The sequence below is a fragment of the Pseudomonas sp. NY15374 genome, assembly GCF_048068255.1.
In the GTDB taxonomy this organism is placed as follows: domain Bacteria; phylum Pseudomonadota; class Gammaproteobacteria; order Pseudomonadales; family Pseudomonadaceae; genus Aquipseudomonas; species Aquipseudomonas machongensis.
This window is the reverse complement of the sequence record NZ_JBLUPZ010000015.1, coordinates 57672-113662: the sequence shown is the minus strand read 5'-3', so window position 1 is coordinate 113662 and position 55991 is coordinate 57672. Positions and strand designations below refer to the sequence as shown.

Below are 55991 nucleotides of genomic sequence, written 5' to 3'. Positions count from 1 at the left end.
CGGCCAGTCGGTCGAGGTCATGGCGATCACCATGGCTGTGTATCTGACGATCAGCATCAGCATCTCGTTGCTGATGAACTGGTACAACAAGCGCATTGCGCTGATCGAGCGGTGAGGACAGGCGCATGACTTCCCATGTTTTCAAACCCGATATGCCGCCACCGGTGAAGACCGTCGGCGTGCTGGCGTGGATGCGCGCCAACCTGTTCTCCAGCTGGATCAACACGCTGTTGACCCTGTTCGCGATCTACCTGATCTGGCTGATCGTGCCGGCACTGCTGCAGTGGGCGTTCCTGGACGCCAACTGGACGGGCACGACCCGCGCGGACTGCACCAAGGACGGCGCATGCTGGGTGTTCATCCAGCAACGCATCGGCCAGTTCATGTACGGCTATTACCCGAGCCAGTTGCGCTGGCGGGTCGACCTGACCGTGTGGCTGGGCGTGATCGCCGCCGCACCGCTGTTCATCCGCCGGTTCCCGCGCAAGGTGCCCTACGGTATTGGTTATCTGGTGCTGTATCCGATCCTCGCCTACCTGCTGCTGCACGGTGGCAGCTTCGGCCTGACGCTGGTGCCGACCTCGCAATGGGGCGGCCTGATGCTGACCTTGGTCATTGCGACCGTAGGCATCGCCGCAGCCTTGCCGCTGGGCATCCTGCTCGCACTGGGACGGCGCTCGAAGATGCCGGTGGTCAAGGCCGTGTCGGTGACTTTCATCGAGTTCTGGCGTGGCATTCCGCTGATCACCGTGCTGTTCATGTCGTCCGTGATGCTGCCGCTGTTCATGCCCGAGGGCACGAGCTTCGACAAGCTGCTGCGGGCGATGATTTTCGTGATCCTGTTCGAGTCGGCCTACATTGCCGAGGTGGTTCGCGGCGGCCTGCAGGCGATTCCCAAGGGGCAGTACGAGGCAGCCGCGGCGATGGGGCTGGGCTATTGGCGTGCCATGGGCCTGGTGATCTTGCCGCAGGCCCTGAAGCTGGTGATCCCCGGCATCGTCAACACCTTCATCGCGCTGTTCAAGGACACCAGCCTGGTGATCATCATCGGCCTGTTCGACCTGCTCAACAGCACCCGCCAAGCCACGGCAGATCCTGCCTGGCTCGGCATGGCGACCGAGGGCTACGTGTTCGCGGCCCTGGTCTACTGGATTTTCTGTTTCGGTATGTCCCGCTACTCCATGCACCTGGAGCGCAAGCTGGACACTGGCCACAAGCGTTAGGAGTTTCGAAATGAGTGAAGCGATCAAGCAGCCTGCCGGCCCCGAAGGCATCATCCAGATGCAGGGTGTGAACAAGTGGTATGGCCAGTTCCATGTGCTCAAGGATATCAATCTGAACGTACGTCAGGGCGAGCGCATCGTCCTGTGCGGGCCGTCCGGCTCGGGCAAGTCCACCACCATCCGCTGCCTGAACCGATTGGAAGAGCACCAGCAGGGGCGCATCGTCGTCGATGGCGTGGAGCTGACCAACGACCTCAAGCAGATCGAGGCGATCCGTCGTGAAGTCGGCATGGTGTTCCAGCACTTCAACCTGTTCCCGCACCTGACCATCCTCGAGAACTGCACCCTGGCACCGATGTGGGTTCGCAAGATGCCCAAGCGCAAGGCCGAGGAAATTGCCATGCATTACCTGGAGCGTGTGCGTATTCCAGAGCAGGCGCACAAGTTTCCGGGGCAGTTGTCGGGCGGTCAGCAGCAACGTGTGGCCATTGCCCGCGCGCTGTGCATGAAGCCCAAGATCATGCTGTTCGACGAGCCGACTTCGGCACTCGATCCGGAAATGGTCAAGGAGGTGCTCGACACCATGGTCGGCCTGGCCGAAGACGGCATGACCATGCTCTGCGTCACCCACGAGATGGGCTTCGCCCGCACCGTGGCGAACCGGGTGATCTTCATGGACAAGGGCGAGATTGTCGAGCAGGCCTCGCCGGATGACTTTTTCGACCGGCCGCGCAGTGACCGGACCAAGTTGTTCCTGAGCCAGATCCTGCACTGATGTGACTGGGGCCGCAAAGCGGCCCCATCTTGTTGTTACTTTTCTTCCTTGGTCGCCACCGGCGCCGGTGGCGGACGCAGCCCGACCTCGGCAATCAGCTTCAACTGCTTGCCATTGCGCATCACCTCGATGCTGATCTTCTCGCTGGGTTTGATTCGTGCCACCTGGTTCATCGACCTGCGACCATCGCCGGCCGGCTCGCCATTGATGCTCATGATCACGTCACCCAGTTGCAGCCCCGCACGCTGGGCCGGGCCGTCGCGGAAAATACCGGCGACAACGATGCCCGGACGCCCCTGCATGCCGAACGACTCGGCCAACTCTTCGCTCAATGGCTGCACCTCGATGCCCAGCCAGCCGCGAATCACCTGGCCATGCTCGACGATCGACTTCATCACCTCCAGCGCAAGCTTGGCGGGGATGGCGAAACCGATACCCTGCGAACCGCCGGATTTGGAGAAGATCGCGGTGTTGATGCCGATCAGATTGCCGTTGGCGTCGACCAGTGCACCGCCGGAGTTGCCCGGGTTGATGGCCGCGTCGGTCTGGATGAAGTCTTCGTAGTTGTTCAGCCCCAGCTGGTTGCGGCCGGTGGCGCTGATGATGCCCATGGTCACGGTCTGGCCGACGCCGAAGGGGTTGCCGATGGCCAGGCAGACATCGCCGATGTGGATGTTGTCGGAGCGGCCGATGGTGATGGCTGGCAGGTTCTTCAGGTCGATCTTCAGCACCGCCAGGTCGGTTTCCGGGTCGCTGCCGATGACCCGGGCCAGGGTCTCGCGGCCATCCTTGAGCGCCACCACGATCTGGTCGGCCCCGCTGGTCACGTGGTTGTTGGTCAGCAGGTAGCCTTCAGGGCTCATGATCACCGCCGAGCCCAGGCTCGACTCCCAGCGCCGCTGCTTGGGCAGGTTGTCGCCGAAGAAACGACGGAACTGCGGGTCTTCGAACAGCGGATGGGCGCTCTTGTTCACCACTTTGGTGGTGTACAGGTTGGCGACCGCGGGCGCCGCCAGGGTGACGGCGTCGGCATAGCTGACCGGGCCCTGCATGATCCGGGAAGTCTGCGGTGCCTGTTGCAGGTTGACGTCCTGGCTGGGCAGGCCGACCCATTCCGGGAAACGCTGGATGATCAGTGCGGCGATCAGTACGCCAGTGAGCAGGGGCCAGCCAAAGTAACGCAAAGCCTTGAGCATCGAATGAATCCTGGAAATGGGACGAGGGCCGGGGCGCGAACGCGCGCGATCATACACCTCGGTGATCGGTGAGGGTATGGATCGCGAAGCAGCCGAAGCTGATGTACGCCGGTTTCCCCGAGTCCGGCGACGGCCCATAATGGCGCCCAGTATACGAGGCCTGGCGCCCGTTGAAGCAGCGAATTACGAGGAGATTTTCCATGGCCGTCGCCCTTAGCACCCTGGTCGAGGAAGCCGAGCGCTACCTGTCCAGCGCCAAGATCCAGGATTACTGCCCCAACGGCCTGCAGGTCGAGGGGCGTCCGCAGGTCAGCCGCATCGTCACGGGCGTCACGGCCAGCCAGGCCTTGCTCGATGCCGCAGTCGAAGCCGAGGCCGACCTGGTGCTGGTGCACCATGGCTACTTCTGGAAGGGCGAGAGCCCGTGCATCACCGGGATCAAGCAGCGACGCATCAAGACCCTGCTCAAGCACGACATCAGCCTGCTGGCCTTCCACCTGCCGCTGGACGTGCACCCTGAGGTGGGCAACAACGTGCAGTTGGCGCGCCAGCTCGACATCACCGTCGAAGGCCCTCTCGACCCCGAAAACCCGCGGGTGGTCGGCCTGATCGGCTCGCTCGCCGAGCCCATGTCGGCCGGCGATTTCGCCCGCCGCGTGCGCGAAGTCATGGGCCGCGAGCCGCTGTTGGTCGAGGGGGAGGGGATGATCCGCCGGGTCGGCTGGTGTACCGGTGGCGGCCAGGGCTATATCGACAACGCCATCGCCGCGGGTGTCGACCTGTTCATCAGCGGCGAGGCCTCCGAGCAGACGTACCACAGCGCGCGCGAGAACGGCATCAGCTTCATTGCAGCAGGGCACCACGCCACCGAACGCTATGGGGTGCAGGCGCTGGGCGACTACCTGGCCAAGCGCTTTGCCCTGGAGCACCTGTTCATCGATTGCCCGAATCCGATTTAGGCAGGTGCGGTCCTCAAACCCCCAGTCATATCATTAGACCGTTTCGATCTAGCAGCCCGCCTAAATAGAATCAGGCGCTGTGATAAAGTGGCTCGCTCGAACACGGCCCGCTGGCCGTCCATAAGATCGTTTTTCGTGAGTAGCCATGGTCGACAAACTGACGCACTTGAAACAGCTGGAGGCGGAGAGCATCCACATCATCCGCGAGGTGGCCGCCGAGTTCGACAACCCGGTGATGCTGTACTCGATCGGCAAGGACTCCGCCGTGATGCTGCACCTGGCGCGCAAGGCTTTCTTCCCGGGCAAGCTGCCGTTCCCGGTGATGCACGTCGACACCCAGTGGAAATTCCAGGAGATGTACCGCTTCCGCGACAAGATGGTCGAGGAAATGGGGCTGGAGCTGATCACCCACGTCAACCCCGAGGGTGTGGCGCAGGGGATCAACCCCTTTACCCACGGCAGCTCCAAGCACACCGACATCATGAAGACCCAAGGCCTGAAGCAGGCCCTGGACAAGCATGGTTTCGACGCCGCCTTCGGTGGCGCGCGCCGCGATGAAGAGAAGTCGCGGGCCAAGGAGCGCGTCTACTCGTTCCGCGACAGCAAGCACCGCTGGGACCCGAAGAACCAGCGTCCGGAGCTGTGGAACGTCTACAACGGCAAGGTCAACAAGGGCGAGTCGATCCGCGTCTTCCCGCTGTCGAACTGGACCGAGCTGGACATCTGGCAGTACATCTACCTCGAAGGCATCCCGATCGTGCCGCTGTACTTCGCCGCCGAGCGTGAAGTCATCGAGAAGAACGGCACCCTGATCATGATCGACGACGATCGCATCCTCGAGCACCTGAGCGACGAGGAGAAGGCGCGCATCGTCAAGAAGAAGGTGCGTTTCCGTACCCTGGGCTGCTACCCGTTGACGGGCGCTGTCGAGTCCGAAGCCGAAACGCTGACCGACATCATTCAGGAAATGCTTCTGACGCGTACTTCCGAGCGTCAGGGCCGAGTCATCGACCACGATGGCGCCGGCTCCATGGAAGACAAGAAACGTCAGGGCTACTTCTAACTTCAGGGTTACTCCATGTCGCACCAATCCGATTTGATCAGCGAAGACATCCTCGCTTATCTGGCTCAGCACGAGCGCAAAGAACTGCTGCGTTTCCTCACCTGTGGCAACGTGGATGACGGCAAGAGCACCCTGATCGGGCGCCTGCTGCACGACTCCAAGATGATCTACGAGGACCACCTCGAGGCCATTACCCGTGACTCGAAGAAGTCCGGTACCACGGGCGAGGAAGTCGACCTGGCGCTGCTGGTCGATGGCCTGCAGGCCGAGCGCGAGCAGGGCATCACCATCGATGTCGCCTACCGCTACTTCTCTACCGCCAAGCGCAAGTTCATCATCGCCGACACCCCGGGCCACGAGCAGTACACCCGCAACATGGCCACCGGCGCCTCGACCTGCGACCTGGCGATCATCCTGGTCGATGCCCGCTACGGCGTGCAGACCCAGACCCGCCGCCACAGCTATATCGCCTCGTTGCTGGGCATCAAGCACATCGTCGTCGCGATCAACAAGATGGACCTCAAAGGCTTTGACGAGCAGGTCTTCGAGTCGATCAAGGCCGACTACCTGAAGTTCGCCGACGCCATCGACCTGAAGCCGTCGAGCCTGCACTTCGTGCCGATGTCGGCGCTCAAGGGCGACAACGTGGTCAACCGCAGCGAGCGCTCGCCGTGGTACACGGGCCCGGCGCTGATGGAGATCCTCGAGACCGTCGAGGTTTCGGCTGACCGCAACGTCACCGATCTGCGTTTCCCGGTGCAGTACGTCAATCGCCCGAACCTGAACTTCCGCGGCTTTGCCGGCACCATCGCCAGTGGCGTGGTGCACAAGGGCGACGATATCGTGGTGCTGCCGTCGGGCAAGAGCAGCCGCGTCAAGTCCATCGTCACCTACGAAGGCGAGCTGGAGAACGCAGGCCCAGGTCAGGCCGTGACCCTGACCATGGAAGACGAGATCGACATCTCCCGCGGCGACCTGCTGGTGCATGCCGACAACGTCCCGCAGGTGGCCGACCAGTTCGAGGCCATGCTGGTGTGGATGGCCGAGGAGCCAATGCTTCCGGGCAAGAAGTACGACATCAAGCGCGCCACCAGCTATGTGCCGGGCTCGATTGCCAGCATCACCCACAAGGTCGATGTGAACACCCTGGAGCAGGGTGCCGCCAGCGCGCTGCAATTGAACGAGATCGGTCGCGTCAAGGTCGCCCTGGACGCCGCCATCGCGCTGGACGGTTACGACAGCAACCGCACCACCGGTGCGTTCATCGTCATCGATCGCCTGACCAACGGCACCGTCGGCGCCGGCATGATCATCGCGCCGCCGGTGCTGCCGCACGGCGGCACCGGTCAGCACGGCAAGCTCGCCCACGTCTCCACTGAGGAGCGTGCCCTGCGCTTCGGCCAGCAGCCAGCCACCGTGCTGTTCAGTGGCCTGTCGGGCGCCGGCAAGAGCACCCTGGCCTACGCCGTGGAGCGCAAGCTGTTCGACATGGGCCGTGCGGTCTACGTGCTCGACGGCCAGAACCTGCGCCATGACCTGAACAAGGGCTTGCCGCAGGATCGCGCCGGTCGCACCGAGAACTGGCGTCGCGCCGCTCACGTGGCGCGCCAGTTCAACGAGGCGGGCCTGCTGACCCTGGCCGCCTTCGTCGCCCCGGATGCCGAAGGCCGCGAGCAGGCCAAGGCGCTGATCGGCAAGGAACGCCTGGTGACCGTCTACGTCCAGGCTTCGCCGCTGGCGTGCCGCGAGCGCGACCCACAGGGCCTGTATGCCGCCGGTGGCGACAACATCCCGGGTGAAAGCTTCCCGTTCGATGTGCCGCTGGATGCGGACCTGGTGATCGACACCCAGAGCACCAGCGTCGAGGACGGCGTGAAGCAAGTGCTGGATGTGCTGCGCCAGCGCGGCGCGATCTGACGTTCGCTGCTGCACCAGAAACCCCGCTTCGGCGGGGTTTTCTGTTGATGGCCAGACCCATTCAGGCCAGCCCATTGTCCTGCCGCCACGTCATCACCTTTTGAACAATGCTGTTCGCCGACTCGCTGGTGCCTGATTCAGGGTGATAGATGAGGTCTGACCCCTGCGGGTGAGCGGTGATGTCGATGAAGTGCTCCAGCAACCCATCCTGGAACTCGGACGAACCTTGTGCGGCGATCAGCATTTCGACCAGCGATTCGAACTCGTCAGGTGCGTAGTCGTTCAGCTGTTGCCTGAAGGTGATCATTCCTCGACCTCCGAGGACAGCGCATATTGCAGGGCGCTCATGATCCGCATGTTGTCCATGTCGTACACCACTGCGCTGAGCTCCGGTGGCAAGAGGTGGCAGATCTGGTAGGAGCGCAAGCCTCTGGCCGTTTCACCGAACGGCGCGCGAGGCGCCCAGCCTTTCTTGATTCGGTTCAATTGCGATTCGACAAATTGCTTCGAGAGTACCGGGTCTTCGGCGATGGTCATCCAGAAGGTGCTGGAGAACTGGTCGAAGCTTGTGAAATGGTGTCCGGCGAGTTTTTGGGCAATGTGAGTGGGGATGGGTGTGGCCATGCTGTTAGTGCTCCTTGTGCATGACAGGGTGAGGTGCCCCATGATCAACGCTTGGTCAGCCAGGGAATAGATTCCGATTGCCGAGTTCTGCGCGGGTTGTTTTCGTGTGGCGAGTCAGAAAACTCCGCTACTGGTGTCGTCCAGGGCTGGCACCCAGTGCAAGACGCCTAGATATGCTTCTCCCCCACCGGAATCACCCGCCTTTCCTTCACCGCCTTGTACGAAAAGCTCGAATAGATTTCCTTCACCCCGGGCAGTGTCTGCAGCACTTCGCGGGCGAATTCGCCGAAAGACTCCAGGTCCCGCGCGAGGACCTCCAGGAGGAAGTCATAGCGCCCCGAGATGTTATGGCAGGCGACGATTTCCGGGATTTCCATCAGGCGCTTCTCGAAGGCGCGGGCAGCGTCCTTGTTGTGCGATTCCATCATGATGCTGACGAATGCAGTGACACCAAAGCCCAGAGACTTGGGCGAAAGGATGGCCTGGTAGCCGGTAATGTAGCCGCCTTCCTCCAGCAGCTTTACCCGACGCCAGCAAGGTGAGGTGGTCAGGGCGACCTGGTCGGCGAGGTCGGCGACGGTGAGGCGGGCGTTGTCTTGCAGGGCGCCGAGCAGGGCGCGGTCCGTTCGGTCGAGAGGGGCTGGCATGGTGTGCCCTTTTTTCGGTCTGATTGTTGTTTTTGTTCCAGAACTGCCGATGTTCACGGGGCAATTTGGAAAAAAATCCGGTGTGCCAAGGCATAAGCTTAGAACAAACAACAAGGAGGCTGTTGTCATGCGCGCCACTGTCGACAAGACCGGTTTTTCCACGCGGGCCATTCACCATGGCTACGACCCGCAGTCCCACGGTGGTGCGCTGGTGCCGCCGGTCTACCAGACCGCGACCTACGCGTTCGAAAGTGTCGAGTATGGTGCGGCCTGTTTTGCCGGCGAGCAGGCCGGGCATTTCTACAGCCGTATCTCCAACCCGACCCTGGCCCTGCTCGAGCAGCGCATGGCTTCGCTTGAAGGTGGCGAGGCGGGCCTGGCGCTGGCCTCGGGGATGGGCGCCATCACTTCAACGCTGTGGACGCTGCTGCGTCCCGGTGATGAGCTTATCGTCGGCGATACCCTGTATGGCTGCACCTTCGCTTTCCTGCACCATGGCATCGGCGAATTCGGCGTCAAGGTGAAACATGTCGATCTGAACGATCCCGCTGCGCTCGAGGCGGCGATCACCTCCAATACACGGATGATCTATTTCGAAACCCCGGCCAACCCCAACATGCACCTGGTGGACATCGCCGCAGTGGTGGGCGTGGCGCGCCAGCATGAGCTGCTGGTGGTGATCGACAACACCTACTGCACCCCCTATCTGCAACGCCCGCTGGAGCTGGGCGCGGACCTGGTGGTGCATTCGGCGACCAAGTACCTCAGTGGCCATGGCGATATCACCGCGGGATTGGTGGTGGGGCGCAAGGCGCTGATCGACCGCATTCGCCTGGAAGGCTTGAAGGACATGACCGGCGCCGTGCTGTCGCCGCACGACGCATCGCTGCTGATGCGCGGTATGAAAACCCTGGCCCTGCGCATGGAGCGCCATTGCAGCAATGCCTTGCGCGTGGCGCAGTTTCTGGAGCGGCATCCGCAGGTCGAGCTGATTCACTACCCAGGCCTGCCGAGCTTTGCACAGTTCGGCCTGGCGCAGCGGCAGATGCGTTTGCCGGGCGGGATGATTGCCTTCGAGCTCAAGGGCGGCATCCAGGCGGGGCGACGTTTCATGAACGCGTTGCAGTTGTTCAGCCGGGCGGTGAGCCTGGGGGATGCCGAGTCGCTGGCGCAGCACCCGGCGAGCATGACCCATTCGAGCTATACGCCCGAGGAACGGGCGCAGCATGGGATTTCCGAGGGGTTGGTGCGGTTGTCGGTGGGCCTGGAGGATGTCGACGACCTGCTGGCAGATCTTGGGCAGGCCCTCGGGAGCCGTGTTCGAGTTGAGTGATGGCCACTTCTCACGGGCACAGAAAAGGCCGCTTTTAGCGGCCTTTGTCATGCTTGCTGGGTCAACGCTTGAGGCCGTAGCTCTCGTCGAGCATGCCTGGCGAGTTCGGCGCCTTGGGCGCGTAGTCGCGTGGGACTTCGGCGGTATCCTTCGGCGGTGTCAGGCGATCGCGCGGACCTTGCGCGGCTTCGGAGTGCAACGAAGCGAGCAGGCGCTGGCGGGTCAGTTCGTCCAGGGCCAGGCGATTGGCCCCGTCGGCCAGGTGATCCTGCACATCCTGGTAGCTCTGGGTCAGTTTCTTGACCAGCGAAGCAGTGCTGTTGAAGTGGGTGACCACTTCGTTCTGGTAATTGTCGAAACGCTGCTGGATGTCATCCAGCTGGCGTTGCGTACTGCTGGGAGCCGCGTTGGGGAGAAGGCGGGCCAGGGCGAAACCGACGACGACACCAACGACCAGTGCCAGGGTCGGCAGCAACCAAACAAGGAGCGAGTGTTCCACGAGTCCTTCCTCTATAAACGGCTTTGCTTTACGTTAACGGCTCAGACCTGCGCTGTATACCGCGAGCAATCGCAAATCAGAACAGATTTCCCCCCTCTAGACGAATCGACCCCCCTCGAGGTCACGGAGTAGTGCCTTGCTTGTCCGCGAAACCCCCTTGTTCATCGACGGCCCCAGTGGCCCGCTGGAAGCCTTGTACCTGGACGTGGCAGATGCCCGCGGCGTGGTGCTGATCTGCCACCCCAACCCGGTCCAGGGCGGCACCATGCTCAACAAGGTGGTCTCGACGCTGCAGCGCACGGCTCGCGATGCCGGCTACAGCACCCTGCGCTTCAACTACCGTGGCGTCGGCCAGAGTGCCGGCAGCCACGACATGGGGGCTGGCGAAGTGGCCGATGCCGAGGCCGCCGCGGCCTGGCTGCGCGACAAACACCCTGAGCTGGCGCTGGTACTGATGGGCTTCTCGTTCGGGGGCTTCGTCGCCGCCAGCCTGGCCGGACGCCTCGAGGCCGACGGGGTGACGCTGCAACATCTGTTCATGATTGCCCCGGCGGTGATGCGCCTGACCGAGCAGTTCCCGCTGGCGCAGCAGTGCCCGACCACCGTGGTCCAGCCCGACGCCGACGAGGTGGTCGATCCTGCGCTGGTCTATGAATGGTCCGACACACTGACGCGCCCCCATGAGCTGCTGAAAGTGGCAGAATGCGGACACTTCTTCCATGGCAAGCTGACCGATCTGAAGGATCTGGTGCTGCCGCGTCTTTCGAACTGAGCCAAGCCTGAATAAGCGATCACCCATGACCACGCGCATTCTCACCGGTATCACCACCACCGGCACCCCGCACCTGGGCAACTACGCCGGTGCCATCCGTCCGGCGATCCTCGCCAGCCAACAGCCCGGTGCCGACTCGTTCTACTTCCTGGCCGACTATCACGCCCTGATCAAGTGCGACGACCCGCTGCGCATCCAGCGCTCGCGCCTGGAAATCGCCGCCACCTGGCTGGCCGGTGGCCTGGATCCCGACAAGGTCACGTTCTACCGTCAGTCCGACATTCCCGAGATCCCCGAGCTGACCTGGCTGCTGACCTGCGTGGCTGCCAAGGGCCTGCTCAATCGTGCCCACGCCTACAAGGCCTCGGTCGACAAGAACCTGGAAAACGGCGAAGACCCGGATGCCGGTGTGTCCATGGGCTTGTACAGCTATCCGGTGCTGATGGCTGCCGACATCCTGATGTTCAACGCACACAAGGTCCCGGTCGGTCGCGACCAGATCCAGCACGTTGAAATGGCCCGTGACATCGGCCAGCGCTTCAACCACCTGTTCGGCCAGGGCAAGGAGTTCTTCGTCCTGCCCGAGGCGGTGATCGAGGAGAGCGTGGCCACGCTTCCGGGCCTGGACGGTCGCAAGATGTCCAAGAGCTACGACAACACCATTCCGCTGTTCACCAGCGCCAAGGACATGAAGGACGCCATCTCGCGCATCGTCACCGATTCGCGTGCCCCAGGCGAGGCGAAGGACCCGGACAACTCGCACCTGTTCACCCTGTACCAGGCCTTCGCCAGCGCCGCACAAGCCGGCGAGTTCCGCGAAGAGCTGCTGCAGGGCCTGGGCTGGGGCGAGGCGAAAAGCCGCCTGTTCCAGTTGCTCGACGGCCAGCTGGCCGAGAAGCGCGAGCACTACCATCAACTGATCTCGCGGCCGTCGGACCTGGAAGACATCCTCCTGGCCGGCGCCGCCAAGGCCCGCAAGATTGCCACGCCGTTCCTCGAGCAGTTGCGCGAATCGGTGGGCCTGCGCTCCTTCCGCAGCAGCGTCCAGGTCAACGCCGAAGTGAAGAAGAAGGCCGCCAAGAGCGCGCGCTTCGTCAGCTTCCGCGATGAAGACGGCAGCTTCCGCTTCCGCCTGCTGGCCGCCGATGGCGAGCAATTGTTGCTGTCGCGCAGCTTCGCCGACGGCAAGAGTGCAGGCGCGGTGAGCAAGCAACTGCAGCAGGGGGGCGAGGCGGATGTGCGTGTAGATGGCCTGGGCTTCAGCCTGTGGCTCGATGGCGAGCAGGTGGCCGACGGGCCGCAGTTCGCCGATGCAAGCGCCCGTGATGCGGCGGTGCTGAGCCTGCGTGAGGCGTTGGCGCCCCAGCAGGACTGAGGCATATTGACACAAGTCTGATTGCCATTAAGCGGGCCGGTCGCTACAGTGACGGCCCGTTTTTTGTTGCCTCGCTAACGAATCATGACGCCCCTAGAACGATATCAAGCAGATCTGAAACGCCCCGATTTCTTCCATGACGCGGCGCAGGAAACGGCTGTGCGTCACTTGCAGCGCCTGTACGACGACCTGGTCGCCGCGCAGAACAACAAGCCGGGCGTGTTCGGCAAGCTGTTCGGCAAGAAGGAGCAGACGCCGGTCAAAGGCCTGTATTTCTGGGGCGGGGTAGGGCGTGGCAAGACCTACCTGGTCGACACCTTCTTCGAGGCGCTGCCGTTCAAGGAGAAGATGCGCACCCACTTCCACCGCTTCATGAAGCGTGTGCACGAGGAAATGAAAACCCTCAAGGGTGAGAAGAACCCGCTGACCATCATCGCCAAGCGCTTCTCCCAGGAAGCCAAGGTGATCTGCTTCGATGAGTTCTTCGTGTCCGACATCACCGATGCGATGATCCTCGGCACCTTGATGGAAGAGCTGTTCAAGAACGGCGTCTCGTTGGTGGCGACCTCCAACATCGTGCCGGACGGCCTGTACAAGGACGGCCTGCAGCGTGCGCGCTTCCTCCCGGCCATCGCCATGATCAAGCAGTACACCGATATAGTGAACGTCGACAGTGGCGTCGACTATCGCTTGCGCCACCTGGAGCAGGCGGAGCTGTTCCACTTCCCGCTCAACGAAGCTGCCCACGAGAGTCTGCGCGCCAGTTTCAAGGCACTGACCCCCGATTGCACTCAGGCGGTCGAGAACGACGTGCTGATGATCGAGAATCGCGAGATCCACGCGTTGCGCACCTGTGACGACGTCGCCTGGTTCGACTTCCGCGCCCTGTGCGATGGGCCACGCAGCCAGAACGACTACATCGAGTTGGGCAAGATCTTCCATGCCGTGCTGCTGAGCAACGTCGAGCAGATGGGCGTCACCACCGACGACATCGCCCGCCGCTTCATCAACATGGTCGACGAGTTCTATGATCGCAACGTCAAACTGATCATTTCGGCCGAAGTCGAGCTCAAGGACCTGTACACCGGTGGACGCCTGAGCTTCGAGTTCCAGCGTACGCTCAGCCGACTGCTGGAAATGCAGTCCCACGAATTCCTGGCTCGCCCGCACAAACCCTGAAGCAGTACCTGCCCCCTGGCAGGAACGGGCTTGCCCCGCTCTTGCCAGGGGCGGCTGGTGTTCTCAGGCTTCCTGCATGAACTGCTGCCGATACTGGTTCGGCGACAGTTCAGTGTGCTGGCGGAAGAGCCGGGCGAAGAAGCTCGCGTCGTCATACCCCACCTCATAACTGATGGTCTTGATGCTCTTGCGGGTGCTCGAGAGCAAGCCCTTGGCTGTCTCGATGCGCAGGCGCTGCAGGTAGTGCAGTGGCTTGTCCCCGGTCGCGCTCTGGAAGCGGCGCATGAAGTTGCGGATGCTCATGCCATGGTTGCGCGCCACGTCCTCGAAGCGGAACTTGTCGGCGAAGTGCTCCTCCAGCCAGTGCTGGATCTGCAGGATGATCAGGTCCTGGTGCAGCTTCTGGCCGCCAAAGCCCATGCGCCCCGGCGTGTAGTTGCGCTGCACTTCGTAGAGGATGTCGCGAGCCACCGCCCGCGCGACGTTGGCGCCGCAGAAGCGCTCGATCAGGTAGATGTACAGGTCGCAGGCCGAGGTGGTGCCGCCGGCGCAGTACAGGTTGTCGGCGTCGGTCAGGTGCTTGTCCTGATTCAGGCGGATGGTGGGGAAGCGTTCGGCGAAGCTGTTGAAGAAACGCCAGTAGGTGGTCGCCTCCTTGCCATCGAGCAGGCCTGACTCGGCGAGCCAGAACACGCCGCTGGCTTCACCGCACAGCACGGCGCCACGGGCGTGCTGCTCACGCAGCCAGGGTAGGACTTGCGGGTAGCGGGCGAGCAGGTTGTCGAAGTCGTCCCAGAACGCCGGCAGGATGATCACATCGGCGTCACCCAGGCCACTGTCCACGGGGAGTTGTACGTCGCTGAAGCTGTCCACCGGCTGGCCGTCAGGGCTCACCAGGTGAATTTCGAACATCGATTGCAGCCCCAGGCCCAGTTGCTTGCTGTAACGCAGGCTGGCCAGGTGGAAGAAGTCCTTGGCCTGCATCAGTGTCGAAGCGAACACCTTATCAATGGCCAGGATGCTGACGCGCCGCAACGACGCGGAGGGTTGGGTAAACATCATTGTCATTGTTCTTATAGGGTAGAGTGGTCAATCACCGGCTGGATCGTCTTATTTTTTGGCGATTGTGTCTACCCCGAAGAAATGCGCCGCCTTCTTCGCGGGCCTACCTGCGAAGAAGGCAGCAATGCTATCGCCTCAAGGCGCCGGATTCGGCTGCCCCTGGTGAATCGCCTCGATCGCCGCCAGTAGTTCGTCGCCGAGTTTCAGTTCGATGCTTGCCAGGTTGCTGCGCAACTGCTCGAGGCTGGTCGCCCCGATGATGTTGCTGGTCACGAACGGCTGGCGGGTGACGAACGCCAAGGCCATCTGTGCCGGATCCAGGCCATGTTCGCGGGTCAATTGCACGTAGCGGCTGCAGGCGGCCACGGTCTGCGGGTTGGAGTAGCGGGCGAAGCGGCTGAACAGGGTCAGGCGTGCGTTTTCAGGGCGCGCGCCGTTTTCGTACTTGCCCGACAGCATGCCGAAGGCCAGCGGCGAATAAGCCAGCAGGCCGCACTGCTCGCGGATCGCTACTTCCGCCAGGCCCACCTCGAAGCTGCGATTGAGCAGGTTGTACGGGTTCTGGATCGAAACTGCCCGTGGCCAGCCCCGGCTTTCGGCCAGGTGCAGGAACTTCATGGTGCCCCACGGCGTTTCGTTGGACAGGCCGATGTGGCGGATCTTGCCGGCGCGCACTTGCTCGTCGAGCACCTCCAGTGTTTCCTCCAGCGGCGTGAACAGGTCGTTGGGCAGGTGCTGGTAGCCCAGCTTGCCGAAGAAGTTGGTCGAACGTTCCGGCCAGTGCAGTTGGTAGAGGTCGATGCGGTCGGTCTGCAGGCGCTTGAGGCTTTCGTCCAGCGCAGCGACGATGTGCTGGCGGTTGTGCTTGAGCTGGCCGTCGCGGATATGGCTGATGCCGTTGCCGGGGCCGGCGACTTTGCTGGCGAGGATCCAGTCGTCACGGTCGCCATTGGCGGCGAACCAGTTGCCGATGATGCGTTCGGTGGCCGCGTAGGTCTCCGGGCGCGGCGGCACCGGGTACATTTCGGCGGTATCGATGAAGTTGATGCCGGCGGTCTTGGCCAGGGCGATCTGCTCGAAGGCCTCATCCTGGACGTTCTGCTCACCCCAGGTCATGGTGCCCAGGCACAGTGCGCTGACGTTGAGGTCGGTACGGCCGAGCTTGCGGTATTCCATCGGAAGGCTCTCTGCTGGACAAAGAAACCATCAAAGCAGGTTGAAAATCTTTGCGCAATCTGGATAATGCTGGGCCTCTCCGTGTGGCGGAAGTGATGCACCACCATGCAGGAAGAACCCCGTCGATCATGGGCGTGCCCGACCCGAGCCCCCAAAAGCGTCCGTGCTCGGCTGCGCGCTTGCCCTTGGCAAGTTGTGCACTATCCAGTAAGATTCGCCGTCTATTTTTCGCTGGGCGGCCTCTGAGGCTTTAGAGAATGAAAACTTTTACTGCTAAACCGGAAACAGTAAAGCGCGAGTGGTTCGTAATCGATGCCGCTGGTCAGACCCTGGGTCGTCTGGCTACCGAAATCGCTACCCGTCTGCGCGGCAAACACAAGCCTGAGTACACTCCTCACGTTGACACCGGCGACTACATCGTCGTCATCAACGCCGAGCAGGTTCGTGTAACTGGTGCCAAGTCTTCGGACAAGATGTACTACTCCCACTCCGGCTTCCCAGGTGGCATCAAGGAAATCAGCTTCGAGAAGCTGATCGACAAGGCCCCTGAGCGCGTCATCGAGACCGCGGTCAAAGGCATGCTGCCGAAGAACCCGCTGGGTCGCGACATGTACCGCAAGCTGAAAGTGTACGCGGGTGCTACCCACCCTCACACTGCTCAGCAGCCTCAAGAACTGAAGATCTAACGGGATAGTTCATTATGTCGGCGACTCAAAATTACGGCACTGGCCGTCGCAAGACCGCAACCGCTCGCGTTTTCCTGCGTCCGGGTACTGGTAACATCTCCATCAACAACCGTCCTCTGGACACTTTCTTCGGCCGCGAAACCGCTCGCATGGTTGTTCGCCAGCCGCTGGAACTGACCGAGACCGTTGAGAAGTTCGACATCTACGTCACCGTCGCCGGTGGTGGTGTCAGCGGTCAGGCCGGTGCTATCCGCCACGGTATCACCCGCGCCCTGATGGAATACGACGAAACCCTGCGTGGCGCTCTGCGTCGTGCTGGCTACGTCACCCGCGACGCTCGTGAAGTCGAGCGTAAGAAAGTGGGTCTGCGTAAAGCGCGTAAGCGTCCTCAGTACTCCAAGCGTTAATACCGCTTCGGCAGTCGAAAAAGCCCGGTTCCCTGGAACCGGGCTTTTTTTATGTCTTGAACTAACCTGTCAGCATGTCCGGGCCGAGTTGCCACATAGACGCAGATCAAGCAAAGCGAGGGTTGTAGCCCGAACCAGGGGTAATCACCTTGTCAGTGTGTGGATTTGTTTCTTACCATGGCGGCCAATTTTTAGTGCCACAGACATTACTAATAGACGCCTGATCCAGCGGGCGAGAAGAAAGCTGATGGGAGAGGACTGAATGAGCAATGACGGCGTCAACGCAGGCCGGCGCCGCTTCCTCGTAGCTGCCACATCCGTGGTGGGGGCTGCGGGGGCAGTGGGGGCTGCGGTACCGTTCGTGGGGTCATGGTTCCCCAGTGCCAAGGCGAAAGCCGCTGGCGCACCGGTGAAGGTCAACATCGCCAAGGTAGAGCCCGGGCAGCAGATGGTTGCCGAATGGCGCGGTCAACCGGTGTTCATCGTGCGGCGAACGCAAGAGATCCTCGGCAATCTGAAAAAAATCACCGCAGACTTGTCCGACCCCGAGTCCAAGGCTTCGGTGCAGCCGACCTACGTCGATCCCGAGGTCCGCTCGATCAAGCCGGAAATCCTCATTCTCGTTGGCTTGTGCACTCACCTGGGGTGCTCGCCGACTTTCCGTCCGGAAGTCGCCCCCGCCGACCTCGGTCCTAAGTGGGTTGGTGGCTATTTCTGCCCTTGCCATGGCTCGCACTACGATTTGGCAGGTCGCGTCTACAAGTCGCAGCCAGCCCCGCTCAATTTGCCAGTGCCGCCGCACTCGTACGAGTCGGACGACATCATCGTCATCGGCGTCGATCAGGAGAACGCATGATGAGCAAGTTCATGGACTGGATTGACGCTCGCTTCCCCGCCACGAAAATGTGGGAAGACCACCTGAGCAAGTATTACGCGCCCAAGAACTTCAACTTCCTGTACTTCTTTGGCTCCCTCGCGCTGCTGGTGCTGGTCAACCAGATTGTCACGGGAGTCTGGCTGACCATGAGTTTCACGCCCTCGGCAGAAGAGGCGTTTGCCTCGGTCGAGTACATCATGCGCGATGTCGAGTACGGCTGGATCCTGCGCTATCTGCACTCCACCGGCGCCTCGGCGTTCTTCATCGTGGTCTACCTGCACATGTTCCGCGGGTTGCTCTACGGCTCCTACCAGAAGCCCCGTGAACTGGTGTGGCTGTTCGGCATGCTGATCTACCTGGCGCTGATGGCTGAGGCCTTCATGGGTTACCTGCTGCCCTGGGGGCAGATGTCCTACTGGGGCGCCCAGGTGATCATCTCGCTGTTCGGTGCCATTCCGGTGATCGGCGATGACCTTACTCAATGGATCCGTGGTGACTACCTGATCTCCGGCATCACCCTGAACCGCTTCTTCGCCCTGCATGTGGTAGCGCTGCCGATCGTCATTCTCGGGCTTGTGGTACTGCATATCCTGGCCCTGCACGAGGTAGGTTCGAACAACCCGGACGGTGTCGACATCAAGAAGCACAAGGACGAAAACGGCGTACCGCTGGATGGCATCCCCTTCCACCCGTACTACACGGTGAAAGATATCGTCGGGGTCGTGGTATTCCTCTTCGTGTTCTGTGCTGTGGTGTTCTTCTTCCCGGAAATGGGTGGCTATTTCCTGGAAAAACCGAACTTCGAGCAGGCCAACGCCTTCAAGACGCCTGAGCACATTGCGCCGGTGTGGTACTTCACGCCCTTCTACGCGATCCTGCGGGCGGTGCCTGACAAGCTGTTCGGTGTCATCGCCATGGGCGCGGCGATCGCGGTGCTGTTCGTGTTGCCCTGGCTCGATCGCAGTCCGGTGCGCTCCATGCGCTACAAGGGCTGGTTGAGCAAGATCTTCCTGCTGGTGTTCTGCGTGGCCTTCATCATTCTCGGCGTGCTCGGTGTACTGGCGCCTACGCCCGGACGGACCCTGCTGTCCCAGGTCTGCACCGTGCTGTATTTCGCCTACTTCCTGCTGATGCCGTTCTACACAAGGCTCGAGAAGACAAAACCGGTTCCGGAAAGGGTGACTGGCTGATGAAAAAGTTTATTGCAGTAATGTTCCTGGCGTTGATGCCTGCCTTATCCTTTGCTGCCGAGCAGGGTGTGGAGCTGCAGAAGGTCGATATCGACCTGACCGACAAGGCCGCGTTGCAGGATGGGGCGCGAACCTTCGCCAACTATTGCATGGGTTGCCACAGCGCCAAGTTCCAGCGTTACGAGCGGGTTGCCGATGACCTCGGCATCCCCCACGAGCTGATGCTCGAAAAGCTGGTGTTCACGGGGGCCAAGATTGGCGATCACATGAAGATCGGCATGCAGCCCAGCGATGCCAAGACCTGGTTCGGTGCGGCGCCGCCCGATCTCACGTTGGTCGCCCGAGTGCGGGGTAACGATTGGCTGTACAGCTACCTGCACAGCTTCTACGAGGACAAATCGCGCCCTTATGGGGTGAACAACAAGGTCTTCCCGAACGTGGGCATGCCCAATGTGCTGGTCGGGCTGCAGGGCAACCAGGTGATTGGGTGCAAGCAGATCCAGACAGTGGTCGACGGCAAGAAGCAGTTCGACCCGCTGACTGGCAGTCCTTTGACCCATGAAGCCTGTGACCAGCTGACCATCGAGCCGAAATCCGGTACCCTGACGCCCGAGCAGTTCGACGAGAAGGTCAAGAACCTGGTGACCTTCCTGGCCTATTCGGCCAACCCGGTCAAACTGGAAAGTCAGCGCATCGGCACCTATGTCCTGCTGTACCTGGCTTTCTTCTTCGTGTTCGCCTACTTGCTCAAGCGCGAATACTGGAAGGACGTGCACTGATCACGCAGTAGTTTCTGGTAGTTGAACGCGCCCTGGGGCGCTCCTGCGCAATCGCGAGGAGCCTCCCAGGGCGCGTTTGCATTTGCAGTTTCACAAGCATCCCCATGCGAGGAGGAGCTACATGGGCGCGACCAACAGGTTAGCCTGCTATTCCGACCCCGCTGACCATTATTCTCATCGGGTACGCCTTGTTCTCGCCGAGAAGGGCGTCAGTGTGCAGATCATCGACGTCATCGCCGATCGTCTGCCGCCCAAACTGATCGAAGTGAACCCCTATGGCAGCGTGCCAACCCTGGTCGACCGCGACCTGGCGTTGTACGAATCGACCGTGGTGATGGAATACCTCGAGGAGCGTTATCCTCATCCGCCGCTGATGCCGGTATACCCGGTGGCGCGCGGCAACAGCCGCCTGCTGATGCACCGTATCCAGCGTGACTGGTGTGCACTGGCTGATGTCATTCTCGATCCGCGTGCCGCCGAGGCTGCGCGTGGCGAGGCGCGCAAGTCGCTGCGCGAGAGTCTGACTGGTGTCTCGGCGCTGTTCGGCGAGTTTCCCTGCTTCATGAGCGAGGAGCAAAGCCTGGTCGATTGTTGTCTACTGCCCATACTCTGGCGATTGCCGGTCCTGGGTATCGAACTGCCGCGGCAAGCCAAGCCGCTGCTGGATTATATGGAGCGACAGTTCGCCCGCGAGCCTTTCCAGGCGAGCCTGTCCGCTGCTGAACGTGAAATGCGCAAGCTTTAAGGAGCCGTTGATGAACTCCAGTCGCCCCTATCTGGTTAGAGCACTGTACGAGTGGATCGTCGACAACGATTGCACCCCCCATATGCTGGTCAATGCCGAGTATCCGGCGGTCCAGGTGCCCCAGGGATTTGCCAGCGATGGCCAGATCGTCTTGAACATCTCGCCCAGCGCTGTGCGTAACCTGCACATGGACAACGACGCGGTGAGCTTCGAGGGGCGCTTCAGTGGCGTGGCCCATTCGCTCTATGTGCCGGCAGGCGCGATCCTGGGGATCTATGCTCGAGAGAATGGCCAGGGCATGGTGTTCGAGCTGGAGCCGCCGTTGATGGATGGCGAAGAGCTCGATGAGGAAGGCGTCGAGCCTGATGATGATGGTCCGCCGGAGGGTGGTGGCCAGCCGCCGCGACCCACTGGGCGGCCGAGCTTGAAAGTGGTCAAGTAATAAAAAAGGCGATCCATCCGGATCGCCTTTTTTATTCAAGTTCGGATTACAGGTCCTTGATCGTGCGGACCTGGTCCTTGTTGATGCGGGTCGGCTTGCCGTCCAGCTGCTTGAATTCGTAGAAGCCCGAATCTTTGTCGAACTTTGGCGTGTCGAGCGTCTGCAGCTCGCGGCCGTCGTTGAGGGTGATCGTGCTCGGGGTGGAGCAGCCGGCCAAGGTGGCGAAGGCGGTGATGGCGAGAAGGGACAGCAGGGACTTCTTCATGGGCTTTCCTGGGTTGTTTGCGGCAATACCTGGTGCGATGGGCCACAGCGCGCATTCATCGCGCGCCGTGGCCCTGGATATCAATCGATGTACTCGAACAGCTTGACGATCTTCTGTACGCCAGACACACCTTGAACCACGTTGGTGGCGGCGTTGGCTTCCTGCTGGGTGACCAGGCCGAGCAAGTAGACGATGCCGTTCTCGGTGATCACCTTGATGCGCGAGCTGGGCACGTTGGCGTCACCGATCATCTGGGTCTTGATCTTGGTGGTCAGCCAGGTGTCGTTGTTGCGTGCCAGGATCGACGAGGGCTGCATCACCTGCAGTTCGTTATGCACCTTCTTGACCCGTTGTACCTGGCCGGCGGTCTGCTCGGCGAGGCTCTTCAGGTCGGCGCGCGGGGTCTGGCCTGCGAGCAGGACGATGCCGTTGTAGCTGCTGACGACGATGTGCGAGCCCTTGTCCAGGTCTGGGCTTGCCTTGGCCACATTGACCGAAACCTTGGTTTCGATCAGCGAATCGTCGATCTTGCTACCAATGGTGCGTGTGCCGCGGTCATCCTCGATCGGCGAGTTGCGGGTCGAGGTCAATACCGAGCTGCAGCCGGAAATACCGAGGCACAGGGTCAGGGCCATGAGGCCGAGGCGCTTGGGGATCATTCTTCACTCCCGAACAGTTGGCTGTCGATCAGATCGCACAGGCAATGGATCGCCAGCAGGTGGACTTCCTGGATGCGCGCAGTGACCGTGGAGGGGACGCGGATCTCCACATCCTCGGGCAGCAGCAGCGAAGCCATACCGCCGCCGTCACGTCCGGTCAATGCTACGACAATCATTTCACGATCATGTGCGGCCTGGATCGCCTGAATCACATTGGCCGAGTTGCCGCTGGTGGAGATCGCCAGCAGTACATCGCCTGGTTGGCCCAGGGCGCGGATCTGCTTGGAGAAGACTTCGTTGTAGCTGTAGTCGTTGGCGATCGAGGTGATGGTCGAGCTGTCGGTGGTCAGGGCGATGGCCGGCAGGCTCGGACGCTCGCGCTCGAAGCGGTTGAGCAGTTCCGAGGAAAAATGCTGGGCGTCACCCGCCGAGCCGCCGTTGCCGCAGGCGAGCATCTTGCCCTCGTTGAGCAGCGCGTTGACCATGACCAGGCTGGCCTGCTCGATGTGCGGTGCCAGGATGTCCATTGCCTGTTGCTTGGTATCGATGCTGGCCTGGAACAGCCGGCGAATTCGGGATTGCATGTCCATCTGGTGTGACCTTAAGTGCGGCGGAGGCCTGCGCGACGCGCGACAGGGGCCAGCCCGCGAAACATAGAGCAAAGAAATCGGAATGGGTTCAGCATTCGAAGGCGTTTTTCAGCCATTGAAGCGGTCGACCTGCATGGTGGCTGCCCTGCAGGGCGACTACGTCGAAGCGGCAGGGGTGATCGGCCCAGCGGGGCTCCTTCAGCAGGAACATGTTGGCGGCAAGCGCCAGGCGTTTCTGCTTGCGCCCGTCGATACTTCCGACGGCGCCGCCGAAGTCCACGTGCAAGCGGTAGCGGACTTCGACGAATACTACTGTATCGGCGTCGAGCATGACCAGATCAAGCTCGCCTTCCTTGCATCGCCAATTGCGCGTCAGCAGCTGCAGGCCTTGCCCTCGAAGATAATCGAGGGCTTGGTTTTCTGCCGCGAGCCCGGCGCTGGTAGGCGAGGCGTCGGGCATCAGCGAGCCGTGTCCGGCAGGCGCTTGACCTGGCCGCCGGAGAACTCGGCCCAGGGCAGTTGGCGCTCGATACGCTGGTTGGCGTTGATGCTCAGGCTGCCGGACAGGCCCTCGACGCGGTTGTCAGGCAGCGCCTTGAGCTGGCCGAGGCGTGGCGCCAGGCTATAGGCATCGACCCCCATGGCGTACAGGCGACCCAGGCTGCCGGCAGCCTGTGGCCACTGCTGGACCACCTGCTGGCGCAAGCTGTTGGTGTTGTCCAGCAGCCATGGGGTTTCGCAGAAGCGAATGCCGTTCATGTCGTTGTACTGGTTCACGTCTCCACTGGCGCTGTAGAGGTTGGAGGTCGCATAGACCGGCACGTCACCCGCGTACTGGAAGTTGAGGGTCGGCTTGATCTGTTGGGCCTGCTGCGGGGTGGCAGCGAGGAAGATGAAGTCGATGTCCTGGCGACGCGACGGTTGTGCGGCGACATTGCCACCCACGGCACTCTGCAGGCTCTTGGCGCGACCTTCGCTCTGGCGCAGCTGGAACAGATCGGCGATCTGTTGAGCCAGGGCCACCGGCTGGGCGATGCGCTCGGCAGCGAGCAGGGTGCCGCCGTTGCCTTCCCAGTCCTGACGGAAAGCTGCGAGCACGCGGTCGCCCCATTCGCCGCTCGGCACCAGGGCCACGGCGCGGACCAGGCCGTCTGCGCGGGCACGGCGAGAGACTTCGCGGGCTTCGTCCTCGGCGGCGAGGCCGAACTGGAACAGTTGTGGTGGCGATTTCTGCCCGGCCTCGGCGTAGTTCAGCGCCAGGGTGGTGATGGGCAGTTGCGGGTAGTCGGCGAGTTTCTTCACCAGTGGTTTTTCGAGCGGACCGATCACCAGCTGTACGCCGGCCGCCTGGGCCTGGCGATAGAAGTCATCCAGCGAGGTGAGGCGCGAGCTGTCGAAAACCTGAACCGCCGGCGCTGGCTGGCCGGATTGCTGGGCCTGGAAGTGGGCTGCCATGAAGCCGTCGCGCAGTGCACGGGCTACACCGGCCAGCGGGCCTTCCTGTGGCAGCAGCAGGGCGATCTTGGTCAGTGGCTGGCTGGCCAGTTGCTTGAGTTTGACCAGTGCGTCAGGCAACTGCTTGGCGGCCGGGTGATCGGCATGTTGCTGGCGCCAGGTGTCGATGGCGGCCTGTTGCTGTTCCAGGGTGCCGGCGCTCTTGACCGCCAGGGCCAGGCTGGTCCAGCCGGCGAGGGTCGGATTGCTGGTCGGTTGCTGCAATTGGTCGGCGGGCAGCGAGGCTACCAGCGACCAGATAGCATCGTTGTTCTTGGCTGCGGCCGGGCCGCTGAGCAGTGGGGCGAGCAAGACGCGCTGCTGGGCAGCAGGGAGTGCCTGGCCGTCGGCTTCGAGGGCTGCAGCATGCACGCTATAGGTGCGTACCTGCAGCTCTTCGGGCAGCTCGCCGACGCGTTGCAGGCTTGGGTGCGACAGGGCGTCGAGGGCGGCTTTGGGCTGGTTGCGGCTCATCGCCAGTTCGGCGGCGAGGGTGCTGGCGAACACCTGTTGGGCGGGTTTGAGCGTGTCCAGTGGAACCTGCTCGAGGATGCGTGCGGCGCGTGGGAAGTCCTTCTGCCGGTAGGCCATGTCGGCGGCGCTCAGGCGCAGCAGCGCGGCGTCTTCGGCGGACTTGCTGGAAGCCGCCTTCTCGAGCAGTTGCTCGATGCTGGCGTCGGGGGTGCGTGGCAGTTCGCCCAGGCTGGATGAGGGCGAGCTGGCGCAGGCTGCCAGCAGGGCAGCGAGACAGAGGGCTGTGAGCAGCCGCAGGCAAGCGATCATGTAAGGGTCCTGTTACTCGATCAAGTTGGCCGGCAATTGTACCCAAGCGCTGGCCGGGGCGCGATCTTGCTGACGCTGATCCTTCACTATAGGTCGCATGTCAGGGGATGACGGCCAAGTTCTTTGCGCCTTGTTGCGGGTGCTCGGGCTACAATGGCGCCTTTGATCGGCAAGGCAGGTGTGTGCAGTGACTGATGTTGCAGGGGTTCCAAAATCCATAGCGGGTACGCTTTACGTCGTTGCGACGCCCATCGGCAACCTCGACGACATGAGCGCCCGGGCACTCAAGGTGCTGGCCGGCGTGGCGCTGATCGCGGCCGAGGATACCCGCCATTCTGTGCGCCTGCTGCAGCACTTCGGCATCGAGACGCCGCTGGCGGCCTGCCATGAGCACAACGAGCGCGACGAAGGCAGTCGCTTCATCACGCGCTTGCTGGCGGGTGACGATGTGGCGCTGGTGTCCGACGCCGGCACACCGCTGATTTCCGATCCGGGCTATCACCTGGTGCGCCAGGCGCGGGCTGCCGGGGTGAGGGTGGTGCCGGTGCCAGGGGCGTGTGCGCTGATCGCTGCGCTGTCGGCAGCGGGGCTGCCCTCTGATCGCTTCATCTTCGAAGGCTTCCTGCCGGCAAAGGCTGTCGGGCGCCGTGCGCGACTGGAGCAGGTCAAGGAGGAGCCCCGGACCTTGATCTTCTATGAAGCGCCGCATCGCATCCTCGAATGCCTGGAGGACATGGAGGCGGTATTCGGGGGAGAGCGCCCGGCCGTTCTGGCGCGAGAGCTGACCAAGACGTTCGAGACGCTCAAGGGGTTGCCGTTGGCCGAGTTGCGCGCCTTTGTCGCAGCGGATGCCAATCAGCAGCGTGGGGAATGCGTGGTGCTGGTCGCGGGCTGGAGTGCGCCGCAAGACGATCAGGCGATCAGCAGCGACGCCATGCGTGTACTGGACCTGTTGCTGGCAGAATTGCCGCTCAAGCGGGCGGCGGCATTGGCGGCGGAAATTACCGGCGTGCGCAAGAATCTTCTTTATCAAGCGGCGCTGGATAAACAGAAGAGCCACTAGTGGCGTAATGATATTGTTTGCGGTATTGCTTGTTCTTGCTCGCGCCTGCCGTTACCCTTACCGGCGGAGAGTCGATCGGACAGTCGCTGCCTGCATTTGTTCCGCAAAAGCAGGGGGAGGAAAGTCCGGGCTCCGCAGGGCAGAGTGCCAGGTAACGCCTGGGAGGCGCGAGCCTACGGAAAGTGCCACAGAAAACAACCGCCTAAGCACTTCGGTGCCGGTAAGGGTGAAAAGGTGCGGTAAGAGCGCACCGCACGACTGGCAACAGTTCGTGGCTAGGTAAACCCCACTCGGAGCAAGACCAAATAGGGTTCCTTATGGCGTGGCCCGCGTCGGAACCGGGTAGGTTGCTAGAGGCGTCCAGTGATGGCCGTCGTAGAGGAATGACTGTCCTCGACAAAACCCGGCTTACAGATCGACTCTCCACCTCTTCTTTTCCTGCTTGAATCGATAGCAGATCCCTCCTGGTAATGCCGAAAAGTTCTTACTCTTGATAATTCACTTTAACTTCACACTCTATCCGTTTGAGTGCGCTTGATTTTTCCCGCCAGTTTTTTCTCCCGGTAGTCCTTCCGCCTTCCTTTGTTGCGCTAAATCTCGGTCCTGTAAGGGTTTTCCTTATGAACGCGCCTTGACGGTGTGGCGGACGGATTCCTATAGTGTGCGCAAGTGGCAGAAAGTGGGATGAAGTGGGTTTTCTGGCACAAAAAAGTTAACATTGTGGGGAATCGCAGCCGTGTTCCGCGGAGCCAACGCCGTCAGCCTCGATGCAAAGGGCCGTCTCGCCATGCCGAGCCGGTACCGTGACGAGCTCGATTCGCGTTGCAATGGTCAACTTATCGTGACCATCGACGCTGTTGACCCCTGCTTGTGTGTTTATCCCCTCGATGAGTGGGAGCAGATAGAAGCCAAGTTGCGTGCCTTGCCGTCGCTGCGTGAGGAAAACCGTCGCCTGCAGCGTTTGCTGATCGGTAACGCGGTGGACCTGGAGCTCGATGGCAGTGGTCGTTTCCTGGTGCCGCCCCGTTTGCGTGAGTACGCCAAGCTCGACAAGAAGGCGATGCTGGTGGGGCAACTGAACAAATTCCAGCTGTGGGATGAGGATGCCTGGAACGCGGTTTCGGCAGCCGACCTCGCAGCTATTCAACAACCGGGCGCCATGCCCGATGAACTGCGTGACCTGATCCTGTGACGATAGATAGCGGCTTCAACCACATCACCGTATTGCTCGACGAAGCTGTCGAGGCATTGGCCCTGCGCGCCGACGGTTGCTATCTGGACGGGACCTTCGGTCGCGGAGGGCACAGTCGTCTCATTCTCAGCAAGCTCGGGCCGCAAGGGCGGCTGTTGGGCTTCGACAAGGATCCACAGGCGATTGCCACGGGGCAAGCGCTGGCGGCCGAAGACGGCCGCTTTGTCATTGTGCAGCGCAGCTTCGCCGAGCTCGGTGATGAAGTGCGCGCGCGCGCGCTGGACGGCAAGGTCAGCGGTATCCTGCTCGACCTGGGTGTCTCCTCGCCGCAGTTGGACGATCCCGAGCGCGGCTTCAGTTTCCTCAACGATGGCCCGCTGGACATGCGCATGAATCCGGGCCAGGGCATCAGCGCGGCCGAGTTCATCGCGACCGCCCCCGTCGAAGAAATAGCCCGCGTGTTCAAGGAGTACGGCGAGGAGCGTTTTGCCGGCCGCATGGCGCGTGCGGTGGTCGAGCGTCGCGAGAAGCAGCCGTTCACCCGTACTGCCGACCTGGCCGAAGTGCTCAAGGTCGCCAACCCTGCTTGGGAAAAGGGTAAGAACCCGGCAACTCGCGCCTTCCAGGGGCTGCGCATTCACGTCAATAACGAGCTGGGTGACCTGGAAGCCGGCCTCGACGCCGCGCTCGAGGCGCTGGAAGTCGGCGGCCGCCTGGCGGTGATCAGCTTCCACTCGCTAGAAGACCGTATCGTCAAACTGTTCATGCGCAAGCTGGTCAAGGGCGAGGCGGATAACCTGCCACGCAACCTGCCGGTGCAGCACAAGGTCTTCGAACCTCGTATCAAGCTGATCGGTAAGGCGCAGTTCGCCTCCGATGCCGAACTCAAGGCCAACCCGCGTGCGCGCAGCGCCGTCATGCGCGTGGCGGAGAAGCTGCGGTGAGTCGCCTGTTCGCCAAGCCATTGCCAGGCGGAAGCTTCCTGATGCTTCTGCTGTTCGTTGGCGTGCTGGTGTCGGCCATCGCTGTCTCCTACAGCGCGCACTGGAACCGCCAGTTGCTCAACACGCTCTACAACGAGCTGAGCGAACGCGACAAGGCCCAGGCTGAGTGGGGGCGCCTGATTCTCGAGCAGAGCACCTGGACTGCCCACAGCCGCATCGAAAGCCTGGCCGCCGGCCAGTTGAAGATGCGCGTGCCCAACGCTGACGAAGTGCGGATGGTGACGCCATGATGAAGCTCGAGGGTGCACTCTACCCCTGGCGCTTCCGGGTCGTCGTTGGCCTGCTGGCGTTGATGGTCGGCGCCATCAGCTGGCGGATCATCGACCTGCAGGTGGTCGATCGCGACTTCCTCAAGGGCCAGGGTGATGCTCGCAGCCTGCGCCATATTCCGATTCCTGCACACCGCGGCCTGATCACCGACCGTAATGGTGAGCCTCTGGCTGTCAGTACGCCGGTCACCACGCTGTGGGCAAACCCCAAGGAGATGCAGGCGTCCAAGGATCGCTGGCCGCAACTGGCCGCCGTGCTGGGGCAGAACCCGCAGCAATTGATCGAGCGCCTCACCCAGCAGGCCAACAAGGAGTTCATCTACCTGGTTCGTGGCCTCACGCCCGAGCAGGGCCAGCAGGTGCTCGACCTTAAAGTGCCCGGTGTCTACGGCCTCGAAGAGTTCCGCCGCTTCTATCCGGCGGGTGATGTCACCGCGCACATGGTGGGTTTCACCGACCTGGATGACCATGGCCGTGAAGGTGTCGAGCTCGCCTATGACGAGTGGCTGGCCGGGGTGCCTGGCAAGCGACAAGTGATCAAGGACCGGCGCGGTCGCCTGATCAAGGATATTCAAGTCACCAAGAACGCCAAGGCCGGTAAGACCTTGGCGTTGTCGATAGATCTGCGCCTCCAGTACCTGGCGACTCGCGAGCTGCGCAACGCCATCGCCGAACAGGACGCCAAGGCCGGCAGCCTGGTAATCATGGACGTCAAGACCGGCGAGGTCCTGGCGATGGTCAACCAGCCAACGTACAACCCCAACAACCGCCGCAGCATGTTCCCGGCAGCCATGCGTAACCGGGCCATCATCGATGTCTTCGAGCCCGGCTCGACGGTCAAGCCGATCTCCATGAGTGCGGCCCTGCAGAGCGGGCGCTGGAAACCGACCGACAAGGTCGAGGTGTATCCGGGCAGTCTGCAGATCGGTCGCTACACGATCAAGGACGTTTCCAGGAGCGAGGGCCCGATCCTCGACCTGACCGGCATCCTGATCAACTCCAGTAACGTCGGCATGAGCAAGATCGCCTTCGATATCGGCGGCGAAGCCATCTATCGGGTGATGTCGCAGGTCGGCCTGGGGCAGTACACCGGCCTGGGCTTCCCGGGCGAGCGTGTTGGCAACCTGCCCAATCATCGCGAATGGCGCAAGGCCGAGACGGCCACGCTTTCGTACGGCTACGGCGTATCGGTCACCGCCCTGCAGTTGGTTCACGCCTACGCCGCGCTGGCCAACGACGGCAAGATGGTGCCGCTGTCGATTCTCAAGGTCGACAAGGCGCCGGAAGCCGTGCAAGCCATTCCGCAAGAAACCGCAAAGACCGTGCAGGGCATGTTGCAGCAGGTGATCGAGGCGCCGCGTGGTGTGTTCCGCGCCCAGGTGCCGTTCTACCACGTCGCTGGCAAGTCGGGTACGGCGCGCAAGGCCACGGTCGGCTCCAAGGGCTACACCGAAAACGCCTACCGCTCGCTGTTCGCAGGCTTCGGCCCGATGAGCGACCCGCGCTACGCCATCGTCGTGGTCATCGACGAGCCAGGCAAGGGCGGCTATTTCGGTGGCCTGGTCTCGGCGCCGGTGTTCAGCAAGGTCATGTCCGGCACCCTGCGGCTGATGAACGTGCCGCCGGATAACCTGCCGCCTGCGAACGCGCAGCAGGCCAGTGCAGTACCCGCCAAGGGAGGGCGTGGTTGATGACGATGCCATTGAGCAAGCTTTTCGCCCACGCCAGCCGCGATCCGTTGATTCGCGAGCTGACACTCGACAGCCGCCAGGTGCGGCCGGGTGATCTGTTTCTGGCAGTGCCGGGTGCCAAGGTCGATGGTCGTGATCACATCGTCGATGCGCTTGCCCGCGGTGCTGCGGCCATCGCCTATGAAGAGCAGGGCGCCACGGTGTTGCCGCTGACCGACGTGCCGCTGATTCCGGTCAAGGGCCTGATCGCGCAACTGTCGGCCATCGCCGGCCGCTTCTATGGCGAGCCGAGCCGCCAACTCAATCTGGTCGGTGTGACGGGCACCAACGGCAAGACCAGCGTGACGCAACTGCTCGCCCAGGCCCTTGATCAGTTGGGCCAGCGCTGCGGTCTGATCGGCACCTTGGGTACCGGTTTCTACGGGGACTTGCAGAGCGGCCGCCTGACCACGCCGGATCCGATTGCCGTGCAAGCCACGCTCAACGACCTGAAGAAGGGTGGCGCTGAGGCCGTGGCGATGGAAGTGTCTTCCCATGCCCTGGAGCAGGGGCGCGTGGCAGCACTGGCCTTCGATATCGCGGTGATGACCAACCTGTCGCGCGATCACCTGGACTACCACGGCAGCATGCAGGCCTACGAGGCCGCCAAGGCCAAGCTGTTCGCCTGGCCGAGCCTGCGTTGGCAGGTGGTCAACCTGGACGACGCCTTTGGTCGTCGTCTGGCCGAGGACTTTGCTCGCCGCCCGAGTGCCGATCATATCGAGACCCGGCTGCTCAGCTATAGCCTGGAAAACCCGGACGCGTCGCTGTTCTGCCGCGAAGCCCATTTCGACGACGATGGCGTGCGCGCCATCCTGGTCACCGCTCAAGGCGAACGCACACTGCGCAGCCAACTGCTCGGGCGTTTCAACCTGAGCAACATGCTCGCAGCCGTGGCCACGCTGCTGGCGCTGGATTACTCGCTGGACGAAATCCTGAAAGTCATCCCGCAATTGCAAGGGCCTGTCGGTCGCATGCAGCGCCTGGGCGGGGGCGCCAAACCGCTGGTGGTGGTCGATTACGCGCACACCCCCGATGCGCTGGAAAAGGTGCTCGAAGCCCTGCGTCCACACGCCCACGGCAAGCTGCTGTGCCTGTTCGGTTGTGGCGGGGATCGCGATCGCGGCAAGCGTCCGCTGATGGCCGAAGTGGCCGAGCGTCTGGCTGACCGCGTGCTGGTCACCGACGACAACCCGCGTACCGAGGATCCGCTGCGGATCTTCGATGACATTCGCCCAGGTTTCGCCAAGCCTGCCGACGCCGAGTTCGTCGCCGGTCGTGGCGAAGCCATCGCACACCTGATCGCCACCGCTGCCGCCGACGATGTGATCGTGCTGGCCGGCAAGGGGCACGAGGATTACCAGGAGATCAATGGCGAGCGCCTTGTTTTCTCCGATCTGGTCGAAGCCGAGAAGGCGCTTTCAGCCTGGGAGGCTCCACATGCTTAAGCCCATGACACTCAGCCAGCTGACCGCAGCACTGAGTGCTCGTCTGGTCGGGGCCGACGCCACCTTCACCGGTGTCAGCATCGACAGCCGCAGCGTGGCTGCGGGGCAACTGTTCATTGCACTGACCGGCCCGCGTTTCGATGGCCACGACTACCTTGCCGATGTGAAGGCCAAGGGCGCCGTGGCCGCGTTGGTCGAGCGCGAAATCGCCGATGTCGACTTGCCGCAGTTGCTGGTCGCCGATTGCCGCGTGGCGCTTGGCCTGCTGGGCGCGCTCAATCGCGCCGCCTTCGACAAACCGGTGGTCGCCATCACCGGCTCCAGCGGCAAGACCACGGTCAAGGAGATGCTGGCCTCCATTCTGCGCACCCGTGGCCTGGTACATGCCACCCGTGGCAACCTGAACAACGACCTCGGCGCGCCACTGACGTTGCTGGAGATCGCGCCCGATCACAGTGCGGCGGTGATCGAGCTGGGTGCTTCGCGCATCGGCGAGATTCGCTACACCGTTGGCCTGACCCGGCCACAAGTCGTCATCCTCAACAACGCTGGCACCGCCCACGTGGGTGAATTCGGCGGGCCGGAGAAGATCGTCGAGGCCAAGGGCGAGATTCTCGAAGGTTTGGGTGAGGGCGGTATCGCCGTGCTCAACCTGGACGACAAGGCCTTTGACATCTGGCACAAGCGCGCCGGCGCGCGCCAGGTGCTGAGCTTTGCCCTGAGCAACGAGAAGGCCGACTTCTACGCCAGCGACATCGGTCGCGACGCGCGCGGCTGCCCCTCCTTCACCCTGCACGGCCCAAGCGGCAGTGCGCCGGTGCAGTTGAACCTGCTTGGCACGCATAACGTCGCCAACGCGCTGGCCGCTGCGGCTGGCGCCCATGCCGTAGGTGTGAGCCTGCCGGGCATCGCCGCCGGCCTTGCCGCAGTGCAGCCGGTCAAGGGCCGTTCCGTGGCACAGATCGCGCCCAGCGGTGCGCGGGTGATCGACGACACCTACAACGCAAATCCCACCTCGATGTGTGCCGCCATTGATATACTCGCCGGCTTTTCCGGACGCACCGTCCTGGTGCTCGGGGATATCGGCGAACTGGGGCAATGGGCCGAGGAAGGCCACCGTCAGGTGGGCGACTACGCACGCGGCAAGGTCGATGCCTTGTACGCGACTGGCACCAACATGGTTCACGCGGCTCAGGCGTTCGGCGCCAATGGCCGCCATTTCGCTACTCAAGCTGAGCTGATCGACGCCGTTCGTGCCGAGAGCGTCAGCGATACCACTATCTTGATCAAGGGCTCACGCAGCGCTGCGATGGAAAACGTCGTGGCTGCATTGTGTGGTGCCAGCGGGGAGAAACATTAATGCTGCTGCTGTTGGCTGAGTATCTGCAACAGTTCTACAAGGGCTTCGCGGTCTTCCAGTACCTGTCCCTGCGCGGGATCCTGGGTGTGTTGACGGCGTTGTCCCTGGCACTGTGGCTGGGGCCCTGGATGATTCGTACCCTGCAGATTCGCCAGATCGGCCAGGCTGTGCGTAACGACGGCCCACAATCGCACCTGTCCAAGTCCGGCACCCCGACCATGGGCGGTGCGCTGATCCTGTCTGCCATCGCCATCAGCACCCTGCTCTGGGCCGACCTGACCAATCGCTATGTATGGGTGGTGTTGATCGTCACCCTGCTGTTCGGCGCCATCGGCTGGGTCGACGACTACCGCAAGGTGATCGAGAAGAACTCGCGTGGCCTGCCGAGCCGCTGGAAGTACTTCTGGCAGTCGGTGTTCGGCCTCGGGGCTGCGGTCTTCCTCTACATGACCGCCCCGACCAGCGTCGAAACCACGCTGATCGTGCCGTTCCTCAAGGACTTCACCATCCCCCTGGGCGTTGGCTTCGTGGTGCTGACCTACTTCGTCATCGTCGGTTCGAGCAACGCGGTCAACCTGACCGACGGCCTCGATGGTCTGGCGATCATGCCGACGGTGATGGTCGGCGGTGCGCTGGGCATCTTCTGCTACCTGTCGGGCAACGTGAAGTTCGCCGAGTACCTGCTGATCCCTTATGTGCCGGGCTCGGGTGAGCTGATCGTGTTCTGCGGTGCGCTGATCGGTGCAGGCCTGGGCTTCCTCTGGTTCAACACCTACCCGGCACAGGTCTTCATGGGTGACGTCGGTGCCCTGGCGCTGGGTGCGGCGCTGGGCACCATCGCCGTGATCGTCCGCCAGGAAATCGTGCTGTTCATCATGGGCGGCATCTTCGTGGTGGAAACCCTGTCGGTGGTGATCCAGGTCGCATCGTTCAAGTTGACCGGCAAGCGTGTGTTCCGCATGGCGCCGATCCATCACCATTTCGAACTCAAGGGTTGGCCCGAGCCGCGGGTGATCGTCCGATTCTGGATCATCACCGTGATTCTGGTGCTGATCGGCCTTGCCACCCTGAAGCTGAGGTAAACGAGCGTGTCACTGATCGCTTCCGACCAATTCCGCATCGTTGTCGGCCTCGGCAAGAGCGGCATGTCCCTGGTTCGCTTCCTGGCGAACCGGGGTATTGCCTTTGCGGTCGCCGATACCCGCGAGCAACCGCCGGAACTGGAAACCCTGCGCCGTGAATACCCGCAGGTGGAAGTGCGCTGTGGTGAACTGGATGTGGACTTCCTGTGCCGCGCTAACGAGCTCTACGTAAGCCCGGGCCTGGCCTTGGCTACCCCGGCGTTGCAGCAGGCCGCCGCGCGCGGCGTGAAACTCTCCGGTGACATCGAGCTGTTCGCACGCCATGCCAAGGCGCCCATCGTTGCCATCAGCGGCTCCAACGCCAAGAGCACGGTGACCACCCTGGTCGGCGAAATGGCTGCCAAGGCCGGCAAGCGTGTCGCTGTCGGCGGCAACCTCGGCACCCCGGCGCTTAACCTGCTCGACGATGCGGTCGAGTTGTACGTCATGGAGCTGTCGAGCTTCCAGCTCGAGACTACCGATCAGCTCAACGCCGAAGTGGCCACCGTGCTGAACATCAGCGAAGACCACATGGACCGCTACAGTGGCCTGCCGGCTTATCACCTGGCCAAGCACCGCATCTTCCGCGGTGCGCGACAGGTGGTAGTCAACCGTCAGGACGCCCTCAGCCGGCCCCTGCCTGTCGAAGGTCGTCCATGCTGGACATTCGGCCTCAACGCCCCGGACTTCAAGGCCTTTGGCCTGCGTGAAGTGGAGGGCGAGAAGTATCTGGCCTTCGAATTCCAGACCCTGATGCCGGTGCGCGAGCTGAAGATCCGCGGTGCGCACAACCAGAGCAATGCCCTGGCAGCCTTGGCTCTGGGCCATGCCGCCGGTCTGCCGTTCGAACCGATGCTCGAGGCTCTGCGCGAGTTCAAGGGCCTTGTCCATCGCTGCCAGTGGATCCGCGAGCGCAATGGCGTGAACTGGTACGACGACTCCAAAGCTACCAACGTCGGTGCTGCCCTGGCGGCCATCGAAGGCCTGGGTGCCGACATCGAAGGCAAGCTGGTACTGATCGCCGGTGGCGACGGCAAGGGCGCTGATTTTGCCGCCTTGCGTCAGCCAGTCGCCGCCCATTGCCGCGCTGTGGTGTTGCTGGGGCGTGACGCCGAGCGCCTGGCCGAGACGTTCGGCGACAGCGTGCCGCTGGTCCGGGTCAAGACCCTGGACCAAGCCGTGCAGCGCTGCGCCGAGCTCGCCCAGCCAGGTGACGCGGTGCTGCTGTCGCCGGCCTGCGCCAGCCTCGACATGTTCAAGAACTTCGAAGAACGCGGGCGCCTGTTCGCCCAGGCAGCGGAGGGGCTGGCATGATCTTCGGCATCATCAAGCCGTATCCGTCGCCGCTGATCAGCGGTCGTGGCATCGACATCGACTTCGCCTTCCTTGCCGGCTGCCTGGCCTTGCTGGGGTTGGGCCTGGTGATGATCACCTCGGCGTCCTCGGAAGTGGCCGCCGTGCAGTCCGGCAATCCGCTCTATCACATGATCCGCCATCTGGTGTACGTCGCGATCGGCCTTGTTGCCTGCGGTGTGACCATGATGGTGCCGATCGCCACCTGGCAGCGCATGGGCTTCATGATGCTGATCGGCGCCTTCGGCCTGCTGGTGCTGGTACTGGTGCCGGGGATCGGTCGGGAAGTGAACGGTTCGATGCGCTGGATCGGCTTCAGCTTCTTCAACGTCCAGCCTTCGGAGATCGCCAAGGTCTTCGTGGTCATCTATCTGGCGGGTTACCTGGTACGCCGCCAGACCGAGGTGCGCGAGAGCTGGATGGGCTTCTTCAAGCCGTTCATCGTCCTGCTGCCCATGGCAGGCCTGCTGCTGATGGAGCCGGACTTCGGCGCCACCGTGGTGATGATGGGCGCTGCAGCGGCCATGCTGTTCCTGGGAGGGGTGGGGCTGTTCCGCTTCTCGCTGATGGTGGTGCTGGCGGTGGTCGCGGTGTTCATCCTGGTCCAGGCGCAACCCTACCGGATGGCGCGTCTGATCACCTTCACCGACCCCTGGTCCGATCAGTTCGGTTCGGGCTACCAGCTGACCCAGGCGCTGATCGCCTTCGGTCGTGGCGAGTGGCTGGGCGTTGGCCTGGGCAACAGCGTACAGAAACAGTTCTACCTGCCCGAGGCGCACACCGACTTCGTGTTCTCGGTGCTGGCCGAAGAGCTTGGCGTAGTCGGCTCGCTGTGCACCGTGGCGCTGTTCGTGTTCGTCACCATCCGCGCCTTGTACATCGGCCTGTGGGCCGAGAAGGCCAAGCAGTTCTTCGCCGCCTACATGGCCTTCGGCCTGGCCTTCCTGTGGATCGGCCAGTTCCTGATCAACATCGGTGTGAACGTGGGCCTGCTGCCGACCAAGGGGCTGACGCTGCCATTCCTCAGCTACGGGGGCAGCTCGCTGGTGATCTGCTGCGCCTGCGTGGGGCTTTTGCTGCGTATCGAGTGGGAGAGTCGAACGCACCTGGGCAGCGAGGAGCACGAGTTCAAGGAGAGCGATTTTGCCGAGGAGACCAGTCATGGCCGCTGATGGCAAGAACGTACTGATCATGGCCGGTGGCACCGGGGGGCATGTATTCCCGGCCCTGGCCTGCGCCCGCGAATTCCAGGCGCGCGGCTACAGCGTGCACTGGCTCGGTACGCCACGGGGTATCGAGAACGAACTGGTGCCCCAGGCTGGCTTGCCGCTGCACCTGATCCAGGTCAGCGGGCTGCGGGGCAAGGGCAAGCTGTCGCTGCTCAAGGCGCCGTTCACCCTGGTCAAGGCCGTGCTGCAGGCGCGGCGCATCATTCGTGAGCTCAAGCCGGTGTGCGTGCTGGGCTTTGGCGGCTATGTCACAGGCCCAGGCGGTGTTGCCGCGCGGCTGTGCGGTGTGCCGCTGGTGATTCACGAACAGAACGCCCGTGCAGGTACCGCCAATCGCCTGCTTGTGCCACTGGCCGCGCGAGTCTGCGAAGCTTTCCCCGACACGTTCGCTGCCAGCGAGAAGCGTCGGACCACCGGTAACCCGGTGCGCCCCGAACTGTTCCTGGAAACGCCTCGTGCGGCACTTGCCGGGCGTCGTGCGCGTCTTCTGGTACTCGGTGGCAGCCTCGGTGCGGAACCATTGAACAAATTGCTGCCTAAGGCCCTGTCCGAAGTGACTGCAGACCTGCGGCCAGAGGTGTTCCACCAGGCTGGCAAGCAACATGCGTCGATCACCGCCGAGCGTTATCGCGAGGCCGGTATCGAGGCTCAGGTAGAGCCTTTCATCAAAGACATGGCCCACGCTTATGGCTGGGCCGACATGGTGGTGTGCCGGGCCGGCGCCCTGACCGTCAGCGAACTCGCGGCGGCGGGCCTGCCCTCGATGCTGGTGCCCTTGCCCCACGCGATCGACGATCACCAGACTCACAACGCCCAATATCTGGCTCGCGAAGGTGCCGCCTTCCTGATGCCACAAGCGACAACTGGCGCAGCGCAGCTCGCTGAACGCCTGAACGAGGTGCTGATGCAACCCGAGAAACTCAACACCATGGCCGGCACTGCGCGCCGCCTGGCCAAGCCTGCTGCAACCAGCACCGTGGTCGATATCTGCCTGGAGGTGGCCCATGGTTGAAAGCCAGAAAGCCATGCCGCAGCCCAAGATGGGCCGCATTCGCCGCATTCACTTCGTCGGTATCGGCGGCGTGGGCATGTGCGGTATCGCCGAAGTGCTGCTGAACCTGGGCTACGAAGTGTCCGGTTCCGACCTCAAGGCCTCGCCGGTCACCCAGCGCCTGGAGTCGTTCGGCGCCGAAATTTTCGTGGGTCACCGTGCCGAGAACGCTGCCACCGCCGATGTACTGGTGGTTTCCAGCGCAATCAATCCGGCCAACCCTGAAGTTGCCACCGCGCTCGAACGCCGTATCCCGGTGGTGCCGCGTGCCGAGATGCTGGCCGAGCTGATGCGCTACCGCCACGGCATTGCTGTCGCCGGTACCCACGGCAAGACCACCACCACCAGCCTGCTGGCCTCGGTGTTCGCTGCCGGTGGCCTGGATCCGACCTTCGTCATCGGTGGCCGTCTGACTGCGGCTGGCACCAACGCCCAGCTCGGCACCAGCCGCTACCTGATCGCTGAAGCCGATGAAAGCGATGCGAGCTTCCTCCACCTGCAGCCGATGGTCGCTGTCGTCACCAACATCGACGCCGACCACATGGCGACCTACGAGGGTGACTTCAACAAACTGAAGAAGACCTTCGTCGAGTTCCTGCACAACCTGCCGTTCTACGGCCTGGCCGTGATGTGCCTGGACGACCCGGTCGTGCGCGAGATTCTGCCTCAGGTCAAGCGTCCGACCGTCACCTACGGCTTCAGCGAAGAGGCCGACATCCGCGCCATCAATGTGCGCCAGCAGGGCATGCAGACGCATTTCACCGTGCTGCGTCGCGACTGCGAGCCGCTGGAGGTGTCGGTGAACATGCCGGGCAACCACAATGTGCTCAACGCCCTGGCCACCATCGCCATTGCCACCGACGAGGGCATCAGTGACGACGCCATCATCCAGGGCCTGTCGGGCTTCCAGGGTGTGGGGCGACGCTTCCAGGTGTACGGCGAGCTGCCAGTCGAGGGCGGTAGCGTGATGCTGGTCGACGACTATGGCCATCACCCCACCGAAGTGGCGGCGGTGATCAAGGCCGTGCGCGGCGGTTGGCCGAGCCGGCGCCTGGTGATCGTCTATCAGCCGCACCGCTACAGCCGCACCCGCGATCTGTACGACGACTTCGTGCAGGTGCTGGGTGATGCCAACGTGCTGCTGCTGATGGAAGTCTACCCGGCCGGCGAGGAGCCGATCCCCGGCGCCGACAGCCGCCAGCTGTGCCACAGCATCCGCCAGCGCGGCAAGCTGGACCCGATCTACATCGAACGTGGTGCCGAGCTCGCGCCACTGGTCAAGCCACTGCTGCGCGCTGGCGACATCCTGATCTGCCAGGGTGCCGGCGATGTGGGTGGCCTGGCCCCGCAACTGATGAAAAGCCCGCTGTTCGCTGGCGCTGTCGCCAAGCAGGAGAAACCGCTGTGAGTACCGCCTACGACAAACTGCACTCCACGCTCGACGTCAAGGCCTTCGGCCGCGTCGCCGTGCTGTATGGCGGCAAGAGCGCCGAGCGTGAGGTTTCGCTCAAGTCGGGCGCCGCGGTGATCGAGGCGCTGACCTCGGCCGGCGTGGATGTGGTTGCCATCGATGTGGGTGACGATCTGCTCGCTCGCTTGCAAAACGAGAAGATCGACCGCGCTTTCATCATTCTTCACGGCCGTGGTGGTGAAGACGGCAGCATGCAAGGCCTGCTCGAGTGCCTGGGCATTCCCTACACCGGCAGCGGCATCCTCGCCTCGGCGCTGGCCATGGACAAACTGCGCACCAAGCAGGTGTGGCAGAGCCTGGGCATTCCGACCCCGCGTCACGCCGTGCTGGCCAGCGAAAGCGACTGTGTCGAGGCCGGCAAGGAACTGGGCTTCCCGCTGATCGTCAAACCGGCCCATGAAGGTTCCAGCATCGGCATGGCCAAGGTGAACAGCGTCGAAGAGCTGGTTGCCGCCTGGAAGGACGCCGCCAAGTACGACTCCCAGGTATTGGTCGAGCAATGGATCCACGGTCCGGAGTTCACCATTGCGGTGCTGCGCGGGCAGGTGCTGCCACCGATCGCACTGGGTACGCCGCATGTGTTCTACGACTACGACGCCAAGTACATCGCCAACGACACCCAGTACCGCATTCCATGCGGCCTGGACGCTGGCAAGGAACAGGAACTGATGGACCTGACTGCCCGCGCTTGCGATGCCATCGGCATCGAGGGCTGGGGCCGTCTGGATGTAATGCAGGACGAGCAGGGCCGGTTCTGGCTGCTCGAAGTCAACACCGCACCCGGCATGACCGATCATAGCCTGGTGCCCATGGCGGCCCGCGCGGCCGGTCTGGACTTCCAGCAGCTGGTGCTGGCGATCCTGGCCGAAAGCGTAGCGACGCGAGGTTAAGAGCCATGCAAGGCGCGATGATACGTCAGCAGCAACCCGTCACCGGCCGCAGCAAGCCGGTGCCGCGCGGTGCCAGCCGACTGGTGGCCGACGAGCCCGTATCGGCGCGCCTGCCACGGCCCAGCTTCGGTGGGTTGAAACGCCTGCTGTGGCCGGTGCTGCTGGTCGCTGCCGGCTTCGGCGCCTACGAAGGCGCGATCCGGTTGATGCCTTACGCCGACCGACCGATCACCAAGATCGCCGTGCAAGGCGACCTGAGCTACATCAGCCAGCAGGCGGTGCAGCAGCGTATCGCGCCTTATGTCGCGGCGAGCTTCTTCAGTGTCGATCTGCCGGCGATGCGTACAGAACTCGAGCAGATGCCATGGATCGCCCACGCCGAAGTGCGTCGGGTATGGCCGGATGAGGTGGTGATCCGCCTCGAGGAACAACTGCCGGTCGCGCGCTGGGGCGATGAGGCCTTGCTCAACAACCAGGGCCAGGCGTTCACCCCGCGTGAGCTGGCCAACTATGAGCATTTGCCGCAGCTGTTCGGGCCGCAGCGCGCTCAGCAACAAGTCATGCAGCAGTATCAGGTATTGAGCCAGATGCTGCGCCCCATGGGCTTCTCCATCGCTCGCCTGGAGCTGCGCGAGCGAGGCAGCTGGTTCCTGACCACCGGTGCGGGTAGCGCCGGTCCTGGCATCGAGCTGCTGTTGGGGCGCGATCATCTGGTGGAGAAGATGCGCCGGTTCATTGCCATATACGACAAGACACTCAAAGAGCAGATCACCAACATCGCCCGCATCGATCTGCGATACGCCAACGGATTAGCGGTTGGCTGGCGGGAACCGAATGCACCGACGACGGCCCAACCCGCCGTTGCGAAGAATTAGAGAGAGGCAGGACCATGGCAAACGCGCATAGCGGCAAAATGATCGTCGGGCTGGACATTGGCACCTCCAAGGTGGTGGCGCTGGTTGGCGAAGTGGCGGCGGACGGCACCCTCGAGATCGTCGGGATCGGTACGCATCCGTCCCGCGGCTTGAAGAAAGGCGTGGTGGTAAACATCGAGTCGACCGTGCAGTCGATCCAGCGCGCGGTGGAAGAAGCGCAGCTGATGGCCGGCTGCCGCATCCACTCGGCGTTCGTCGGTGTTGCCGGCAACCACATCCGCAGCCTGAACTCCCATGGCATCGTCGCCATCCGCGACCGTGAGGTCAGCGTCGCCGACCTCGAGCGCGTGCTCGACGCTGCCCAGGCCGTGGCCATCCCGGCCGACCAGCGCGTGCTGCACACCCTGCCGCAGGACTACGTGATCGACAACCAGGAAGGTGTGCGCGAGCCACTGGGCATGTCTGGCGTGCGTCTGGAAGCGAAAGTCCATGTGGTCACCTGCGCGGTCAACGCCGCCCAGAATATCGAGAAGTGCGTGCGCCGCTGCGGCCTCGAGATTGACGACATCATTCTCGAACAACTGGCCTCGGCTTATTCGGTGCTGACCGATGACGAGAAAGAACTGGGCGTGTGCCTGGTGGACATCGGCGGCGGCACCACCGACATCGCGATCTTCACCGAGGGTGCGATCCGCCACACCGCGGTGATCCCGATCGCCGGCGACCAGGTCACCAACGACATCGCCATGGCCCTGCGTACACCTACGCAGTACGCCGAGGAAATCAAGATCCGCTACGCCTGCGCCCTGGCCAAGCTGGCCGGCGCCGGCGAGACCATCAAGGTGCCGAGCGTCGGCGATCGTCCGCCGCGCGAACTGTCGCGCCAGGCCCTGGCAGAAGTGGTCGAGCCTCGTTACGACGAGCTTTTCACCCTGATCCAGGCCGAGTTGCGTCGCAGCGGCTACGAGGATCTGGTGCCGGCCGGCATCGTCTTGACCGGCGGTACATCGAAGATGGAAGGCGCCGTGGAACTGGCCGAGGAAATCTTCCACATGCCGGTACGCCTCGGCGTGCCGCACAGCGTTCGGGGGCTGAGCGACGTGGTGCGCAACCCGATCTATTCAACCGGCGTGGGACTGCTCACCTACGGCCTGCAAAAGCAGACCGAGGACCTGCCCCTGACCGGCAACAGCAGCAGCAACAGCTATGGCGATGAACCTAAGGCCCCGGTGCTTGAGCGCTTCAAGCGCTGGGTCCAAGGCAACTTCTAAGTTTCAAAGCAGTAGTGGTAGGCGCAAAAACTAGAGAACTGTAAGGAGAGGGAAAATGTTCGAGCTCGTAGACAACGTCCCGCAAAGCCCGGTCATCAAAGTGATCGGTGTCGGTGGTGGTGGTGGCAACGCCGTCAACCACATGGTCAAAAGCAGCATCGAAGGTGTGGAATTCATCTGCGCCAACACCGATGCCCAGGCGCTGAAGAACATTGGCGCACGCACCATCCTGCAACTGGGGACCGGTGTGACCAAGGGCCTGGGTGCCGGTGCCAATCCGGAAGTCGGTCGTCAGGCCGCGCTGGAAGACCGTGAGCGCATCGCCGAAGTGCTGCAAGGCACCAACATGGTGTTCATCACCACTGGCATGGGCGGCGGTACCGGTACCGGTGCTGCGCCGATCATCGCCGAAGTGGCGAAGGAAATGGGCATCCTCACCGTTGCGGTGGTGACCCGTCCGTTCCCGTTCGAGGGGCGCAAGCGCATGCAGATCGCCGATGAAGGCATCCGCATGCTGGCTGAAAGCGTTGACTCGCTGATCACCATCCCCAACGAGAAGCTGCTGACCATCCTGGGCAAGGATGCAAGCCTGCTGTCTGCCTTCGCCAAGGCCGACGACGTGCTGGCTGGTGCCGTGCGCGGCATCTCCGACATCATCAAGCGTCCGGGCATGATCAACGTCGACTTCGCCGACGTGCGCACCGTGATGGGCGAGATGGGCATGGCCATGATGGGCACTGGCTGCGCCAGCGGTCCGAACCGTGCTCGTGAGGCAACCGAGGCGGCGATTCGCAACCCGCTGCTCGAGGACGTCAATCTGCAGGGTGCCCGCGGTATCCTGGTGAACATCACCGCAGGTCCTGACCTGTCGCTGGGTGAGTACTCCGACGTGGGTAGCATCATCGAAGCCTTCGCCTCCGACCACGCGATGGTCAAGGTCGGCACCGTGATCGATCCTGACATGCGCGACGAGCTGCACGTCACCGTGGTTGCCACTGGCCTGGGTGCGCGCATCGAGAAGCCGGTCAAGGTCGTCGACAACACGCTGCAGACCGCACAGCAGGTGTACGAGTCCTCCAACCCGGCTCCGGTTCGCCAGGAGCAGTCGGCGGTGAACTACCGTGACCTGGAGCGTCCGACCGTGATGCGCAACCAGGCACACGCAGGCGCTGCGGCTGCGGCTAAACTCAACCCACAGGACGATCTGGACTACCTTGACATCCCGGCCTTCCTGCGTCGCCAGGCCGATTGATGGAATTTATCAGGGGTATAAGGGTGATTGGTGTTCAGCAAAGGCCGGGTCTGCTATCATTCTCAGCCTTTGTTGATACCAATTCGCAATTAGCGCTAAAGCGGCCAATGCCATGATTAGACAACGCACCCTGAAGAATACCATTCGTGCCACAGGTGTCGGCCTGCATTCCGGAGAGAAGGTCTACCTGACTCTCAAGCCAGCACCCGTGGATACCGGCATCGTTTTCCGCCGCGCTGACCTCGACCCTGTGGTCGAAATCCCGGCGCGTGCGGCCAACGTCGGCGAGACAACCATGTCGACGACGCTGGTCAACGGTGACGTCAAGGTCGATACGGTCGAGCACCTGCTCTCCGCCATGGCGGGCCTGGGCATCGATAACGCCTACGTCGAGCTCTCCGCCTCGGAAGTGCCGATCATGGATGGCAGCGCCGGTCCCTTTGTATTCCTGATTCAGTCCGCCGGCCTGGAAGAACAGGACGCCGCTAAAAAGTTCATCCGTATCCTGCGCGAAGTCAGCGTGGAGGAGGGCGACAAGCGCGCCACCTTCCTGCCTTTCGACGGGTTCAAGGTGAGCTTCGAGATCGACTTCGATCACCCGGTCCTCAAGGGCCAGACCCAGAGTGCAGTGGTTGATTTCTCCAGCACGTCTTTCGTGAAGGAAGTCAGCCGAGCACGCACCTTCGGTTTCATGCGTGACATCGAGTACCTGCGCAAGCACAACCTTGCGTTGGGTGGCAGTGTCGAGAACGCCATCGTGGTCGACGAGACCGGTGTGCTCAACGAAGACGGACTTCGCTCCGATGACGAATTCGTCAAGCACAAGATCCTCGACGCCATTGGCGACCTCTATCTGCTGGGCAACAGCCTGATCGGCGAGTTCAAGGGCTACAAGTCCGGACACGCGCTGAACAACCAGTTGCTGCGCAAGCTGATCGCAGAAACGGACGCCTGGGAAGTGGTTACTTTCGAAGATGCCAGTACGGCACCGATCTCCTACATGCGCCCTGTTGCGGCCGTGTAAGTTCGAACACTCTCTAGTTCATTGAGGCCACCTTCGGGTGGCCTTTTTTATTGGCGCGCCCATGGCCGAGCGGTGTTTGAGGCCTTCGCAGATAACGCCGGGAACTTCAGGTCTTGTCGTGGGCGTGTGCTGCAAGCCGTTCCAGCGCGGCCCGCAGTTTTTCGTCATCAATGCCTTGCGCCGTCTCGCGCAGGCTTTGTGCCGCTTGTTGCGACAACTCGGTGGTGTGTGTCGGGCGCGCGGGTGCGCCAACTGGTGGTTGCACCTGGAACTTGATGCGCTGCAGGTTGGCGAAGGCTTCCATGGCTCGCAGCGTTGTCAGCAGGCGCTTCTGCTGGTAGCGCAGACGCGTTGCCCAATGGCCGTCCGTCACCACCAGGAGCAGACAGCCATCGCGCCATGAGGCCACATGACAGTGTGCCCGGGCAGCGGGCTGCAACTGGCTTTCCAGCAAACGCTGCAGGTGCTCGAGGCGCTCGGCCTGGTTGAGCAGCAGGCGCAGCGGCCTGGCCTGGCGCAGCAAGGCGGCGGGTGGCTGGGCAGAAGGGGGGTTGTAGGCCATCGGAGTACGCATGAGGTTACAAGATTGGCAGTCTAACAGATGCCACCGGGGCCGTTGCCTGTGCCGGACGCTTTGCCGGCAGTACCGATCCTGAGGGCGGTGCAGAGGGGGTGGGCGCAGGCCTGTCCGCGAGGAGGCCAAACACGTTTCATGTCTGGCCGCCTTGAACTTGAGGAAAATGTCCCTATGTTAGAGAGGCCCCGTTTAAAGCGCTGTGCCAGCATCGTGGAAATCCACCACTTTCCTCACCAACGTTTCCGGGTAGAATGCTCGTTCGCATGCGGCCCAAGGGCTGCACGGGCGACTCACGGGGCCGCCCTCCATCCCTAAGTGTGGAAGATCCTGCCAATATGTTTGCGCCTTTGTTAAAAAAACTTTTTGGAAGCAAGAACGAGCGTGAAATCAAGCGCATGCTCAAGACGGTCAGCACCGTCAATGCCTTCGAAGAGAAGATGGTGGCCCTCTCCGACGAGCAACTGCGTGGCAAGACCGCAGAGTTCAAAGAGCGCCTGGCCAAAGGCGAAACCCTCGACCAGTTGTTGCCGGAAGCCTTCGCCGTGGCCCGTGAGGCCGGCAAGCGTGTCATGGGCATGCGCCACTTCGATGTCCAGCTGATCGGTGGCATGACCCTGCACGAGGGCATGATCGCAGAAATGCGTACCGGTGAAGGCAAGACCTTGGTCGGTACCCTGGCGGTCTACCTGAATGCGCTGTCCGGCAAGGGCGTGCATGTGGTCACGGTCAACGACTACCTGGCTCGCCGTGACGCCAACTGGATGCGTCCGCTGTATGAATTCCTCGGCCTAAAGGTGGGCATCGTCTCGGCCTTCCAGCCGCCGGAAGAAAAGCGCGCCGCCTATGCTGCCGACATCACCTACGGCACCAACAACGAATTCGGTTTCGACTACCTGCGCGACAACATGGCGTTCAGCCAGGACGAGAAGTTCCAGCGTGAGCTGAACTTCGCCGTGATCGACGAAGTCGACTCCATCCTCATCGACGAAGCGCGTACCCCGCTGATCATCTCCGGTCAGGCCGAAGACAGCTCCAAGCTGTACATCGAGATCAACCGCCTGATCCCGCGCCTGAAGCAGCACATCGAAGAAGTCGAAGGCCAGGTGACTCAAGAGGGTCACTTCACCATCGACGAGAAGAGCCGCCAGGTCGAGCTCAACGAGGCCGGTCACCAGTTCATCGAGGAGATGCTCACCCAGTCTGGCCTGCTGGCCGAAGGCGAGAGCCTCTACTCGGCCCACAACCTGGGCCTGCTCACCCATGTCTACGCGGGCCTGCGTGCGCACAAGCTGTTCCACCGCAACGTCGAGTACATCGTCCAGGACGGCCAGATCCTGCTGATCGATGAACACACCGGCCGTACCATGCCGGGCCGCCGCCTGTCCGAAGGCCTGCACCAGGCCATCGAGGCGAAGGAAAACCTGAACATCCAGGCAGAGAGCCAGACCCTGGCTTCGACCACCTTCCAGAACTACTTCCGTCTCTACACCAAGCTGTCCGGCATGACCGGTACTGCCGACACCGAAGCGTTCGAGTTCGCCCAGATCTACAACCTCAACGTGATGGTCATTCCGCCGAACAAGCCGCTGGCACGGAAGGACTTCAACGACCTGGTCTACCTCACCGCCGACGAGAAGTACGCGGCGATCATCGCCGACATCAAGGAAAGCATGGCCAAGGGCCGTCCTGTCCTGGTGGGTACCGCGACCATCGAGACCTCCGAGCACATGTCCAACCTTCTGCAGAAGGAAGGCATCGACCACAAGGTCCTGAACGCCAAGTACCACGAGAAGGAAGCCGAGATCATCGCCCAGGCCGGTGCGCCGGGCGCCCTGACCATCGCCACCAACATGGCCGGTCGTGGTACCGACATCCTGCTGGGCGGTAACTGGGAAGCCGAAGTCGCTGCTCTGGAGAATCCGACCAGCGAGCAGATCGCGCAGATCAAGGCCGACTGGCAGAAGCGCCACCAGCAGGTGCTGGAAGCCGGTGGCCTGCACGTGATCGCCTCCGAGCGTCACGAGTCGCGTCGTATCGACAACCAGCTGCGTGGCCGTGCCGGCCGTCAGGGCGATGCCGGTTCGAGCCGCTTCTACCTGTCGCTGGAAGACAGCCTGATGCGTATCTTCGCCTCCGACCGGGTGAAGAACTTCATGAAGGCGCTGGGCATGCAGTCCGGCGAAGCCATCGAGCACCGCATGGTCACCAACGCCATCGAAAAAGCGCAGCGCAAGGTCGAAGGTCGCAACTTCGACATCCGCAAGCAGCTGCTCGAATACGACGACGTGGCCAACGAGCAGCGCAAGGTGATCTACCACATGCGCAACAGCCTGCTGGCTGCCGAGAACATCGGCGACACCATCGCCGAGTTCCGCAAGGAAGTGCTCGACGCCACCATCAGCCAGCACATTCCGCCGCAGTCGCTGCCCGAGCAGTGGGACGTGGCGGGCCTTGAGGCCGCGCTGTCCAGCGACTTCGCCATGAAGCTGCCGATCCAGCAGTGGCTCGACGAGGACGATCACCTCTACGAGGAGACCCTGCGCGAGAAGCTGCTGAACGAGATCACCACCGCCTACACCGAGAAGGAAGACCAGGCCGGCATCGACGCCCTGCGCACCTTCGAGAAGCAGATTCTGCTGCGCGTGGTGGACGACCTGTGGAAAGACCACCTATCGACCATGGATCACCTGCGTCACGGTATCCACCTGCGCGGCTACGCCCAGAAGAACCCGAAGCAGGAGTACAAGCGCGAGTCGTTCACCCTGTTCCAGGAGCTGCTCGAGTCGATCAAGCGCGACACCATCCGTGTGCTCTCGCACGTCCAGGTTCGCCGCGAAGACCCTGCCGAAGAAGAAGCCCGCCTGCGCCGCGAGGCCGAGGCACTGGCCAGCCGCATGCAGTTCCAGCACGCTGCAGCCCCAGGTCTGGAAGGCGAGCAACTGAGCGAGGAGGGCGCCGAAGTGGCTGTAGCCTCTGCGCCCGTTCGCAACGAACAGAAGCTGGGCCGCAACGAGCCGTGCTGGTGTGGTTCGGGCAAGAAGTTCAAGCATTGCCATGGTCAGATCGAGTGATTCGATCCGTCACCTGACATCTAGGGCCGCTTGGCGGCCCATCGCGGCACAAGGCCGCTCCCACAGGCATCGCACAGAACCTGTAGGAGCGGCCTTCTGCCGCGATGGGGCGCAAAGCGGCCCTGCTTTTCGCAACTCATTCATTTTCTAGGAGCGCTCCAATGGCTGTCGGTCTCGGTCCCCTGCCTACCCTGCACCCGGTTCCCGGTTTCGAACTCGGCATCGCTTCGGCGGGCATCAAGCGCCCTGGGCGCAAGGACGTGGTGGTGATGCGCTGCGCCGAAGGCTCCAGCGTTGCCGGCGTGTTCACCCTCAACGCCTTCTGCGCCGCTCCCGTGATCCTCTCCAAGCAGCGCGTGCAGGGCACTGTGCGCTACCTGCTGACCAACACCGGTAACGCCAACGCCGGTACCGGTGCGCCGGGCCTGGCCGCCGCCGAGCGCACCTGCGCCAAGCTGGCCGAGATGACCGGCGTGCCTGCCGAGTCCGTGCTGCCATTCTCCACCGGGGTGATCGGCGAGCCGCTGCCGGTCGAGAAGATCGAAGGCGCGCTGCAGGCTGCGCTGGACAACCTTTCGGAAAACAACTGGGCCGAAGCCGCTACTGGCATCATGACCACCGACACCCTGCCCAAGGGTGCCAGCCGTCAGTTCCAGCACGACGGCGTCACCGTCACGGTCACCGGGATCAGCAAAGGTGCAGGCATGATCCGCCCGAACATGGCCACCATGCTCGGCTACATCGCCACCGACGCCAAGGTCGCCCCGGCTGTGCTCAAGGACCTGATGCTCGACGGTGCCAACAAGTCGTTCAACCGCATCACCATCGATGGCGACACCTCGACCAATGATTGCTGCATGCTGATCGCCACCGGCAAGGCCAACCTGCCGGAGGTGACCGAGGCGAGTGGCGCGCTGTTCGAAGCGCTGAAGAAGGCCGTGTTCGACGTGTGCATGGAAGTGGCCCAGGCCATCGTCCGTGATGGCGAAGGTGCGACCAAGTTCGTGACCGTGCAGGTCAATGGCGGGGGGAATCATCAGGAGTGCCTGGATGTCGGCTATGCCGTCGCTCATTCGCCGCTGATCAAGACTGCACTGTTCGCCTCCGACCCCAACTGGGGCCGCATTCTGGCTGCCGTCGGCCGCGCAGGCGTGCCGGAACTGGACGTCAGCCTGATCGATGTGTACCTGGACAGCGTGTGCATCGCCAGCAAGGGCGGTCGCAGCCCGAGCTACACCGAAGAGCAAGGTTCGGCGGTGATGGCCCAGGAAGAGATCACCATTCGTATCGAACTGGGTCGCGGCCAGTGCAGCGAAACCATCTGGACCACTGATCTGTCCCACGAGTACGTGAAGATCAACGCCGAATACCGTACCTGATCCACCCAAGGCCGCTGCCACAGGCTCGAAGGGGACCTGTGGAGCGGCCTTGTGTCGCGATGGGCTGCGCAGCAGCCCTGAATCCAAAGAGCAATGGAGCCGAACCATGAGCTATCACCTGATCATCGGCGACAAGCTGTATTCTTCCTGGTCGCTGCGCGGCGCCCTGGCCCTTGAGCTGGCAGGCGTCGGTTATGACGAGACACTGATCAAGCTCAACCAGCCTGATACCCGCAAGCGCATTCTCGAATTCTCGGCCACCGGCAAGGTGCCGCTGCTCAAGACCGAGCACGGCGTGATCGCCGACTCCTTGGCCATCGCCGAATACCTCAACGAACAGCACCCCGAGGCGCAACTCTGGCCGGTTGATGTCGCTGCGCGTGCCCAGGCGCGCTCGGCGTGTGCGCAGATGCACAGTGGTTTCTTTGCCTTGCGCGGTGCGATGCCGTTCGATCTGTCGCGCGATCAGGCGTTGGATAGCGTGCCGCTCGAAGTGCAGGTCGATATCGACCGCATCGTCGCCTTGTGGGGCGAGTGCCGCCTGATGGCCAAGGACGGCGGCCCGTTCCTGTTCGGACGGCCCACGCTGGCCGATGCCTTCTTCGCCCCGGTGGCGGTGCGTTTGCGTACCTACCGTGTGCAAGTGCCCGCGCAGGCTGCGGCGTACATCGAAACGATCTACAACTGGCAGGCCTTCCAGGCCTGGCAGAAGGCGGGCTTGATGGAGTGTAACGGGTGAAACGGATCCATGTAGTTGCAGCCGTCATTCGCGGTGTCGACGGGCGCATCCTCATCGCGCGCCGCGCCGATACTCAGCACCAGGGCGGTCTGTGGGAATTTCCCGGCGGCAAGGTGGAAGAGGGCGAGGGCGTCGAGGCCGCACTGGCCCGTGAGCTGCACGAGGAGCTGGGTATCGTCGTCAGCGCCTCTCGGCCGCTGATCAAGGTCAGCCATGACTACCCGGACAAGCAGGTGCTGCTGGACGTGCGCGAGGTGTCGGCTTTCACCGGCGAGCCCCATGGCGCCGAGGGCCAGCCATTGGCGTGGGTTGCTCCGCGAGACCTGGACCAGTATGCATTTCCCGAGGCCAATAAACCCATCGTGGCGGCCACGCGCCTGCCGGACCAGTACCTGATCACCCCGGATGGGCTCGATACCCCGGCGTTGCTGCGCGGTATCCAGAAGGCAGTGGCCTCCGGCATCAGGTTGATCCAGTTGCGCGCGCCAGACATGTACGACCCCAAGTACCGCGATGTGGCGGTGGATGCGGTCGGGCTCTGTGCAGGCAAGGCTCTGCTGATGCTCAAGGGACCACTGGAGTGGCTGGGGGACTTCCCGTCTGCAGGTTGGCACCTGACGGCGGCGCAATTGCGCAAGTACGCTGCCAAGGGGCGACCGTTCCCGCAGAATCGCTGGCTGGCGGCGTCCTGCCATAGCGCCGAGGAGCTCGAGCTGGCACGGCAGATGGGAGTGGACTTTGTCACTCTGTCGCCAGTACAGCCTACCCAGACCCACCCCGAGGCCACGCCGATTGGTTGGGAGGAGGCGCAGCGCTTGATTGCAGGCTTCAACCAGCCAGTGTTTCTGCTGGGCGGGGTCGGGCCGGGTGAGCGTGAGCGGGCCCGCGAGGCGGGTGCTCAAGGTGTTGCCGGGATTCGGGCGTTCTGGCCTCAAGCCTGAGTCGCAGCCGGGGCCGCTTTGCGGCCCCGATGGTCTCAGCCTTGCGGCTTCTCGGCAGGCTGCCACAGCACCTCGGCCACTCCCTGGCGTCGGCCGATGATCCGCGCTGCGACAAACAGCAGGTCCGACAACCGGTTGATATAGGCCAACCCCACCCCCTCAAGCGGCTCGACGGCATTCAACTGCTGGCAGCGCCGCTCCGCCCCCCGCGCCTGGGCGCGACACACATGGGCCTGGGCCACCAGCGCCGAGCCGCTGGGCAGAATGAAGTTCTTCAATGGCCCCAGCTCCTCGTTCCACCTATCGATGACCGCTTCCAGGCGCTGCACTTCGGCCTGGTCCAGCGCCTGGTAACTGGGCATCGCCAGTTCGCCGCCGAGGTCGAACAGACGATGCTGACAAGGCGCCAACACCTCGCTCAGCTCATCCAGGCCTTGTTCGGCCAGCCCGGCGAGCAGCACACCCAGCTGGCTGTTGAGCATGTCCACCTCGCCGATGGCCTCGATGCGCGGATGGTCCTTGGGGACGCGGCGACCGTCGCCAAGGCCGGTCTCGCCCTTGTCGCCGGTGCGGGTGTAGATCTTCGACAGGCGATAGCCCATGTCATGCCTCCGTCTTGGCCGGGGGCATGGCCCCCAGCTGGCTCAAGGGCAGGCGCAGGGTGAAGCAGGTGCCTTGGCCTGGGGTGGAGTGCACCTCCATCTGCCCTTTGTGGTTGTTGGTGATGATGAAGTACGAGACCGAAAGGCCCAGGCCGGTGCCCTGGCCGATCTCCTTGGTGGTGAAGAACGGCTCGAAGGTGCGCTTGCGCACCGACTCGGGCATGCCGATGCCGTTATCTTCCACCTGGATTTCGGCCCATGGCGGGTTGAGGCGGGTGCGCAGGGTGATGCGCCCCGGTTCGCTGGGCGCCGGGCGCTGATGGATGGCCTGGGCGGCGTTCTTCAGCAGGTTGAGCAGCACTTGTTCCAGTTCGTTGGCGGTGCAGGGCACGGGGCCGAGCTCGGGGTCGAACTGACGGACGATGGCCTGTCCCTTGAAGTCGAAGCCCTCCGTCAGGTCGAAGTCGTTGCCGGCGATCTCCACCGCCTGGTCGATCAAGGCGGGCAGGTTGCAAGGCGCCAGTTGGCGGTTGCTGCGGCGGCTGAAGCTGAGCATGTGGGTGACGATCTTCGCGGCCCGCGCGCCGGCCTGCTGGATGCCGTCGAGCAATTGCGGCACTTCGCGGCCCTCCAGGTAGCGGTTGATGCTGGCCAGGTCGATGCCCAGCTCGTCGGCCTGCTCCTGATTGCGCGGCAGTTCCGGCGACAGGCGTCGACGAATGTTCTGCACGTTGTGCAGGATCGCGCCCAGCGGGTTGTTGATCTCGTGGGCCATGCCTGCGGCCAGGCCGCCGACCGAGAGCATCTTTTCCGATTGCACCATCATTTCTTCCAGCGACAGGCGCTGTGTGATGTCGTCGATGCGGATCACCACCCCACGCCCGCCGCCGCCGGTCAGCGGATAGAACGTGAGCGCGTAGTGGCGTGGCTCGTCGTCCTTGGGCCAGGTGACCCGCTCGACCTTCGCTACCCGGTGTTTTTCCACCGTCTCCTTGAGCTGTGGCAGGAATGGCTTGAGTGGCTCGAAAGCGATGAAGATCGGCTGGTTCAGCGCCTCGTCCAGCGGCGTCCCGGAAAGCGCGGTGGCTTCCTGGTTCCATTGCGTGACGTAGAGCTGCTCGTCGAGGGCGATCAGTGCCGAAGGCATGGAGTCGATGATGCTGTTCAGGTAGTTCTGGAAGCCTGTCAGCTTTTTCTCGATCTTGCTGCGCACCTGAACTTCCAGTTCCAGCTTGCGGTTGGTGTGGCGGGTTTCCTCGGCCAGGCCCTGGGCCTGGTCGAAAGCCGACTGGAATTCGTCGCGGGCACGCTTGAGCTGGTCTTCGCGCGCTTCGATACGCGACAGCATGGTGTTGAACGCTTCGGCAAGGCTGCCGATTTCGTCGTCGTTGCCCCGTTGCGCACGCAGGGCGTAGCTCTCCTCGCGGGTCACCTGGCGCGAGAGCTCCTCAAGGCTGTTGATCGGCTGGGTGATCAGGCGCTTGATCTGCCGGGCGATGATCAGCCACAGCAGAATGCTGAACACCAGGATCGCCAGGCTGGCAGACAGGGTGCCGGTATAGAACGCAACCGGCAATTCGCTGCTGGCCACCAGCAGCAGGTGCGCGGGCGGGCTGCCTGGACGGGGCAGGGCGATCAGCTGGGTGCTGCGAAACTCGGTGAGGCGCCAGCCGTCGATGTTGCGGTAGCGCTTGGGCATGCTCAGTGGCTGGCCATGTTGCAGTTGGGCCAGCAGGCGCCCGTCGCTGGCATACACGGCGGCGGCGCGCAGGGGTGAATAGCTGTCGAGCTCCTTGAGCAAGGCGCTGGCGGCTTCTGGGCTGTCGCTGGCGCGCGCGGAAAGCTGTGGATTGGCGACCAACCGGCCGATGGTCTGTAGCGCCTGGGGAGCCATGCTTTCCTGGGTGATCCAGTAGGCGGCGCTGATGAAGGCCAGGTTGGCCACCAGCAGGATGGTGACCAGCAGCACCAGCAGGGCGGCCAGCAGTTTTTGCCCGACCGGGAGGTTTTCCAGGCGTTGGCGCAGGGTCATGGGCGAGGTGATGTCCGTGTCGGTGGGTGGGCAGCGTCAGTCGCTGGGCAGGTTGCGTGCCTGCAGGTTATCGACCAGGCGTTGGCGCAGGTGTTCCAGGCCAGGTGTCGCCAGGCCATGCCGGGCGGCAACGTTGCAGGCATGGCCAAGCAGGTAGTGCAGCTCGGTACGTCGGCCTGCGCGCACGTCCTGGTACATCGAAGAGTAGTTGGCCGCGGTCGCCACGATCACCCGCTGGACGTCTTCGGCCAGGTTTTCGGCCGCTTGCGCTTGCCCGGCACTGCGCAGGAGGGTGCTCAGTTCCAGGCACAGTTCGTCGACTTCAGGCAGGTGACCAAGCAGCCCGCCATTCTGGCAGTCGTAAAGCACCGTCAGCGGGTTGATCGCGCAATTGAGTGCAAGCTTGCGCCACAGGCGGGTGAGTATGTCCAGCGACCACTCGGCCGGGATGCCGGCCTCGCTCAGATCGTCGAACCATTCGGGGGCGCCAGGGTTGCCCGGATCGCCCAGCCAATTGAAGCCCTGGCCAGCGAACCGCACCTGCCAGTCGCGCTCGCGGAACGCACCTTCGGTGCTGGAGGCGAAGATACAGCGGGCGTGGGGAGCCTGCTCGGCCACTTCATCCTGGCTGCCGAGGCCGTTCTGCAGCAGGACCAGCTCAGCACCTTCGGCCAGCCGCGGCGCCAGGCGCGCGACGGCAGGCGCGGCGTCGTAGGCCTTGCACGCCAGCAGCAGGCGGTGGATAGGGCCTTCGCCCTCGCAGGTCTGTGCCGGAATGGCGAATTGTGTTGTCTGGTGCTGTTCGATCAGGGTCAGGCCGCCTTCGGCTTCATAAGCTGCCAGGCGCTGTTCGTCGCGCAGCACCAGGCGCACGGCCTTGCCCGCCCGTGCCAGGCGGCAGGCCCAGAGGCTGCCGAGGCTGCCGGCGCCGAGAATATGCCAGGTGCTGCTCATCTGCGTTTCGCAACCCGTTATAATGAGCCCGCATTTTAACCATCAAACCCGACGCGCTCCATCTTCAAGCCGAGCGCGCTTTTATTTTATGGAGAACAACCATGCCTTCGTTCGACGTGGTATCGGAACTGGACAAGCACGAAGTGCAGAACGCGGTCGAAAACGCCATCAAGGAGCTCGATCGCCGCTACGACCTCAAGGGCAAGGGCAGCTTCGAGTTCAAGGACAAGGAGCAGACCGTGATGCTCACTGCCGAAGCCGAATTCCAGCTCGAGGCGATGATCGAAATCCTGCGCCTGGCGCTGGTCAAGCGCAAGATCGACGTCAAGTGCCTGGAAACCAAGGATCCCTATGCTTCCGGCAAGGAAATGAAACAGGAAGCCAAGTTCCGCGAGGGCATCGACAAGGAGCTGGCGAAGAAGATCGTCGCCCACATCAAGGATGCCAAGCTCAAGGTCCAGGCCGCCATCCAGGGCGAGCAGGTACGGGTCACCGGCAAGAAGCGCGACGACCTGCAGGAAGCCATCGCTGCCCTGCGCGCCAAGGAATTCGACATGCCGCTGCAGTTCAACAACTTCCGCGACTGATTCTGCGGGGCAGGAACCTTGATGGCACACCAATGTCCATCGCTTCCTGCGACCGCTGAATGTCCGGCGGTCTGCTTTACTGTGCACGTGTCGTTCGACATCAGGAGATGAACATGGATTTGAACGCTGAAGTCGATCAACTGGTACGCCAGTCCGAGACTTGGATTCCCTTGATCATGGCGTACGGCAGTCGTTTGTTGCTGGCGCTGCTGACCCTGGCGATCGGCTGGTGGATCACCAACAAGATCAGTGATCGATTGGCCAGGCTCGTCGGCCTGCGGGTAGCTGACCCGGCGTTGCAGGGTTTCATCCGCACGCTGTCCAACATCGTGCTCAAGGTGATGCTGGCGATCAGCGTGGCGTCGATGATCGGCATCGAAACCACCTCGTTCGTCGCTGCCATGGGTGGTGCCGTGCTGGCCATCGGCCTGGCCTTGCAGGGCAGCCTGGCAAACTTTGCCGGTGGCGTGCTGATCCTGCTGTTCCGCCCGTTCCGCATCGGCGACTGGATCGAGGCCCAGGGTGTGAGCGGGACCGTCGACAGCATCCAGATCTTCCACACCGTGCTGCGTAGCGGTGATAACAAGACGGTCATTCTGCCTAACGGCACCTTGTCCAACGGCATCATCGTCAACACCAACCGCCAGCCGACGCGCAAGGTCGTGTTCGACGTGGGTGTGGACTACGAGGCCGACCTGCAGAAGGCGCGCAACGTGCTGCTGGAGCTGGCGCAGGACCCTCGGGTGCTGCCCGACCCAGCGCCTCAGGCGGTGGTTGCCACGCTTGGTG

The 55991-nt window shown here is 62.8% G+C and carries 56 protein-coding genes and 1 other RNA gene (2 of these 57 cut by a window edge); 41 read left to right on the top strand and 16 right to left on the bottom strand.

Going from position 1 to position 55991, the window contains the following annotated elements; translation table 11 throughout:
• The 3 genes in view from ACNFHO_RS25015 to ACNFHO_RS25005 are tightly spaced (at most 10 nt apart) and all read left to right on the top strand, a layout consistent with a single transcriptional unit that may run on beyond the window.
• A protein-coding gene (locus tag ACNFHO_RS25015) for an amino acid ABC transporter permease (protein ID WP_063546027.1) crosses the window boundary here: on the top strand, positions 1-115 show its 3' end. It extends 1064 nt beyond the left edge of the window; only the last 115 of its 1179 coding nucleotides appear in the window; its start codon lies off the left edge, out of view; it ends in the stop codon at positions 113-115.
• A 10-nt stretch (positions 116-125) separates the two neighbouring features.
• On the top strand, positions 126-1223 hold the full coding sequence (locus ACNFHO_RS25010; protein WP_063546026.1) for an amino acid ABC transporter permease: 1098 nt from the start codon (positions 126-128) through the stop codon (positions 1221-1223).
• 10 nt (positions 1224-1233) lie between these two features.
• Positions 1234-1998 carry an amino acid ABC transporter ATP-binding protein gene (locus ACNFHO_RS25005; RefSeq protein ID WP_054893975.1) on the top strand — a complete coding sequence of 255 codons (765 nt, stop codon included), beginning with the start codon at positions 1234-1236 and terminating at the stop codon, positions 1996-1998.
• A gap of 35 nt (positions 1999-2033) precedes the next feature.
• On the opposite strand, the gene algW is transcribed toward ACNFHO_RS25005, so the two are convergent.
• Complete coding sequence (gene algW / locus ACNFHO_RS25000) at positions 2034-3194, bottom strand: Do family serine endopeptidase AlgW (RefSeq protein WP_063546025.1); 1161 nt, start codon at positions 3192-3194, stop codon at positions 2034-2036.
• 200 nt (positions 3195-3394) lie between these two features.
• Here algW and ACNFHO_RS24995 point away from each other — a divergent pair, with 200 nt between their 5' ends.
• The 3 genes from ACNFHO_RS24995 to cysN all read left to right on the top strand — a co-directional run bounded on the left by ACNFHO_RS24995 (position 3395) and on the right by cysN (position 7133).
• Positions 3395-4153 carry a Nif3-like dinuclear metal center hexameric protein gene (locus ACNFHO_RS24995; RefSeq protein ID WP_063546024.1) on the top strand — a complete coding sequence of 253 codons (759 nt, stop codon included), beginning with the start codon at positions 3395-3397 and terminating at the stop codon, positions 4151-4153.
• Between the two features lie 145 nt (positions 4154-4298).
• On the top strand, positions 4299-5216 hold the full coding sequence (gene cysD, locus ACNFHO_RS24990) for a sulfate adenylyltransferase subunit CysD (protein ID WP_009408193.1): 918 nt from the start codon (positions 4299-4301) through the stop codon (positions 5214-5216).
• A 15-nt stretch (positions 5217-5231) separates the two neighbouring features.
• Positions 5232-7133 carry a sulfate adenylyltransferase subunit CysN gene (cysN, locus tag ACNFHO_RS24985; RefSeq protein WP_054893978.1) on the top strand — a complete coding sequence of 634 codons (1902 nt, stop codon included), beginning with the start codon at positions 5232-5234 and terminating at the stop codon, positions 7131-7133.
• A gap of 61 nt (positions 7134-7194) precedes the next feature.
• Here the strand turns inward: cysN and ACNFHO_RS24980 are convergent, their stop codons facing one another.
• The 3 genes from ACNFHO_RS24980 to ACNFHO_RS24970 all read right to left on the bottom strand — a co-directional run bounded on the left by ACNFHO_RS24980 (position 7195) and on the right by ACNFHO_RS24970 (position 8404).
• On the bottom strand, positions 7195-7440 hold the full coding sequence (locus tag ACNFHO_RS24980) for a bacteriocin immunity protein (RefSeq protein WP_416767699.1): 246 nt from the start codon (positions 7438-7440) through the stop codon (positions 7195-7197).
• Positions 7437-7757 (bottom strand): S-type Pyocin, encoded by a 321-nt coding sequence (locus tag ACNFHO_RS24975; RefSeq protein WP_054893980.1) that lies wholly within the window; start codon positions 7755-7757, stop codon positions 7437-7439. Before ACNFHO_RS24975 ends, ACNFHO_RS24980 begins: the two co-directional genes overlap by 4 nt.
• Before the next feature lie 167 nt (positions 7758-7924).
• Positions 7925-8404 (bottom strand): Lrp/AsnC family transcriptional regulator, encoded by a 480-nt coding sequence (locus ACNFHO_RS24970; RefSeq protein WP_054893981.1) that lies wholly within the window; start codon positions 8402-8404, stop codon positions 7925-7927.
• A gap of 127 nt (positions 8405-8531) precedes the next feature.
• Here ACNFHO_RS24970 and ACNFHO_RS24965 point away from each other — a divergent pair, with 127 nt between their 5' ends.
• Entirely contained in the window at positions 8532-9737 is a 1206-nt protein-coding gene (locus ACNFHO_RS24965; protein WP_416767698.1) for a methionine gamma-lyase, read from the top strand.
• Between the two features lie 61 nt (positions 9738-9798).
• Here ACNFHO_RS24965 and ACNFHO_RS24960 read toward each other — a convergent pair whose 3' ends face one another.
• Complete coding sequence (locus ACNFHO_RS24960) at positions 9799-10236, bottom strand: YhcB family protein (RefSeq protein WP_054893983.1); 438 nt, start codon at positions 10234-10236, stop codon at positions 9799-9801.
• 136 nt (positions 10237-10372) lie between these two features.
• On the opposite strand from ACNFHO_RS24960, the gene ACNFHO_RS24955 reads away from it, so the two are divergent.
• From ACNFHO_RS24955 to zapE, 3 genes are all read left to right on the top strand, one after another.
• Positions 10373-11008, top strand: a complete 636-nt coding sequence (locus tag ACNFHO_RS24955) for an alpha/beta hydrolase (protein ID WP_416767697.1) — start codon at positions 10373-10375, stop codon at positions 11006-11008.
• Positions 11009-11033: 25 nt separating this feature from the next.
• The gene (locus ACNFHO_RS24950; protein ID WP_054893985.1) at positions 11034-12383 is read left to right on the top strand and encodes a tryptophan--tRNA ligase; all 1350 of its coding nucleotides are present in this window, start codon (positions 11034-11036) and stop codon (positions 12381-12383) included.
• Positions 12384-12467: 84 nt separating this feature from the next.
• Complete coding sequence (gene zapE, locus ACNFHO_RS24945; RefSeq protein ID WP_416767696.1) at positions 12468-13562, top strand: cell division protein ZapE; 1095 nt, start codon at positions 12468-12470, stop codon at positions 13560-13562.
• A gap of 63 nt (positions 13563-13625) precedes the next feature.
• Here the strand turns inward: zapE and ACNFHO_RS24940 are convergent, their stop codons facing one another.
• Positions 13626-14522 carry a GlxA family transcriptional regulator gene (locus ACNFHO_RS24940; protein WP_172964850.1) on the bottom strand — a complete coding sequence of 299 codons (897 nt, stop codon included), beginning with the start codon at positions 14520-14522 and terminating at the stop codon, positions 13626-13628.
• Between the two features lie 237 nt (positions 14523-14759).
• Complete coding sequence (locus ACNFHO_RS24935) at positions 14760-15800, bottom strand: NADP(H)-dependent aldo-keto reductase (RefSeq protein WP_416767695.1); 1041 nt, start codon at positions 15798-15800, stop codon at positions 14760-14762.
• Between the two features lie 257 nt (positions 15801-16057).
• Here ACNFHO_RS24935 and rplM point away from each other — a divergent pair, with 257 nt between their 5' ends.
• The 7 genes from rplM to ACNFHO_RS24900 all read left to right on the top strand — a co-directional run bounded on the left by rplM (position 16058) and on the right by ACNFHO_RS24900 (position 20926).
• Positions 16058-16486: a 50S ribosomal protein L13 gene (rplM, locus tag ACNFHO_RS24930; protein ID WP_054893988.1), complete on the top strand. Its 429-nt coding sequence runs from the start codon at positions 16058-16060 to the stop codon at positions 16484-16486.
• A 14-nt stretch (positions 16487-16500) separates the two neighbouring features.
• Positions 16501-16893, top strand: coding sequence for a 30S ribosomal protein S9 (gene rpsI / locus ACNFHO_RS24925; RefSeq protein WP_054893989.1), 393 nt, complete (start codon positions 16501-16503; stop codon positions 16891-16893).
• Positions 16894-17155: 262 nt separating this feature from the next.
• Positions 17156-17749 (top strand): ubiquinol-cytochrome c reductase iron-sulfur subunit, encoded by a 594-nt coding sequence (gene petA / locus ACNFHO_RS24920; RefSeq protein WP_054893990.1) that lies wholly within the window; start codon positions 17156-17158, stop codon positions 17747-17749.
• On the top strand, positions 17749-18960 hold the full coding sequence (locus tag ACNFHO_RS24915) for a cytochrome b (protein WP_054893991.1): 1212 nt from the start codon (positions 17749-17751) through the stop codon (positions 18958-18960). The genes petA and ACNFHO_RS24915 overlap by 1 nt, the downstream gene beginning before the upstream one ends.
• Positions 18960-19739, top strand: a complete 780-nt coding sequence (locus tag ACNFHO_RS24910; protein ID WP_054893992.1) for a cytochrome c1 — start codon at positions 18960-18962, stop codon at positions 19737-19739. Before ACNFHO_RS24915 ends, ACNFHO_RS24910 begins: the two co-directional genes overlap by 1 nt.
• 121 nt (positions 19740-19860) lie before the next feature.
• Positions 19861-20484, top strand: a complete 624-nt coding sequence (locus tag ACNFHO_RS24905; RefSeq protein ID WP_063546019.1) for a glutathione S-transferase N-terminal domain-containing protein — start codon at positions 19861-19863, stop codon at positions 20482-20484.
• A gap of 10 nt (positions 20485-20494) precedes the next feature.
• The gene (locus tag ACNFHO_RS24900; RefSeq protein ID WP_054893994.1) at positions 20495-20926 is read left to right on the top strand and encodes a ClpXP protease specificity-enhancing factor; all 432 of its coding nucleotides are present in this window, start codon (positions 20495-20497) and stop codon (positions 20924-20926) included.
• A 46-nt stretch (positions 20927-20972) separates the two neighbouring features.
• On the opposite strand, the gene ACNFHO_RS24895 is transcribed toward ACNFHO_RS24900, so the two are convergent.
• The 5 genes from ACNFHO_RS24895 to ACNFHO_RS24875 all read right to left on the bottom strand — a co-directional run bounded on the left by ACNFHO_RS24895 (position 20973) and on the right by ACNFHO_RS24875 (position 24717).
• Positions 20973-21191: a YgdI/YgdR family lipoprotein gene (locus ACNFHO_RS24895; RefSeq protein ID WP_063546018.1), complete on the bottom strand. Its 219-nt coding sequence runs from the start codon at positions 21189-21191 to the stop codon at positions 20973-20975.
• Between the two features lie 80 nt (positions 21192-21271).
• Positions 21272-21850, bottom strand: coding sequence for a BON domain-containing protein (locus tag ACNFHO_RS24890; protein ID WP_063546017.1), 579 nt, complete (start codon positions 21848-21850; stop codon positions 21272-21274).
• A complete protein-coding gene (locus ACNFHO_RS24885; protein WP_054893997.1) occupies positions 21847-22440 on the bottom strand; it encodes a phosphoheptose isomerase in 594 nt (197 codons plus the stop codon). The genes ACNFHO_RS24890 and ACNFHO_RS24885 overlap by 4 nt, the downstream gene beginning before the upstream one ends.
• 88 nt (positions 22441-22528) lie before the next feature.
• Positions 22529-22900 (bottom strand): YraN family protein, encoded by a 372-nt coding sequence (locus tag ACNFHO_RS24880; protein WP_063546016.1) that lies wholly within the window; start codon positions 22898-22900, stop codon positions 22529-22531.
• The gene (locus ACNFHO_RS24875) at positions 22900-24717 is read right to left on the bottom strand and encodes a penicillin-binding protein activator (RefSeq protein WP_112899088.1); all 1818 of its coding nucleotides are present in this window, start codon (positions 24715-24717) and stop codon (positions 22900-22902) included. The genes ACNFHO_RS24880 and ACNFHO_RS24875 overlap by 1 nt, the downstream gene beginning before the upstream one ends.
• Positions 24718-24904: 187 nt before the next feature.
• On the opposite strand from ACNFHO_RS24875, the gene rsmI reads away from it, so the two are divergent.
• The 18 genes from rsmI (at position 24905) to lpxC (ending at position 44320) form a co-directional block, all read left to right on the top strand.
• The gene (gene rsmI / locus ACNFHO_RS24870; RefSeq protein WP_151925163.1) at positions 24905-25780 is read left to right on the top strand and encodes a 16S rRNA (cytidine(1402)-2'-O)-methyltransferase; all 876 of its coding nucleotides are present in this window, start codon (positions 24905-24907) and stop codon (positions 25778-25780) included.
• A gap of 67 nt (positions 25781-25847) precedes the next feature.
• Positions 25848-26207, top strand: an RNA gene (gene rnpB, locus ACNFHO_RS24865) — RNase P RNA component class A.
• A 309-nt stretch (positions 26208-26516) separates the two neighbouring features.
• Positions 26517-26972 carry a division/cell wall cluster transcriptional repressor MraZ gene (gene mraZ, locus ACNFHO_RS24860; protein WP_004575120.1) on the top strand — a complete coding sequence of 152 codons (456 nt, stop codon included), beginning with the start codon at positions 26517-26519 and terminating at the stop codon, positions 26970-26972.
• The gene (rsmH, locus tag ACNFHO_RS24855; RefSeq protein WP_054894000.1) at positions 26969-27916 is read left to right on the top strand and encodes a 16S rRNA (cytosine(1402)-N(4))-methyltransferase RsmH; all 948 of its coding nucleotides are present in this window, start codon (positions 26969-26971) and stop codon (positions 27914-27916) included. Before mraZ ends, rsmH begins: the two co-directional genes overlap by 4 nt.
• Positions 27913-28206, top strand: coding sequence for a cell division protein FtsL (ftsL, locus tag ACNFHO_RS24850; RefSeq protein WP_063546012.1), 294 nt, complete (start codon positions 27913-27915; stop codon positions 28204-28206). The genes rsmH and ftsL overlap by 4 nt, the downstream gene beginning before the upstream one ends.
• Entirely contained in the window at positions 28206-29936 is a 1731-nt protein-coding gene (locus ACNFHO_RS24845) for a peptidoglycan D,D-transpeptidase FtsI family protein (RefSeq protein ID WP_162714455.1), read from the top strand. The genes ftsL and ACNFHO_RS24845 overlap by 1 nt, the downstream gene beginning before the upstream one ends.
• A complete protein-coding gene (locus ACNFHO_RS24840; RefSeq protein WP_416767694.1) occupies positions 29936-31423 on the top strand; it encodes a UDP-N-acetylmuramoyl-L-alanyl-D-glutamate--2,6-diaminopimelate ligase in 1488 nt (495 codons plus the stop codon). The genes ACNFHO_RS24845 and ACNFHO_RS24840 overlap by 1 nt, the downstream gene beginning before the upstream one ends.
• The gene (locus tag ACNFHO_RS24835) at positions 31416-32783 is read left to right on the top strand and encodes a UDP-N-acetylmuramoyl-tripeptide--D-alanyl-D-alanine ligase (RefSeq protein WP_416767693.1); all 1368 of its coding nucleotides are present in this window, start codon (positions 31416-31418) and stop codon (positions 32781-32783) included. The genes ACNFHO_RS24840 and ACNFHO_RS24835 overlap by 8 nt, the downstream gene beginning before the upstream one ends.
• On the top strand, positions 32783-33865 hold the full coding sequence (gene mraY, locus ACNFHO_RS24830; RefSeq protein WP_054894005.1) for a phospho-N-acetylmuramoyl-pentapeptide-transferase: 1083 nt from the start codon (positions 32783-32785) through the stop codon (positions 33863-33865). Before ACNFHO_RS24835 ends, mraY begins: the two co-directional genes overlap by 1 nt.
• Positions 33866-33871: 6 nt before the next feature.
• Entirely contained in the window at positions 33872-35218 is a 1347-nt protein-coding gene (gene murD / locus ACNFHO_RS24825; RefSeq protein WP_416767692.1) for a UDP-N-acetylmuramoyl-L-alanine--D-glutamate ligase, read from the top strand.
• Entirely contained in the window at positions 35215-36429 is a 1215-nt protein-coding gene (gene ftsW, locus ACNFHO_RS24820) for a putative lipid II flippase FtsW (protein ID WP_054894007.1), read from the top strand. The genes murD and ftsW overlap by 4 nt, the downstream gene beginning before the upstream one ends.
• The gene (gene murG, locus ACNFHO_RS24815; RefSeq protein ID WP_054894008.1) at positions 36419-37498 is read left to right on the top strand and encodes an undecaprenyldiphospho-muramoylpentapeptide beta-N-acetylglucosaminyltransferase; all 1080 of its coding nucleotides are present in this window, start codon (positions 36419-36421) and stop codon (positions 37496-37498) included. The genes ftsW and murG overlap by 11 nt, the downstream gene beginning before the upstream one ends.
• Positions 37491-38945, top strand: coding sequence for a UDP-N-acetylmuramate--L-alanine ligase (gene murC / locus ACNFHO_RS24810; RefSeq protein ID WP_054894009.1), 1455 nt, complete (start codon positions 37491-37493; stop codon positions 38943-38945). Before murG ends, murC begins: the two co-directional genes overlap by 8 nt.
• Positions 38942-39898 (top strand): D-alanine--D-alanine ligase, encoded by a 957-nt coding sequence (locus ACNFHO_RS24805; RefSeq protein WP_416767691.1) that lies wholly within the window; start codon positions 38942-38944, stop codon positions 39896-39898. The genes murC and ACNFHO_RS24805 overlap by 4 nt, the downstream gene beginning before the upstream one ends.
• A 5-nt stretch (positions 39899-39903) precedes the next feature.
• Positions 39904-40773 carry a cell division protein FtsQ/DivIB gene (locus tag ACNFHO_RS24800; protein WP_054894011.1) on the top strand — a complete coding sequence of 290 codons (870 nt, stop codon included), beginning with the start codon at positions 39904-39906 and terminating at the stop codon, positions 40771-40773.
• Positions 40774-40787: 14 nt separating this feature from the next.
• Positions 40788-42044: a cell division protein FtsA gene (gene ftsA / locus ACNFHO_RS24795; protein ID WP_054894012.1), complete on the top strand. Its 1257-nt coding sequence runs from the start codon at positions 40788-40790 to the stop codon at positions 42042-42044.
• 55 nt (positions 42045-42099) lie between these two features.
• A complete protein-coding gene (gene ftsZ, locus ACNFHO_RS24790) occupies positions 42100-43296 on the top strand; it encodes a cell division protein FtsZ (protein ID WP_054894013.1) in 1197 nt (398 codons plus the stop codon).
• 112 nt (positions 43297-43408) lie between these two features.
• A complete protein-coding gene (gene lpxC / locus ACNFHO_RS24785; RefSeq protein WP_054894014.1) occupies positions 43409-44320 on the top strand; it encodes a UDP-3-O-acyl-N-acetylglucosamine deacetylase in 912 nt (303 codons plus the stop codon).
• Positions 44321-44426: 106 nt separating this feature from the next.
• Here lpxC and ACNFHO_RS24780 read toward each other — a convergent pair whose 3' ends face one another.
• Entirely contained in the window at positions 44427-44882 is a 456-nt protein-coding gene (locus ACNFHO_RS24780) for a DUF721 domain-containing protein (RefSeq protein WP_416767689.1), read from the bottom strand.
• A gap of 350 nt (positions 44883-45232) precedes the next feature.
• Between ACNFHO_RS24780 and secA the strand changes: the two genes are divergently transcribed.
• From secA to ACNFHO_RS24760, 4 genes are all read left to right on the top strand, one after another.
• Positions 45233-47968, top strand: a complete 2736-nt coding sequence (gene secA, locus ACNFHO_RS24775; RefSeq protein WP_063546006.1) for a preprotein translocase subunit SecA — start codon at positions 45233-45235, stop codon at positions 47966-47968.
• A gap of 161 nt (positions 47969-48129) precedes the next feature.
• On the top strand, positions 48130-49347 hold the full coding sequence (gene argJ, locus ACNFHO_RS24770; RefSeq protein WP_416767688.1) for a bifunctional glutamate N-acetyltransferase/amino-acid acetyltransferase ArgJ: 1218 nt from the start codon (positions 48130-48132) through the stop codon (positions 49345-49347).
• Between the two features lie 106 nt (positions 49348-49453).
• On the top strand, positions 49454-50086 hold the full coding sequence (locus ACNFHO_RS24765; protein WP_065864187.1) for a glutathione S-transferase family protein: 633 nt from the start codon (positions 49454-49456) through the stop codon (positions 50084-50086).
• Complete coding sequence (locus ACNFHO_RS24760; protein WP_054894019.1) at positions 50083-51027, top strand: Nudix family hydrolase; 945 nt, start codon at positions 50083-50085, stop codon at positions 51025-51027. Before ACNFHO_RS24765 ends, ACNFHO_RS24760 begins: the two co-directional genes overlap by 4 nt.
• Before the next feature lie 35 nt (positions 51028-51062).
• Here the strand turns inward: ACNFHO_RS24760 and ACNFHO_RS24755 are convergent, their stop codons facing one another.
• Genes ACNFHO_RS24755 through ACNFHO_RS24745 form a run of 3 tightly spaced genes read right to left on the bottom strand, consistent with a single transcriptional unit; the run spans position 51063 to position 54615 of the window.
• Positions 51063-51629 carry a cob(I)yrinic acid a,c-diamide adenosyltransferase gene (locus ACNFHO_RS24755; RefSeq protein WP_063546002.1) on the bottom strand — a complete coding sequence of 189 codons (567 nt, stop codon included), beginning with the start codon at positions 51627-51629 and terminating at the stop codon, positions 51063-51065.
• 1 nt (position 51630) lies between these two features.
• A complete protein-coding gene (locus ACNFHO_RS24750) occupies positions 51631-53661 on the bottom strand; it encodes an ATP-binding protein (protein ID WP_054894021.1) in 2031 nt (676 codons plus the stop codon).
• A gap of 36 nt (positions 53662-53697) precedes the next feature.
• Entirely contained in the window at positions 53698-54615 is a 918-nt protein-coding gene (locus ACNFHO_RS24745; protein WP_063546001.1) for a putative 2-dehydropantoate 2-reductase, read from the bottom strand.
• A gap of 101 nt (positions 54616-54716) precedes the next feature.
• Here ACNFHO_RS24745 and ACNFHO_RS24740 point away from each other — a divergent pair, with 101 nt between their 5' ends.
• Together ACNFHO_RS24740 and ACNFHO_RS24735 are read left to right on the top strand one after the other, a co-directional pair.
• Positions 54717-55202 carry a YajQ family cyclic di-GMP-binding protein gene (locus ACNFHO_RS24740; RefSeq protein WP_054894023.1) on the top strand — a complete coding sequence of 162 codons (486 nt, stop codon included), beginning with the start codon at positions 54717-54719 and terminating at the stop codon, positions 55200-55202.
• Positions 55203-55315: 113 nt separating this feature from the next.
• Positions 55316-55991 carry the 5' portion of a mechanosensitive ion channel family protein gene (locus ACNFHO_RS24735; protein ID WP_054894024.1) on the top strand. The gene runs 167 nt beyond the window's last position, so 676 of the gene's 843 nt are visible here — the first part of the coding sequence; its start codon is at positions 55316-55318; the stop codon falls past the right edge of the window.

Coding starts and splice junctions, on each gene's coding strand:
- cysN (WP_054893978.1), top strand. CDS start 5,232: ATGTCGCACCAATCCGATTTGATCAGCGAAGACATCCTCGCTTATCTG.
- ACNFHO_RS25010 (WP_063546026.1), top strand. CDS start 126: ATGACTTCCCATGTTTTCAAACCCGATATGCCGCCACCGGTGAAGACC.
- algW (WP_063546025.1), bottom strand. CDS start 3,194: ATGCTCAAGGCTTTGCGTTACTTTGGCTGGCCCCTGCTCACTGGCGTA.
- ACNFHO_RS24835 (WP_416767693.1), top strand. CDS start 31,416: ATGCTTAAGCCCATGACACTCAGCCAGCTGACCGCAGCACTGAGTGCT.
- ACNFHO_RS24780 (WP_416767689.1), bottom strand. CDS start 44,882: ATGGCCTACAACCCCCCTTCTGCCCAGCCACCCGCCGCCTTGCTGCGC.
- lpxC (WP_054894014.1), top strand. CDS start 43,409: ATGATTAGACAACGCACCCTGAAGAATACCATTCGTGCCACAGGTGTC.
- rpsI (WP_054893989.1), top strand. CDS start 16,501: ATGTCGGCGACTCAAAATTACGGCACTGGCCGTCGCAAGACCGCAACC.
- ACNFHO_RS24980 (WP_416767699.1), bottom strand. CDS start 7,440: ATGATCACCTTCAGGCAACAGCTGAACGACTACGCACCTGACGAGTTC.
- ftsZ (WP_054894013.1), top strand. CDS start 42,100: ATGTTCGAGCTCGTAGACAACGTCCCGCAAAGCCCGGTCATCAAAGTG.
- ACNFHO_RS24915 (WP_054893991.1), top strand. CDS start 17,749: ATGAGCAAGTTCATGGACTGGATTGACGCTCGCTTCCCCGCCACGAAA.
- ftsA (WP_054894012.1), top strand. CDS start 40,788: ATGGCAAACGCGCATAGCGGCAAAATGATCGTCGGGCTGGACATTGGC.
- ACNFHO_RS24845 (WP_162714455.1), top strand. CDS start 28,206: ATGAAGCTCGAGGGTGCACTCTACCCCTGGCGCTTCCGGGTCGTCGTT.
- murG (WP_054894008.1), top strand. CDS start 36,419: ATGGCCGCTGATGGCAAGAACGTACTGATCATGGCCGGTGGCACCGGG.
- petA (WP_054893990.1), top strand. CDS start 17,156: ATGAGCAATGACGGCGTCAACGCAGGCCGGCGCCGCTTCCTCGTAGCT.
- ACNFHO_RS24935 (WP_416767695.1), bottom strand. CDS start 15,800: ATGGAATACCGCAAGCTCGGCCGTACCGACCTCAACGTCAGCGCACTG.
- ACNFHO_RS24965 (WP_416767698.1), top strand. CDS start 8,532: ATGCGCGCCACTGTCGACAAGACCGGTTTTTCCACGCGGGCCATTCAC.
- argJ (WP_416767688.1), top strand. CDS start 48,130: ATGGCTGTCGGTCTCGGTCCCCTGCCTACCCTGCACCCGGTTCCCGGT.
- mraY (WP_054894005.1), top strand. CDS start 32,783: ATGCTGCTGCTGTTGGCTGAGTATCTGCAACAGTTCTACAAGGGCTTC.
- ACNFHO_RS24755 (WP_063546002.1), bottom strand. CDS start 51,629: ATGGGCTATCGCCTGTCGAAGATCTACACCCGCACCGGCGACAAGGGC.
- ACNFHO_RS24750 (WP_054894021.1), bottom strand. CDS start 53,661: ATGACCCTGCGCCAACGCCTGGAAAACCTCCCGGTCGGGCAAAAACTG.
- rplM (WP_054893988.1), top strand. CDS start 16,058: ATGAAAACTTTTACTGCTAAACCGGAAACAGTAAAGCGCGAGTGGTTC.
- ftsW (WP_054894007.1), top strand. CDS start 35,215: ATGATCTTCGGCATCATCAAGCCGTATCCGTCGCCGCTGATCAGCGGT.
- ACNFHO_RS24800 (WP_054894011.1), top strand. CDS start 39,904: ATGCAAGGCGCGATGATACGTCAGCAGCAACCCGTCACCGGCCGCAGC.
- ACNFHO_RS24910 (WP_054893992.1), top strand. CDS start 18,960: ATGAAAAAGTTTATTGCAGTAATGTTCCTGGCGTTGATGCCTGCCTTA.
- ACNFHO_RS24875 (WP_112899088.1), bottom strand. CDS start 24,717: ATGATCGCTTGCCTGCGGCTGCTCACAGCCCTCTGTCTCGCTGCCCTG.
- ACNFHO_RS24890 (WP_063546017.1), bottom strand. CDS start 21,850: ATGATCCCCAAGCGCCTCGGCCTCATGGCCCTGACCCTGTGCCTCGGT.
- zapE (WP_416767696.1), top strand. CDS start 12,468: ATGACGCCCCTAGAACGATATCAAGCAGATCTGAAACGCCCCGATTTC.
- ACNFHO_RS24950 (WP_054893985.1), top strand. CDS start 11,034: ATGACCACGCGCATTCTCACCGGTATCACCACCACCGGCACCCCGCAC.
- murC (WP_054894009.1), top strand. CDS start 37,491: ATGGTTGAAAGCCAGAAAGCCATGCCGCAGCCCAAGATGGGCCGCATT.
- ACNFHO_RS24745 (WP_063546001.1), bottom strand. CDS start 54,615: ATGAGCAGCACCTGGCATATTCTCGGCGCCGGCAGCCTCGGCAGCCTC.
- ACNFHO_RS24740 (WP_054894023.1), top strand. CDS start 54,717: ATGCCTTCGTTCGACGTGGTATCGGAACTGGACAAGCACGAAGTGCAG.
- ACNFHO_RS24885 (WP_054893997.1), bottom strand. CDS start 22,440: ATGGACATGCAATCCCGAATTCGCCGGCTGTTCCAGGCCAGCATCGAT.
- ACNFHO_RS24765 (WP_065864187.1), top strand. CDS start 49,454: ATGAGCTATCACCTGATCATCGGCGACAAGCTGTATTCTTCCTGGTCG.
- ACNFHO_RS24900 (WP_054893994.1), top strand. CDS start 20,495: ATGAACTCCAGTCGCCCCTATCTGGTTAGAGCACTGTACGAGTGGATC.
- ACNFHO_RS24970 (WP_054893981.1), bottom strand. CDS start 8,404: ATGCCAGCCCCTCTCGACCGAACGGACCGCGCCCTGCTCGGCGCCCTG.
- ACNFHO_RS24880 (WP_063546016.1), bottom strand. CDS start 22,900: ATGCCCGACGCCTCGCCTACCAGCGCCGGGCTCGCGGCAGAAAACCAA.
- ACNFHO_RS24995 (WP_063546024.1), top strand. CDS start 3,395: ATGGCCGTCGCCCTTAGCACCCTGGTCGAGGAAGCCGAGCGCTACCTG.
- ACNFHO_RS25005 (WP_054893975.1), top strand. CDS start 1,234: ATGAGTGAAGCGATCAAGCAGCCTGCCGGCCCCGAAGGCATCATCCAG.
- secA (WP_063546006.1), top strand. CDS start 45,233: ATGTTTGCGCCTTTGTTAAAAAAACTTTTTGGAAGCAAGAACGAGCGT.
- ACNFHO_RS24840 (WP_416767694.1), top strand. CDS start 29,936: ATGACGATGCCATTGAGCAAGCTTTTCGCCCACGCCAGCCGCGATCCG.
- cysD (WP_009408193.1), top strand. CDS start 4,299: ATGGTCGACAAACTGACGCACTTGAAACAGCTGGAGGCGGAGAGCATC.
- ACNFHO_RS24905 (WP_063546019.1), top strand. CDS start 19,861: ATGGGCGCGACCAACAGGTTAGCCTGCTATTCCGACCCCGCTGACCAT.
- ACNFHO_RS24975 (WP_054893980.1), bottom strand. CDS start 7,757: ATGGCCACACCCATCCCCACTCACATTGCCCAAAAACTCGCCGGACAC.
- ACNFHO_RS24895 (WP_063546018.1), bottom strand. CDS start 21,191: ATGAAGAAGTCCCTGCTGTCCCTTCTCGCCATCACCGCCTTCGCCACC.